Genomic DNA, 44,517 nt, shown 5'->3' on the forward strand with positions numbered 1-44,517 from the left:
GAATACCGGCCTGTCACGCCGGGGGTCGCGGGTTCGAGTCCCGTCCACTCCGCCAACAAACAACGAAAGCCTGAATCGAAAGATTCAGGCTTTTTTTGTGCCTGAAATTAAATGTAAATACCGTAATTGCGTTATTTATAGTCTAACTATCCCAATAACGTTTCAATACCTTAAGACCAAGTTCGTACTCCGGATCACTATTATGTGTAATAGTTATTAATTCACATGGCAATCTCAATATATTCGCTAATACTTAATTTGATGAAACTCTTACATTAAGGAATTAGCTTATGTTAGTAAAACACTTATGGGGTTTATACGTACAACCCAAGGACGAATGGATTGATATTGATACGCACCATGAGTCTTTATTATCGGTAGTAGTGAGTCTGTTCTTCTTTGCGCTAATACCTGCGACGTCAGCATGGTATACCGCGTCAGTAACAGGTTGGAAGCTTGGCTTTGGTGACACAACTTATTTATCTTCCTCTAGTGCAGGGATAATGGCTGTCGGTATGGTTATTGCGAGTATTGCTATTGTGGCAACATTTTCGTTGTTTGTGCAATGGATGGCGAGTAACTTTGGATCATCATCCAGCTTTACTCAAGCGTTAGAGCTAACGACATACACTGCTGCACCTATTTTTATTACTGGTATTGCAGCTTTGATCCCTGTTGCTTGGGTGATCATGCTAGCACTATTAGTTGGGGTCGCATTTTCGGTACGGGCTCTATATACCGGGGTTCCGATTATTATGCATATTACTGAAGAACGTGGCTTTATTTATGCGTCATCTTTATTAACGGTTGGGCTTGTATTGTTTGTGGCTTCAATGGGGATCACTGTTGTCATGTGGAGCTTTGGATTAGGTCCACAATTTATTATTTAATTGGATAAACAGTTTTGCATAACAGCGATGAGGGGAATGAACATGCATCGCTGTTATTTTTATCGTGTTTATTTGATGAACTATGCTCAAATACGATCACTTGATCACGGCTATCATTCAACTTCGTTAAAATTACAAATGCTAAATTAGCTGGCCCTGCGCTTATACATATATTTCCATTTATCATCCTTAGATTACAAAAAATAAAGATTTTGTAGTCTACTCGTTTAGCTTAGTGGCATTTTCCTATACTAGGCTAAATTTATGAGTCTATTGATTCTGTAAAATCACATTTGACTAACGTTGACCATGCGTCACACGCTTAATATTCACCGAATATTTTCACTGTTGATCCAATAATACATCAATAACTTACTCAATTTCTTCTTCGTTTAATATAGCTTCACCATTTTTCCAGCGCTGCGAGCTGGTTATTTTTGTTGCCATGGATTTATTAAACTGTATCTTCGGTGTGAGTTGAGTCTTATTTTTGGGGGCTATGTGGCAAAATTGAGCAAGTAAACCAATGTCTTGATAATGTTTCGATATTCTTAAGAGGCATTATGACAATAAATTTTCAGGACAATATAATCCATTTTTTCCACTCATGTCTAGTGGATGAGACCAACGCATCAAAGATTATTCGTAACTACGGCATAATTAAAAGTGTTATTTCAAGCTTTGTTGTTCCCTGTAACAATGGTTTTAATTTCAAAAATAAAGGGTCTAAATGATTCACATTATAAGTGATTGCCACTTGGGTAATACGGAAAATGAAACGAATTTAATTAAAGCATTAATGAAAATTGGTGATGATTGTAAGTTTCTATTTGTCATGGGTGATATATACACCTCTCCATCTATAGAAAAATATAATAATTTCAAGAGTATTTTAAATGAATATGTACCAAATGCTAAAGTGTACGCAATAGCAGGAAATCATGATGATATAAATTTGATGAAAAAATCTTTTTCTGGGAGTAATATCTTTATAAAAGAAAAGGTTAATATAGATGGTATGACGTATTTATTTATTGACTCTAGTCACAAGCCTATAAACAGCATAATGATGCTTGGGTCTGGGAGAGTATCAAATAAAGACTTGTCTAAAATAAAAAAAGAGTCAAGAAAAAAAGAAGTAACAATATTAATACATCATCCAATACTAAAAGTAAGTAACTCTAAATGGTTTAATGAAATTGGTATTGAAAATGTTGATGATGTTATTAATAAGCTAAATAAAAACTGTGTGAATATAATATGCGGACATGGTCATGATTTTAACCATAACAAACACAGTACCTTTCAACAAACGATGTCCCCATCAACTGCTTATGGATTTGATTTAACCCTAGATGAATTCATGCGAACAAATAGAACCGGAGCGCTGATTTTAGAATATAAAAATCAAAAGAGTACATTTCAATATGTGAAAACGTATTGAATTTTTTGAAATGGAAATAGAGCTCTGTAGCAAAGTAAACACAAGGTGTTGATAGAGTCTCGATATTCTAAGAGGCATTATGACGCTCAAATATCAATTAATGTGGTTAAAGCCTGCGTATGAATTGATCTGTGAATATAGAAATAACAGTTAGTCGTGAGACTTTTGTGATTATTCAAGATTAAACTTACGGTAAGATTGAATAATCAATTAGCGCAAGGATAGATACCGCATGTCTACTAATGATAGTGACCAAAGATCGCATAGTAAAAAAATTATTATTTTCGTTATTATTGCAGTGTTCTCACTGTGGTACGGTTTTGATCTGAACCAATATGCTTCTCTGGAACAAATCAAAGCGTTACAACAAACCTCTGGTGATTATATTAACCAGCATCAAGCATTCGCTATGTTCGTCTTTTTTATTAGTTATGTGGTGATAACTGGGTTCTCATTACCAGGCGCAGTGTTACTGACGTTACTTGGCGGCGGGTTATTCGGTTTTGGTTATGGATTGTTACTGATCTCTTTTGCTAGTTCTATTGGTGCTACGCTGGCTTTTTTAGTTAGCCGTTATCTATTACGCGATTACGTGCAAAAGAAGTTTGGTGCCCGTTTAGATGCGATTAATAAAGGTATGGAAAAAGAAGGTAACTTTTATTTATTCTCGCTGCGTTTGATCCCAGTATTTCCATTTTTTTTAATCAATATTTTAATGGGATTAACTAAAATCAGTACTCGTAATTTCTACCTTGTTAGCCAAGTGGGTATGTTAGTTGGTACGGCTGTTTATGTATGGGCTGGTACGCAATTAAGTGAACTCAATAGTTTATCTGGTATCGCTTCACCATCGTTATTAAGTGCACTGGTACTCTTAGCTATTTTCCCTTGGATTGCCAAACGTGCCTTAGCGATGTTTACTCAGCGAAAACGCTATGCACGTTGGGATAAACCAAAATTATACGATCGTAATATGATCATTATTGGTGCTGGGGCCGGTGGGTTGGTTAGCGCTTATATAGCTGCCGCGGTGAAATCAAAAGTAACCTTAGTTGAAAAGCATCGAATGGGGGGGGACTGTTTAAATACGGGGTGTGTACCTTCTAAAGCATTGATCCGTAGTGCACATGCGGTCGCTGAAATTGGTCGTGCGAATGAGTTTGGTATTGATGTTGAAATTAAAAACATCAATTTTGAAAATGTGATGGGACGTATTCAGAATGTGATTAAGACCATTGAGCCGCATGATTCTATTACGCGTTATTCGGCGATGGGGGTCGAATGCCTAACGGCTGAAGCTAATATTATTGATCCTTGGCGTGTACAGATTGGCGAACAGATATTAACAACAAAAAATATCGTTGTCGCAACTGGAGCGCGCCCTATTATACCGTCAATTCCAGGCTTAGTAGATGTACCCTATTTAACGTCGGATACACTTTGGCAATTAACTGAACAACCACGTCGTTTATTAGTATTAGGCGGTGGACCTATCGGCTGTGAGATCGCACAAAGTTTTGCTCGTTTGGGTTCAAGCGTTACGCAAGTTGAAATGGCGGGACAATTACTGGGGCGTGAAGATACCGATGCTGTTGCTGTTGTGCAAACCGAGTTGCAAGCGGATGGTGTCATTATATTGTTAGGTAATAAAGTTGAGCGCTTTGTGAATGAAGATGGTCAATATAGTGCGGTATTATCGAATGGCGATTCAGTTGCGTTTGAACAGGTGTTTTTAGCGCTGGGGCGTCAGGCTAATACGCGTGGTTTTGGCTTGGAGGCATTAGATTTAGCCATCACAGATCGCGGTCTAATCGAGATCAATGAATACCAACAAACATCAATTCCCAATATATATGCGGTTGGTGATGTTTCTGGGCCGTATCAGCTAACCCATGTCGCGGCGCATCAAGCTTGGTATGCAGCGGTGAATGCCTTATTTGGCTCGGTGAAAAAATTTGCCACTGATTACCGTGTTATTCCTGCGGTTACGTATACTTACCCTGAATTGGCACGTGTTGGTGTGAATGAAAATGAAGCCAAACAAGCAGGTCTACTCTATCAAGTGACTAAATATGAGATTGATGATCTAGACCGTGCCATTACTGATGGTGAAACCAAGGGTTTTGTTAAAGTGATCACCGCAGCAAATAGTGATAAAATTCTGGGTGTGACTATCGTAGCTACTCACGCTGGTGAATTGTTGGCGGAGTATACGCTAGCAATGAAGTATAAATTGGGGCTGAATAAAGTGTTAGGTACTATTCACCCGTATCCAACCATGAGTGAAGCAAATAAATATGTTGCGGGTAATTGGAAACGTAATAATAGTCCCGAAAAGCTACTTGCCTGGGTTGAGAAGTTTCATCGTTATATGCGTAAAGGTTAATTCATGCTCTTACAAAAAAGTCGCTATCACGCGGTCGCGGCTGAAATTCAATTGCAAATCGAACAACGAATATGGTTACCTGGTGATCGTATTCCTTCGATTCGTAAGATGAGTAAAATTCAGAAAATCAGTCCGATGACTGTCTTAAAAGCGTATGAGTTATTAGAGTCGGAAGGCTGGATTTATGCCAAGATTCGCTCTGGTTATTTTGTTGCAGCGCATCTCAACCGTCTCGCAATACCACAGCCACTTATCCCTCAGATGATCAACCGTTCGATCAAAATTAATGAGCATGTCTTTGAAGTGCTGACAGCTTGTAAACGTCCTGATATCGTCCCTTTAGGTTCTGCTTTCCCCGACCCTGCTTTATTTCCACTGAAACAGTTAGGTCAAGCACTCGCAAAAACAATTAAAACTATGCCTGCACACAGCGCGGTGACAGAGCTTCCGCCTGGAAGCGTGGCATTACGCCGCGCAATCGCCAAACGTTACATTCGTGATGGTATTGACGTGTCTATTGATGACATCGTGATCACGTCTGGTGCAATGGAGTCATTAGGACTCAGTTTGATGGCCGTCACTAAACCCGGAGATACTGTTGCGATTGAATCGCCAGCTTTTTATGGCGTATTGCAAACGGTAGAACGGCTTCACCTTAAGGCCGTGGAAATTGCGACTGACCCACAGCTCGGGATATCAGTAGACGCACTAACAACGGCCATAAATCGACATGATATTAAAGCGTGTTGGTTAATGAGTAAATATCAAAACCCGCTTGGTGCATCGATGCCTGAAGCAAATAAATTAGCCATTCGTAATGTACTGGCGGAAAAACAGATCCCTTTACTTGAGGATGATGTTTACAGTGAGTTATACTTTTCAGAAAGTAAACCGAAACCAATTAAAGCGTATGATGAACAAGGCTTGGTATTACATTGTTCATCATTTTCAAAATGTTTAGCCCCTGGTTTTAGGGTCGGCTGGGTGGTTGCTGGTCGCTATGCGAAACAAATCGAACAATTACAATTGATGACAACACTTTCTGCCGCAGTGCCGAATCAGTTAGCGCTAGCTGAATTTGTTTTACATGGTCGTTATGATACTCATCTGCGTAGGTTAAGGCGCAAGCTCGAATCACGGCAGCAGCAAATGCAACATGCCATTGAGCAATACTTCCCAGCGGAAACTAAAATCACGCGACCTAGTGGTGGTTATTTTTTATGGGTTGTTTTACCTGATGGTATAAATACCGGTGAGTTACTCAAAATCCTATTGGATAATCATAATATCAGTATTGCACCTGGAACCTTATTTGCGAGTGATGATAAATACAAAAGCTGCATGCGGATTAATTGTTCCTATTTACTTACGGATCAAATACGCCAAGCGCTTATTACCTTAGCTCGGTGCATTACTTCATACCCAATGTAAATAAAACTGTTCTAGTATCGATTTATAACTAAAGCATCTGTTATAGGGCAGTTTAGTACTGATCTGTACTATGCTTACAGGCCCTATTTGTGTTTCAATACCTCCGCTAGTTTATAAATAATTATATCCATTAAGAGATAAATTAATTGGCGCGATATAAACTTACTTTAAAATCTATCTGTAAGTTTTACTATTGTAATAAGTGTTTGATTAAATTAATAAGTGTGAGATAAGTCAGAGGATTATAGCGACTTATTAAGCTTCTTTGATATAATTGAAGATATAAAAATAAGGAGCATGTAATGTCTGAAGAACGCATAAATATAAAAGATATAACCCCTAAAGTTAAACCTAAATATACCAACGTCGGTCCTGACAATCATATTTACGTAAGGAATATGAGTGGCGTATTTCAGCGATTGAGAAAATACGTGGGTTGGTTTTTTATGGTGTTGTTTTTAGCATTACCTTTGTTCCAATGGAATGGACATCAGGCGGTCTTATTAAACATCGTTGAGCAACGTATTCATATTTTTGCTTTAACGATTTTCCCTCAAGATCTAATGTTATTAGCCTTGCTTCTTATTGTTGGCGCATTCGCGTTATTTTTTGTCACCGCTTACCTCGGCCGAGTGTGGTGTGGCTTTATGTGTCCACAAACTATTTGGACATTTATTTTCATTTGGTTTGAAGAGAAAATTGAAGGTTCAGCAAATAAACGTTTGAGATTAAACCAAGGTCCAATAACCGCTGATAAAGTAAAGAAGAAAGCGCTTAAGCACACCGCATGGTTAAGTTTTTCGGTGTTTACGGGACTTGCATTTATGGCTTATTTTGTGCCAATTTTTGACCTTTACACTGAATTCTTTACCCTTCAGGCGAGTAGTACTGTGTACTTCTGGGTATTGTTTTTTGCATTTTGTACTTATGGTAACGCGGGCTGGATGCGCAGTATTATGTGTACCCATATGTGTCCATACGCACGTTTCCAATCTGCGATGTTTGATACTGATACATTAATTGTCGGTTATGATTTTAATCGTGGTGAATCACGGGGTCCACGTTCACGTAAAGCCGATTATAAAGATCAAGGTCTGGGCGACTGTATCGACTGTAATTTATGTGTTCAAGTATGTCCTGCAGGTATTGATATTCGTGACGGTCTACAGTATGAATGCATTAACTGTGGTGCTTGTATCGATGCGTGTGATCAAACTATGGAGCGAATGAACTACCCGAAAGGATTGATTCGTTATACCTCTGAGAATGACCTAAATAATAAACCTCATCAGAAAAGTAGATTCAAGTTAGTGGGTTACGGTATCGTAATGACACTCATGACGGTAATGTTTGCTACGAGTGTAATGAGTATTTCGCCAGTTCAAATGGATATTATTCGTGACCGAAATGCATTATATCGTGAAAATTCCGACGGCAATATTGAAAATACTTATACACTTAAGATTATCAATAAGACATCATTCACCCAAAAGTACAGTTTATCTGTTATCGACGTGCCTGATCATGAGTGGTTTGGACCCCGTGAAATTGAAGTATTGCCGGGTGAATTATTCGTGCAGCCAGTGAGTTTAGCCATTGACCCATATGATCTGAAACAACCTGTGATTAAAATAAACTTTGTGATCACTGAACAGGGTAATGAGCATTATGTCTTTACTCAACAAAGTCGTTTTATCAGCAAATTATAGTGCCTGCAATAAACTATAAATAGCTTTATAATCAATGTAAGTTAAAGTAAATAGCAAGCCCAGTCATACTGGGCTTGCTATTATTGTATCCAATCTAAGATCTGTTGTACGTCTATGATAGTTATTTGGATATAGGTACTCGTATTTTAGGAAATAAAAAATGACAGATCTACCTGTTGATTACAGTTTGCTTTCCCCTGACTTTATGTTGGATGCGATAGAGTCTATTGGTATTCGTGTTGATTCTGGGTTGTTGGAATTAAACAGCTATGAAAATCGTGTGTTTCAATTTCTAGATGAAGATCGTAAACGCTTTGTGGTTAAGTTTTATCGCCCTGTTCGTTGGAGTGATGAACAGATCCAGGAAGAGCACGATTTTTCTCTACAGTTAAAGTCAGCTGATATCGATGTTGTTGCACCGTTACAATTTGATGGTTGTAGTCTATTCATTTATCAGGGATACCGCTTTGCTATTTTTCCAAGTGCGGGTGGTCGTCCTATTGAAGTGGATAACTTAGATGCATTGGAATCGGTTGGACGTAACTTGGGTCGCGTTCATCAATTAGCGAGCAAGCAACCATTTTTGTATCGACCAACATTATCGATCGCCGAGTTTGTCCAAACCCCAAAGCTGATATTGCAACAGAGTAATTTTGTACCTAAGCAATTAGAAACATCATTTTTTGATGTTTATGATACCTTGGAAAAAGAAATTACGCTGCAATATAAGCCGGATGATAATCAGTTAATTCGCTTACATGGTGATTTGCATGCGGGCAATATATTGTGGCGTGATAAGGTCACATTATTGGATTTTGATGATTGTCGTCAAGGACCCGCGGTGCAAGATATATGGATGATGCTACACGGTGAACGGCATGAACAATTATTACAATTGGAAGTGATGTTAGAAGGTTATGAAGAATTCTGTTCTTTTGATCCAAAACAGCTGAAGCTAATTGAACCACTACGTGCGATGCGCATGATGAACTACATGGGATGGATTGCTAAACGTTGGGGTGACCCTGCTTTTAGTCGCCATTTTTCTTGGTTTACGGATGAGGATTATTGGCAACAACAGGTTAGATTTTTACATGAGCAGATTGATAATATGCAAAAACCGCCGTTATCTCTCATTCCTAATTACTAATTTTTTGTACAGTTTATAATGTCTAATTGAAATTTTCAGGAAGGAAAATAATGAAAAAACTATTTATATTGATCACTGCAATGTTATTTTTACCATTTGCGAATGCTGCACAGTTTAAAGAAGGTGTGCATTATGATGTTATCGCTGAGCAGGCAACATCAACACCGCAAGTTGCTGAATACTTTTCGTATTATTGCCCACACTGTGATAAGTTCGAACCTATCATGACAGATGTAGCAAAACGTCTTGTTGATACCGATATTAAAGTAGAAAAAAATCACGTTGCTTTTATTGGCCGTGAAATGGGTATTGAAATGCAAAAAGCATTTGCGACTGCAGAGTTGTTGAATGTTGAACCTAAAATGTCATCTGCTATTTTTACTGCGGTTCATGATCAAAAGCGTCGTTTCTCTGGCCGTGATGATATCCGTACTGTATTTATTGACGCAGGTATCAATGGCAAGAAATTTGATGCAGTAGTGAATAGCTTTGCGGTGAAAGGTAAAGTAGCACGCATGGATAAAAATACGGCTAAGAAGAATATCCGTGGTGTACCAGCATTAATCGTTAATGGTAAATACCAAATTAACATGGGTAGTATTAAAGCGCGTGGTGAAGAGTTCAAGGTTAAGCTAACCGAACTTATTAAATACCTTGCAGCAAAAACGGATTAATTTATGGCTAGATTTTAGGTATAAAAAAGGACGCTATTGCGTCCTTTTTTATTACCATTAATGTTTTAGCTTACTTTTCCCACACAATCTTATCTTGGTGGTTTTCTTCGTAGAAAGGTTTAAAACGGCTTTCTAGTTCATGGCGCTTAAATTTAAGTGTTGGTGTTAATAAACCATTATCCACTGTCCATTCATCTTTTAAAACAATGATATGACCAATGCGAGAGTGTGATTCTAATGATTTATTAATATGCTGGCGTGTTTCTTCAAGGTTAGTTGTCATCGCTTCTTGACCTAGTTCACGCGCTTCTGGTGATAACACCACCAATGCAACTGGTTGTGTTAAGGCTGTACCGGTAATACAGATCTGCTCAATATTTGGATTCTCACCAAACTTACATTCAATCGGTACTGGTGTTACGTATTTACCTTTTGAAGTCTTGAAGATGTCTTTTACACGCCCGGTGATTTTCACATAACCATTGCTATCAATTTCACCTTTATCACCCGTTTTGAAGTAACCTTCTTCATCGAATGATTCTTTGGTTTGTGCTTCATCTTTGTAATAACCAGTCATGAGGCCATCACCTTTCACTAAAATTTCGCCAATTTCAGAAATTTTGAGATCAACACCTTCACCTGGTTTACCAATGGTGCCGATTTTTTGCGGGTTGAATGGGTAGTTTAGGGTGCCGTAAGCGAGGTTTTCTGTCATACCCCATGCTTCCGTAATATTTAACCCAAGACGCTTATACCATTCTAACAATGCTGGCGATACAGCCGCTGAACCACAGCCTAGTATTCGGGCATGATGTAAACCCAGACCGCGTTTAATTTTAGCTTTTACTAAACCACTAACGAATGGGATCTTTAGTAGGAAGTTAAGTTTGTGTGCAGGCATTTTTTGTAATACGCCCATTTGGAAGCGAGTCCATAGACGTGGTACAGAAATAAATAGCGTAGGCTCTACAGATTGGATATTACTGACGAAGGTGTCGAGTGATTCAACAAATGATACCACCCCTTCACCGGCATAAATACTTCCGCCCTCAATATATACCCGCTCAGTAATATGTGCCAATGGTAAGTAAGATAGTAGGCGGTCGCCTGCGATAAATTCGAAGCTCTTGATGATATTTAATGATGCGGATTTAAATGCCGCAAATGTGATCATGACGCCTTTTGGATCACCTGTACTACCTGAAGTATAAATAATTGACATTAGGTCTTCTAGATTGATGTGTGCAGGTGTTGCTAATGGCTGATGTTGTTCAAGTAGATCATTCCATTTGTATTGACAAGTCACTGTTTTATAAGGGTAGCTGATAGTGATAATATCTTTGGGTATCTTATCTTCTAGACTTTGATAGTTATCTAACTTACCAATAAACAGTACTTTTGCTTCACTGTGCTCTAATACATAGTTAATGGTTTTCGCGTTTGCGGTTGAATAAATGGGCACGCTAATATAACCCGCGTACATGATTGCTAAATCGTTAATAAACCATTCGGCGCTATTTTTTGCCAGAATCGCTATTTTGTCACCTGGTGCTAATCCAAGTGATTGGAGTGCTTGAGCAATACGTTTTGTTTGGTCTGCAACTTGAGACCACGTGAACTCGTGAAATGTCCCATTAATAGGTTGGCGTAAATATACCTCATTGGCACGATGCTTTTCCCAGTGCAATAAGGCATCGAGAGGTGTGTCTAAGTTTAGTGCTAATGTGCTCATATGTGGTCCCAAAAAAAGATTAATGCAACAATGCCTTAACAGTTATAGCATGTTACACCTTGTTTCGTTTAAGATTAAAGCAAAAGTGAGATCTCAATGTCACTTTAGAACTAAAACTCTATTTTTGGCAGTTTTTATGTCTTTTATTACCCCTAAAGCGTTATTTTATTGGGGGATTTTAAAATAACAATGAAGTAGCCCACAAAATCATGATTATAATATTGTAGGCGTGATTGTTATTTACGCTGCTTTTATGTTGCTGATGAGTTTGCTTTATGTTGCGTTTAAGCTTCCGTTATTGGTTGTTCATTACGAAATGGTGCCAACGCGAATAACAACTAATGCAGTACTGATTACCATCAATATGAACGCGGGTAGACAATTAATCATTTAATTGAGTTTGCTTAAGTTCTTCTAACTCTAGGTCTTTACTTATCCATAGTGCATTTATCCATTGCTGGAAATGAGTCTGGAAGGTTTTATCATTGAGATAATCACCAATATAATGTGGGTTAATTTCTTGTGTGGTAATTTGTACTTGGATTTGTTGTACCTGACCGCTAATAAATGCCCAAAAAGTTGGGATACCTTGCGGGTAGTAAATCGTTACGTTGACGAGGGTATCAAGCTGGCCATTCATTGCATCGAGAGCAAAGGCGACACCGCCTGCTTTAGGCTTTAATAAATGACTGAATGTTGATGCTTGTTGGCTGTGTTTATGCTGAGTAAAGCGGGTGCCTTCAACAAAATTCATGACACTGACGGGTTTATGTTTGAACTTAGCACAGGCTTTTTTAGTTGTTTCAATGTCTTTACCACGCATGTGAGGGTTCTTTGCCAAAAACTTTTTGCTGTAGCGTTTCATGAATGGAAAGTCGAGTGCCCACCAAGCCAGACCTAAAAAAGGTACCCAGATAAGTTCTTTCTTTAAGAAGAATTTTAGAAAAGGGATCTTACCGTTCAGTACTCGCTGCAAAACCAGAATATCGACCCAAGATTGGTGGTTTGAAATAACCATATACCACTTATTTAATGACAGTCCTTCTGCACCATTTACTTGGATATTTGGGTTACCAATTAGTTGTTGGGTTATCCCGTTTACAGATACCCAGTTTGACGCACAGCCATCAAGTAAATGATTCAGTATTCTTTGTGCCGTTTCAAACGGAATAATACTTTTTAACAGTGAAAAAATAACAATAGGAATCAACCAAAATATGGTATTTAACAGGTAACAGATAAATGCAATGGCGCCTGCCACCTTTTGCGTGAATGTCGATAACATAATATGGCCTTGGTGTAATGAAGAGCTGAAATGATAAAACTATCATCACATTATGCCAAACAAAAACTGCAATTATCAAACATTAATTTGTTGTAACAAACGATCCATCGCACGATAAGAAAGTGCTTCAAGTAGATGGGATTTATTGATATCTATACAATTGTTTAAATCTGCAATGGTACGAGCGACTTTGATTATCTTATGAAATGCCCGCGTTGATAGGCCCATTTTATTAATGGCTAGTTCTAAAAAAATCGCATCTTGTTGCTGTAGTGGGCAATATTGTTCAATTTCTTTACTGGTCAGGGCGTCATTTAATTTATTGCTGCGCTGGCGTTGAGCGATTTGTGCTGTACTCACTCTTTGCTTAATTTGTTCACTGTTTTCACCGCGCTGCCCTTGTTCCGTTAAACTGCCCCTTGGTAATGCAGGGACTTCAATTGTCAAATCAAAGCGGTCTAAGAAAGGCCCTGATAATTTGCTTAAATATTTTGCCACTTGGCTATTGTTTCCACCAAATTTATTATTATCGTAATAACCTGATGGTGATGGGTTTAGTGCCCCTATTAATTGGAAATTAGCAGGGAAGTCGACCTGTTGATTGGCCCGAGAGATTGTAATCTGTCCTGCTTCTAGTGGTTCGCGTAAAGAATCGAGCGCTTTACGCTGATATTCTGGTAGCTCGTCTAAAAATAGTACGCCATTATGCGCGAGGGTTATCTCTCCCGGTCTTGGGTTTCGACCGCCACCGACTAGCGCGACGGCTGAGGAGGTATGGTGTGGGGTTCGAAAAGGGCGGCGGCACCAATCTTGGGCGACAAATTCGCCGCCACTAATCGATTTTATCGCCGCACACTCGAGCGCTTCTTGTTCAGTCATATCAGGCTGAATACTGGTTAAGCGACTGGCTAACATGGTTTTACCTGTTCCAGGAGGACCAAACAGTAATAAATTATGATTACCTGCTGCACAGATCTCTAAGGCACGTTTGGCACTTTGCTGACCGATAATGTCTTGCATATCGTGTTGACTGACTGATGTTATGGTTCCGGCTGTGGTCCGTTGTGCGGAGGGTAATGTTTGTTGATCCGTTAAATGTGCACATACCTGTTGTAAATCCAGAGCGGTGAAACAAGTGGCATTATCGATAAGTGCTGCTTCATGGCCATTATCAAAGGGAATTATAGTACTGCGTTGGGCTTTTTTACCCGCTATTATACTTGGGATTGTGCCACGGCAAGTACGTAATTTACCGGATAAAGAGAGTTCACCAATAAATTCCAATTGCTGATGTCGATTAGTCGTCACTTGTTGTGATGCGATTAAAATAGCGATAGCAATCGGTAAATCATAACGGCTGCCTTCTTTTGGTAGATCGGCAGGTCCCAAATTGACGGTGATCCGTTTGGCTGGCATCACAAAATTAGAGTTCATCAAAGCACTACGCACGCGATCTTTGGCTTCTTTCACCGATGTTTCTGGTAGGCCGACAATGGTAAAGCCTGGTAGTCCTTCGCTGATGTGAACTTCAATGGTAATTAAAGGTGCGTTGATACCTAAAATTGCACGGCTATAGATCACGGCTAAACTCATTCATCATCCTTGGCTTTTATAATTGTATTTATACCTTAGTGTAATTAACAATAAGCATGCTTGAATTAGGTGGATTATTTTAAAACCTTAAGCAAGGCCTATTTGCCACAGTCTATTTTGTGATGTCTGTCATTTGTGAATTTTTAAACTTGAATTTATTTGTTTTTCAACATTTTAAATTGCCAGTGCGCATTTATTTGGTTGTTTTAGTTATTTTATGCGCGGTTAAAGGCTTGCTTAAATAAATTCACCATGCTAATAATGAATCATAAAAATTTTATAGAGTTGTTGGATTAGTTATATGTTTGGGTTTACTTCGCGTCTTATTATTGTGGTCAGCATTCTGGTGGTAATTATTAAATTACCAAGCCGGGGACTTACTGCTAAGCGAAAATAAGCTTAATCCAGCAATAAGAAAACCCCGGTCAATAACCGGGGTTTTTTTTTGTTTGGCGTTTAACGATTTACAAGAATGATGTTTAAAGGGATGTGGATTAATGAAAGCAACAGAGTTTATTGTAAATGCTTTACGTAAACAGGGAGTAACCCAAGTTTTTGGTTATCCTGGCGGCGCGATCATGCCATTGTATGATGCGTTATATGATGGTGGTGTCGCGCATTTATTAGCGCGACATGAGCAAGGCGCAATCATGGCTGCGTTGGGTTATGCGCGTGCTGGTGCTAGAGTCGGAGTCTGTATTGCGACTTCAGGTCCAGGTGCCACTAACTTAGTGACGGGTTTAGCGGAAGCAATGGCTGATTCGATCCCTGTTGTTGCGTTCACAGGGCAAGTGCCGAGCGCCTTGATTGGCGTGGATACGTTCCAAGAAGTGGATATTCTTGGTATGACGTTATCATGTACCAAACACAGCTTTTTGGTTGAAGATCAAAATGACTTAGATCGTATTATTGCTGAAGCATTCACGATTGCGACAACTGGCCGTCCCGGTCCAGTATTAATTGATATTCCTAAAGATATTCAGTTGGCAGAAATGGCGTGTGAGACGGTATCTGAATTACCTGTGTTACCGCCGTTAGATGGCTTGGTGGATGAAGAAGTGACTGCAGCTCGTGCATTATTACATGCGGCTAAAAAACCAATATTGTATGTTGGTGGTGGTGTCGGTATGGCGAATGCGGTACCTGAACTACGTGAATTAGCGGCAGCATTAGATATTCCGATGGTCAGCACGTTAAAAGGCATAGGCAGTGCCGATCCTGAACACCCTTATTATTTGGGTATGTTAGGGATGCATGGCCTGAAAGCGGCTAACTTAGCAGTACAAGAAAGTGATCTGTTGATTGCAGTCGGTGCGCGTTTTGATGATCGAGTGACTGGTAAACTTGATGAGTTTGCCCCACATGCCAAAGTTATCCACCTTGATATTGATGCGTGTGAACACAATAAATTGCGTGTTGCTAACGTTGCTATTACTACAGATCTTAAACTTATTCTGCCCGCGTTAAAAATGACCTTGGATATTGCGCCTTGGCGATTACATACCTTAGAAATGAAAGTCGATACCGCTTTTCGTTATGATCATCCTGGCATTGCTATCTATGCACCTTTGTTATTGAAGCAATTGTCTGCCTGCTTACCTGAAGACCATTTTGTGGCGTGTGATGTTGGTCAGCACCAGATGTGGACGGCACAACACATGACATTTACCCAACCTGAAAATTTATTATCCAGTGCCGGTTTTGGCACCATGGGTTTTGGGTTACCGGCGGCCGTTGGTGCGGCGCTCGCGCGTCCTGATGCGATGCCCGTTGTGGTCACGGGTGATGGTTCTATTATGATGAACATCCAAGAATTAGCGACGATCAACCGGGCTAAATTACCGGTCAAAATTGTATTAATCGATAATCAACGTCTCGGTATGGTTCGTCAATGGCAAACCCTGTTTTTTGATGGTCGTTTATCGCAGACTATTCTTGATGATAACCCTGATTTTGTGGCGTTAGCGGCGGCATGTGGTATTCCTGGCGAAACGGTGGTGGTTAAAGAGCAAGTGCAACCAGCGATGGACCGTATGCTAGCCAGTGATGGTGCGTATTTCTTGCATGTACAAATATCAGAGCAAGAAAATGTCTGGCCATTAGTGCCACCTGGGGTTAATAACGGTGAGATGTTGGAGCAATATGATGAGTACTAAACAAGTACATGAAGTGGTGATTGAAGCCACCAATACACTCGAAATTTTAGAGCGAGTATTACGTGTTATTCGTCATCGAGGCTTTCGCATTAGTAGCATGAATTCGGTACAAATGAATGATTGCAATAGCATAAAGATTACGGTTACAGTATCTGGAGAGCGCGGGATTGATTTACTCTATAAACAGTTAAATAAATTATTTGATGTGAGTAAATTAAACGTTCAGTACATTACTACAATATAACACTTTATTGAAAACGCTGGTGTGCATTGGATTGTAGGATGCCAGTACTGGCGTTATTTAAAATAATACAAAATTACAGCAATTAAGGGAAGAAGCGATTATGGCGAATACTGAACAGCAAGTTTGGTTTAATGGAAAAATGGTACCGGAATCTCAAGCAAAAGTGAGTGTGTTTACGCATGCATTGCATTATGGATCATCGGTATTTGAAGGTATTCGTGCATATGATACGCCGAAAGGTCCCGCTATTTTTCGTCTGAAAGAACATGTTCAACGTCTATTTGATTCCGCTAAGATCTATGGCTGGTCTATCCCTTACTCAAAACAAGAAATAGAACAAGCCTGTAAAGATGCAGTATTAGCCAATGGCCTTACCAATGCTTACTTACGCCCTCTGGCTTATATTGGTAATGTTGGACTGGGTTTAACACCTAAATCCACAGTATGCGAGGCGCTTGTGGCCGCTATGAACTGGGGTGCTTATCTGGGCGATGACAGTTTGGAAGAAGGCGTAGATGTTTGCGTTACTTCTTGGAATCGCTTAGCACCTAATACTATTCCTACTGGCGCAAAAGCCGGTGGTAACTATTTATCATCACAACTGATCTCATCTGAAGCGAAGCGTCATGGTTACGCTGAAGGTATTGCATTGGATGTGAACGGCACCATTTCTGAAGGCGCGGGTGAGAACTTGTTCTTCGTGAAAAATGGGGTTATCTATACGCCGCCGACAACAGCATGTATCTTACCGGGATTAACGCGAAATACCTTAATGGTACTGGCGCGAGACTTTGGTTATGAAGTGCGTGAAGAACCGATTGCCCGCGAAGCCATGTACTTAGCAGATGAAATGTTCATGTGCGGTACGGCTGCGGAAGTGGTTCCAGTACGTTCTGTTGATCGTATTGACATTGGCACAGGCAAACGCGGTCCCATTACAGAGAAATTACAAACTGCTTATTTTGCTTTGATTAAAGGTCAGAGTGAAGATAAGTGGGGTTGGTTGGATTATGTGGCGGATCCAAGCTAATCGTTCTATTTATATTACTGCTATATATATAAGTAGGTGTTGTTAACACCTGTTTACGACGATGAGTCGATTTTATTATTAAGGTGAGGCGCAGATTGCCTCCTTTATATTAACTGTTTATTTTGTTTCATGGAGAGAACCGATGCCTAAACTGCGTTCTGCAACATCTACCGAAGGCCGTAATATGGCTGGTGCTCGCGCCTTGTGGCGTGCAACCGGTACCCGAGAAGAAGATTTCGGCAAACCAATTATTGCGATTGCTAATTCATTTACCCAGTTTGTTCCTGGCCACGTCCATTTAAAAGACATGGGGCAATTAGTCGCAGGCGAAATTTTGAAAGCTGGCGGTATTGCTAAAGAATTTAATACCATTGCGATTGATGATGGTATTGCTATGGGTCACGACGGCATGTTATATAGCTTACCATCGCGAGATCTAATTGCTGATTCTGTTGAATACATGGTTAATGCCCATTGTGCGGATGCCTTGGTATGTATTTCTAACTGCGACAAGATCACCCCTGGTATGTTAATGGCGGCATTGCGTCTTAATATTCCGGTTATCTTTATTTCCGGTGGCCCGATGGAAGCCGGTAAAACTAAATTATCAGATCAGATCATTAAGTTAGACTTAGTCGATGCCATGGTAATGGGCGCAGATAAAAATGTGTCAGATGAAGATGTTGAAAAAGTAGAGCGTAGCGCATGCCCTACGTGCGGTTCATGTTCGGGTATGTTTACTGCTAACTCAATGAACTGCTTAACTGAAGCATTAGGACTATCACAACCGGGTAATGGTTCATTAGTCGCAACCCACGCAGATCGTGAAGAACTGTTCTTAAATGCAGGTCGTCGTATTGTTGACCTGTGTAAACGTTACTATCAGCAAAATGATGAATCAGTATTACCGCGTAATATTGCTAATCGTGACGCTTTTGAAAATGCCATGACGCTAGATATCGCCATGGGTGGTTCAACCAATACAGTATTGCATTTAATCGCCGCTGCAATTGAAGGCGAAGTCGATTATAGCTTAGCGGATATGGATGCATTATCACGTAAAGTACCGCAGTTATGTAAAGTGGCTCCGTCAACGCCGCTCTATCATATGGAAGATGTGCATCGCGCCGGTGGTGTAATGGCTATCTTAGGTGAGTTGAACCGTGCCGGTTTATTGCATACTGATAATATGACCGTAATGGGTATGACCATGGCTGAGCAGTTAGCTGAGTTTGATATTATCACTACCCAATCTGACGCGGTGAAGAAAATGTATTCGGCAGGTCCGGCTGGTATCCGTACAACGAAAGCCTTTAGCCAAGATTGCCGTTGGGATTCACTCGATGATGATCGTGCTAATGGTTGTATTCGTTCAATCGAAAATGCCTATAGTCAAGAAGGTGGTCTTGCGATATTAACTGGTAACATTGCCATCAATGGCGCGGTAGTTAAAACGGCGGGTGTCGAGGATGATAATTTATTGTTCCGTGGTACTGCACGGGTATTTGAAAGCCAAGATTCTGCGGTAAGTGCTATTTTAGCCAGTGAAATTAAAGCCGGTGACGTGGTTGTTATTCGTTATGAAGGACCGAAAGGTGGTCCAGGTATGCAAGAAATGCTATATCCAACCAGTTATCTGAAATCGATGGGACTTGGTAAAGCGTGTGCGCTCATTACTGATGGTCGTTTCTCGGGTGGTACGTCGGGTCTGTCTATTGGTCATGCTTCACCTGAAGCCGCAAGTGGTGGCTTGATCGGTCTGGTTGAAGATGGCGATATTATTGATATTAATATTCCAGAACGCTCGATGAATCTTGTGGTTGCTGATGATGTACTTGCTGCGCGTCGCACTGAAATGGAAAGCCGCGGGGAATTAGCCTGGAAACCTGTTGAGATACGCGAACGAAAAGTAACACAAGCATTACGTATTTACGGTTACTTTGCGACAAGTGCAGATAAAGGTGCGGTACGCGATAGAAACCTAATCTAGCCTACCTCGTTAGTATTATGTAGCAATTCGCTATGATCTATATCAAGGGTTCAGTGGTAATCGACTATGATTACCACTGGGCCCTTTTTTTGAGGGCGATCTTGCTCACAGAAAAAATTATCTTCTGTTCAACATCAATTTAACAAATCTTCTATAATCTTTTCTTGAAATTAGATGGATCTTTAGTGATTAATTTTGCAGATCTATAGCTATACTGCACCTATATATCGAGAAGGTTTTCTTAACCAGTTAAATAAACCAGAAATTGGAGTGAATAGCATATGATCATCGGCGTACCTAAAGAAATTAAAAACCATGAGTATCGCGTAGGTATGACTCCTGCAAGTGCACGAGAGCTTATTACACATGGCCATACAGTTTATGTTGAAACATTTGCTGGTGCTGGTATTGGTTTTAGCGACAGCGATTATGAAACTGTTGGTGCAAAAGTCTTAACAACTGCCGCTGAAGTTTTCGCAACTGCAGACATGATTGTGAAAGTAAAAGAGCCACAACCTGTTGAACGTGCAATGCTACGTGATGGCCAAGTGTTATTCACTTACTTACACCTTGCACCTGATCTAGCGCAAACAGAAGACCTAATTAAGAGTAATGCAGTTTGTATCGCTTATGAAACAGTAACTGATGCAAACGGTGGTTTACCACTACTTGCTCCTATGTCTGCTGTTGCTGGTCGTATGTCAATTCAAGCTGGCGCACAAGCATTAGAAAAATCACAAGGTGGTTGTGGTCTTCTTATGGGTGGCGTACCGGGTGTTGCTCCTGCAAACGTTGTTGTTATCGGCGGCGGTGTTGTTGGTATGAATGCTGCTAAAATGGCTGTGGGTATGGGCGCTAGCGTAACTATGTTAGACCGTAACCTTACTGTACTCGCTAACCTCGACAACCAATTCGATGGTCGTTTGAAAGTAGTTTATTCTACACACGATGCAATTGAAAAATATGTATTAGAAGCTGATCTAGTGATTGGTGCGGTATTAGTTCCTGGTGCAGCTGCGCCGAAGCTAGTAACTAAAGACCTAATTTCACGCATGAAGCCTGGTGCTGCTGTTGTTGACGTTGCGATTGACCAAGGTGGTTGTTTCGAAACTTCACATGCGACGACACACCAAGACCCAACTTACATCATTGATGACGTTGTACACTACTGTGTTGCTAACATGCCTGGTGCTGTTGCGAAAACATCTACGTTTGCATTAAACAATGCCACACTACCGTACATCATCAAGCTTGCTAACCTAGGTTGGAAAGAAGCATTAATACAAGATGAGCACTTACTAAACGGCCTAAACGTTATCGCTGGTCAAGTAACGGTTCAAGATGTTGCTGAAGCACATAACTTACCGTTCGTTGCACCAAAGAGCATGATTCTATAATCTAGCTTATTGTAATGAACGTGTTAAATTAGCACCATTATTTATTAATGGTGCTTTTTTATATGCAAAAGAAAATAACAATTTTACTCCTGTTTATAGGACTGGGTCTTTTCGGTTTCTATACCGCGCTTAAATCTGATGATGCTATTGAAGTCGAAAAATCAGATGTGCCAGACTTTGCTGCGTTTAATGATGTTACCGCCAAGAAAACCGCATTCTTTAATTATCTACAACCCGCATTTGATACCGTTACTGCTGAAGTATTAGCAGAGCGTGCACTGCTAACTCAATGGCAGGCTAAAACAACATTAACAGCACAAGAGCAAACGCAGCTGCAATATATGGCCAGTATGTATAAAGTGACAGCTAATAATGACCATGCCTTGATTAATGCGTTATTGTTACATGTTGATGTAATCCCAGAAGAACTGGTATTTAGTCAGTCGGCGAATGAGACCGGTTGGGGGACATCACGCTTTGTGAAACTTGGACATAACTTCTTTGGTCAATGGTGCTTTAGCAAAGGCTGTGGGATTGTCCCAAATCAACGCGAACAAGGGGCTGCGCATGAAGTGGCAAGCTTTGATTCGATCGAAGCGTCAGTGCGTTCGTATTTCCGCAATATCAATCGAAACCAGAGTTATTTACCGCTACGTGAGATCCGTTCTGAGTTACGTAAAAACGGCGAGGTCATTGATGCCTGCGCACTCGCGGCAGGGTTAATTAATTATTCGGAAAGAAAAGAGGCGTACATTGCAGAGGTTCGTGCAATGATCCGTCACAACAGTCAGTTCTGGCGAAATAATGAAAATACGGATTATAGTTTATGTGCAGCACCAAAACCTGTGGTGACCGAAATTGTTGCAGAAGAAGCGATTGTGCTCCCTGATGTCATCACTTTAACGCCGGACTCAACTATTGTTGAAGCGGAAAATAGTGATTCAACAATAGTTGAGCCTAACAAGGTTGCCGATAATGTTGAAAATGACACTGCAACGCCAGAAAAACCAATAAAATCGGCTGTGGCAGAATAATCATCTAGTTTATTTTTGGGGTGCTCAGAGCCTTTTTGAGTGCCTTTTTTGATTTTACTCTTCTTTAATACTCTCCTATTTTTAATGCTATTAGTTCGCAAGGGTAACTTAGGTTAAATTTACGCTATAAATCACTACATTTGTTAAAACTCACTGGTTTTTTCTGTTTTCCTTATTATCGATACAATGCCTACTTTTGAGTATATAAGGGTTTTTGTCGGTTTTTGTACGGTAAAGCTGACGTTTCTTAATTTAAAGTGACTTTTATTGATGATTATATAGATGTTACGTAGTCGTAAAAGGTCAAAAAATACTTGGATATGTGACCAACCTCAATTTTCCTGTTGCCAGATGATTGAACTGCTTCCCTTCATCAATAGAGTTGTAATACTCTCCACCCATCAAATCTTGCAGTGCAAAGAATTGTAAAAATATAAAAATAATATATAAGAAAAAAACACACACTACTATGATAATTGAAAGGCTGAGTTTGTTATGGATAAATCACTAAGTTCGAAAATATTTATATCCCTGTTTGTGGGCTTGTTACTGGGTACTATCGTTCAGTATGGCTTTGGCGCAGGATCGTTTCTTGATACATATTTTGTCGGTGCAGCTACTGCAGTCGGTACTATGTTTGTATCACTGATTAAATTAATGGTTGTGCCATTAGTTTTCATCTCTATTGTATGTGGTGTATGTGAACTGAAAGACATCAAAAGTTTTGGTCGCTTAGGTGGCAAAACGTTCTTCCTTTACCTCGCTAATACAGCAATCGCAATCACAGTAGCACTTATTGTGGCAATGATTGTTCAACCCGGTGTTGGTGCCAACCTTGCTGAATTGGGCGGTACTGCGGTACACCTAGCATCAACAGAAACACCTGATATCGGTCAAATGATTGTTAACATCGTACCAAGTAACCCAGTGCAAGCATTTGCTTCTGGTGACATGTTACAAATCATCTTCATGGCAATCATCACTGGTCTGGCAATTCAAGCGCTAGACAAAAAAGGTGGTCCAGCGATTAATGCATTCCAAATCGCGAATGACATCATGATGAAACTTGTTAGCCTAATCATGAGCTTTGCCCCGTTTGGTGTATTCGCGTTAATGATTCAATTAGGTGCGACGCTTGATGGTGCAACGCTTGCTTCAGTAGCGGGTTATGTGGGTCTGGTTGTAGCATTGCTTTTAGTATGGATCTTAATTGTATACCCACTAGCAGTATGGGCAACAACGGGTATCCGTCCAGCTACATTCCGTCGCCAAGTTCGTGAGCAGTTCCTATTTTCACTATCTACAGCAAGCTCAAACGCCACTATTCCGGTAACGATGCGTACCCTTACGGATAAGATTGGTGTATCGAAAACAGTTGCTGGTTTTGGTGTTCCACTAGGCGCAACAATGAATATGTCTGGTGTATCTATCTATATCTCAATTGCGACAGTATTTGCTGCCAACGCATACGGCACACCACTACAAGTGACTGATATGTTCACTATGGGTCTAACTATCCTACTACTATCTGTTGGCGCAGGTGGTGTACCAGGTGGCGGTATCGTGATGATCGGTGTGTTACTAACACAACTTGGTCTACCTGTTGAAGCACTCGCTATTATTGCTGCGGTTGACCGTATCAACGATATGTTCTGTACTTCTGCTAACGTAATCGGTGATACAGCGGTTAATACGATTGTTGCTAAGAGTGAAGGTGAACTAAACCTTGAAATAGCACATGCATCTGAAGAAATAAATGCAGTAGCTAAAACAGCGTAATCAATTAATATAAATATCCAAAGGGGAGCGAAATGCTCCCTTTTTTATTTCCTGTAAAAAGTTATCCTGAGTTAAACCTTTTTATCTGTTTCGATTGTTGTTATAACTAAATTATAGCGTTAACGATTGCATGCCAATGCGTTAACTTGTCAGTTATATTTCAATGGATGATCGAGTGACAAATAACGAGCCCCAACAACCCCAATCACAACTTACAGCAAGTGAATACTTATGTAAGATCCTGTTATCACCGGTTTATGAAGCTGCTGTGGTCACCCCGTTACAACCATTAACAAAATTATCTGAACGTTTGGGTAATAGTATTCTTCTTAAACGTGAAGATCGTCAACCCGTGCACTCGTTTAAATTACGCGGTGCATTTAATAAATTGGTGCAATTATCTGAAGAACAAAAATTACGCGGTGTCGTTGCTGCTTCTGCAGGTAATCATGCCCAAGGTGTTGCGCTGTCTGCGAAGAAACTGGGTATTAAAGCCATCATTGTGATGCCGGTTATTACCCCAGATATTAAAGTGAGCGCGGTGCGTGGTTTTGGTGCTGATGTTTGTTTATATGGTGATAGTTTTGATGAAGCATCAAATTATGCTAAGAAACTTTCAGAAGAAGAAGGTTATACCTTGATCCCACCGTTTGATGATCCGGATGTGATCGCGGGGCAAGGTACTATTGCGCGTGAACTGCTAGAACAAAATGCCCATTTAGATTATATCTTTGTGCCTGTTGGCGGTGGTGGTCTTGCTGCAGGTATTGCTGTGTATATCAAACAATTAAAACCATCAATTAAAGTGATCGGGGTTGAGCCGCGAGACTCTGCCTGTTTACGCGCGGCATTAGATGCGGGTGAACCCGTTACGCTTGACCGTGTTGGTATTTTTGCCGATGGTGTGGCGGTAAAACGGATTGGTACTGAAACATTCCGCCTTTGTAATGAGTTTATAGATGATGTCATTACGGTGAGCAGTGATGAAATTTGTGCGGCGTTAAAAGATATTTTTGAAGATACCCGTGCAATCGCAGAACCATCGGGCGCATTAGCGCTGGCGGGATTAAAAAAATATACTGAATTAAACGGTTTACGTGATAAGAACATGGCGGCGATCTTAAGTGGTGCGAATGTTAACTTCCACTCATTACGTTATGTATCAGAGCGCAGTGAATATGGCGAGAAGAAGGAAGCGGTGCTTGCGGTTACGATCCCTGAACGTCCTGGTGCATTCTTAAAGTTCTGTGAATTAATTGGCAATCGCGCCGTGACTGAATTTAACTACCGTTATTCTAATCGTGCCGCGGCAAATATCTTTGTCGGCTTACGTACACCGCAAGGTACTGCTGAATTAGCGACCGTCATTAAACAGCTGGAAGATGCAGAATATCCAGTGGTTGATTTATCTGAAGATGAAATGGCCAAGCAGCATGTACGTTATATGGTTGGTGGCCGTCCTGCTGAAGACTTGCAAGAACGTTTGTTTAGTTTTGAATTCCCTGAACATCCAGGTGCATTGCAAAACTTTCTATTAACCCTAGGAATGAATTGGAATATTACCTTATTTCATTATCGTAACCATGGTGCTGCTTATGGTCGTGTATTAACGGGCTTTGAGTTACCAGATGGTGAGATGAAAGCTTTTTCAGCTTATTTAGTTAAGTTGGGTTATCAATATAAAGAAGAAACCAACAATCCAGCGTATAAGTTTTTTCTTGCGCACTAGATAGTCTCGGTGGGGCAAACTTACTCATCCACCACTGAGAATGAATCAATTCTCAGTGGTACTTCTCTGTCTACATCGCTGTAAAAAATTACGCGAGTCATTATTGCGCCTAATCCCTCTCCTTGCTGTCCTGCAACTTGATTAATGTTAATTTCGATATCGATAGGTAGGCGGTTGATATGCCCTTGTTGAATATTATTACTCGTGACTAATCGGGCGAGTTCAGGTTCTAATTTTAACTGTTTAAGTTGGGTTATATTACTAATATAAATATAGAAAGCTGGAGGGAAACTACTTTCTTTAGGTAGTTTTTTAGTGAATTTATACTGATAACTTTGTTGCTCATTGAGTAGTTTAGTGGCTTTAATTGGAAATGCTTGCTGTTGGCGATCATAAACACCTAGTTTGACCTCGGTTTTTAAGCGTAGGACTTGCTCTCGTTGTTGTTCATTATTCATTTTCCAGTGCCTGCGTAATTTTATTTTTTTGAGTGCGAGCAAGGCATCATCACCGTTATAAAACGTGACTATGTCTGGATGATAAAGAACGGTGTAAGCATCGATGTGTTGGTTAAAAGAGTAGTCTTTATTCAGTAATATGGATGCTGTTAATGCGCGATCCCAATCAAGGTAATGTGCTTTAGCAGTTGTGGTTAATAGCGGGTGTTTATTAAAACCTGGGGATGCAGTTAAGCGTTTTTGGTTGAGGCTACAGGCCGATAGTAGAAGCGATAATATGAGTATTAATGATTGCAGCATGGCCGTGTCCTTTGGTCAGAATAATGAAACAGTAGGTATACCGCTGAACTTAGCTAATCACTATAACAACTGAAAAATTAACGAAAGTATGAATAAAGCATACTATTGGGTACTTGAAACATAGAATAAATAGCCTAGTTTTAAGTAAACAGTGCTACCCTTTACCGCAATTAATTTATCATTTATTGGAAATATTATGCTGAGCTATCGCCACAGCTTTCACGCTGGCAACTTTGCAGATGTGCTTAAACATACGGTTGAAGTATTGATTTTAGAAGCGTTAAAACAAAAGGAGTCGCCTTTTATTTATCACGATACCCATTCTGCTGCGGGTCGTTATAGCTTATCGAGTGCACATTCAGAAAAAACAGCTGAATATGTTGATGGTATCGCCAGAATTTGGCAACAAGGTGAAGTACCTGCGCCATTAATCCCTTATTTAAATATGATTAAGCAGTTAAATAACACGTCTACCCTGAAGCATTATCCGGGATCACCATTAGTTGCGCGTTTATTACTACGTGAACAAGATCGTATGCAAATGACGGAATTACACCCTGCAGATGTAAAATTATTAGAGCAAGAGTTTGCTGGTGATCGTCAAGCGCGCGTGTACAAGAAAGATGCTTACGAAGGGCTAAAAGCCTTGCTACCTGGACGCAATAAACGTGGTTTAGTACTGCTTGATCCATCTTATGAAATCAAAACCGAGTACCGTCAGGTCGTGCAGGAGATCGCACAGACTTACCGTCGTTTTGCAACTGGCACTTATGCACTTTGGTATCCGGTTATTGAACGTCGCACGATTGATCGGCTTATGCGTGACTTTGTTGGCACCGGTATTAAGAAAATTTTAGTTATCGAGCTTTGTGTCAAAGGTGATAACGAAGAACGCGGGATGACAGGAACAGGGATGGTGGTGATTAATCCACCGTGGAAACTATACTCGCAAATGGAGGAGTTATTACCTTGGTTAACCAAAGAGTTAGGCCAAGATAACAACGCTAACTTCCGCCTGGAATGGTTAGTACCTGAATAACCAAAATTAATATCGAGTTATGATATCGGGTTGATATTGTAACTTGCACAAGTATCAAATAGGTAAATTATGAAGCAATGGATCGCAGAACAATTATCAGCTCAGGGCGCTGTCGTGGCAGGATTACCTGCTAAGCATATTGGTGGTGACGGTGAACATTTGGTGTTTTTTCATGCCAATGGTTTTCCGCCAGCCATGTATCAACAAATGTTACAACCGCTTACCGACGAATATAAAGTTAGCACTGTTTACCAGCGTCCTTTGTGGCCCTTACCGATTCCCGATGGTTTTGATAATTGGCGATTAATGATCGATGACGCTTGCCGTTTTATTACCGCGCAACCAGAGCCGATTATCTTAGTCGGTCATTCGATGGGGGGCTTGATTAGTCTCATTTGTGCGGTGCGTGAACCTGAAAAAGTGAAACAACTTATTCTCCTTGACCCGGTTATTCTTGCACCTCATATGATTTTTATTATGCATAATCTACCTCATTTCTTACGTAAAAAACTACCACTGGTCGAAAAAACATTAAGACGTCCAAATACGTTTGATAATATTCAGCAAGGTTTTGACTTTCACCGTCAAGTACGTGGTTTTAAAGGCATTTCAGACAGCGTATTAGCGGATTACATGGCCGAAGGTTTGTACCAAACCGATGACGGTTTTAAACTGAGCTATAGTCGTGAGTGGGAAGCCTCTATTTATCAGACAGTACCTTGGGTTTGGTCTAGCATTAAACATTTAACGACCGATACCGTGGTGATCAGAGGGCGTGACTCTGATACGTTATCGACAGAAGCCGTCGCTCGATTATTGCGTAAGCAGCCACACATTAAACTGGTTGAAGTGGACGGTGGGCATTTGTTCCCGTTAGAGCAACCGTTGCAAACGGCTGAGCTTATTCGCAAGCACCTAGCCATTAATAAGCATTAGGTCAATATGTATATATCTCGATTAATTAGCCTAGCGTTACGCAAGCTCACTGCTGAACTGCGTTGGGCGAATCTATTTTTTATTTTTTGTAGTTATTTAGCTGTCGTATGGGGATTGTTATGGTTAGCGGGTGAAAGCACGTTAATTGAACCGCTGACATTTTTCTATTACACCGTCGTGGTGATCAGCACGGTTGGTTTTGGTGATTTATCGCCGACTACAGCACATGGCCAACTTGTTGTCGCCTTGGTACAGATCCCTTTTGGGTTATTAATTTTTGGTGCAGCGATTGGTAAAACCACGCAAGCAATCGTGGCACTCGCAAGGAAAGGTATGAACGGAAAAAAAGATTTTAGTACTTATAGCGACCATATTTTAATTTTAGGCTGGCGTGCGCATCGCACTAAACGGATTTTAGATCTGATTCTTGCCGATAAAAAGCGGTATAAACGCAAGATAATTTTGTGTGTTGAGCGTGATATGAGCCATCCATTCCCACAACTGCTGGATGTGGAGTTTGCCAAACTAGAATCTTTCACCGATCGTGATGAATTAGCGCGTATTGCGATCGCACAGGCGAGTTCTATTATTGTTGATGGTGAAAATGATGAAATGACGCTATCGATGGCATTAAGTGCATCATCACATGCCTCAAAACAGGCGCATATCAGTGCTTATTTTCATGAGGAAAGTAAAGCTGATCTGCTGCGCGCGCATTGCCCCAATGTCGAATGTGCAAGTTCACGTCATGCTGAAATATTAGTACGAACCATGCAATCTCCTGGTGCCAGTATTGTTCATGAACAACTGTTTTCGACGCTTGATGAAGCAACATTATATTGCTTAACATTAGAGAATGCGCCGGAAATGACGGTAGGTGATGTCTTTCAGCCTCTGCGAGAGAAATATAGCATGACGCTGATGGCAATTGCTGACGATGAAAAAGGTACAGGGTTTAAATTAAATCCGGCCATGGATACGCAGCTTCGGTGTGGACAGGTATTACATTATATCGCTAATGAACGGATCCGTAAGCACGAGATTAATTGGGTTGATGTATTATTGCTGAAAATAGATAAGTAGGCAGGTATGGGTCGCTAAAAGTGAGCGATAACGGAATTCAAGTTCGTGCCTGATACTGTAAACAACGGTTAGCGTTAACAGTATCAGGCTTAAGCACTATTTTTCTAGTTCTGTTAAACGTGCTTCTAGAGCTGCTAATTTTTCACGCGTACGTAATAGCACCTTGGTTTGTACTTCAAACTCTTCACGGTTAACCAGATCAAGCTTGTTTAGTTGTGATTGCAATACTTGATGGATCTTCTTTTCTACTTCGGTACCTAATGATTTGACACCCGTTGGTAGTGAGTCATGTATTTGCTTCGCGATTTCTTCTAATTTTTGTGGCTTGATCATACGGCACCTCATTACGGAGTGAGTTTAACTATTCGTTAATTTCGTTTGATGATAGTCTAGCATTTTAATTATCGATTAATCGACTTAAAATGACCGCTTAAAATTGATCAGGGGTAATATTTTTACCACCCCATTTTCAGCATAGTTTAATAAACCAATCTGTAAACCTTGTAAATTTTCAGTTACGTTGAACAGACCAAATTGAAATTTAGTCGTTTTCGCATAATTAATCATACCAAAATCAACAAGAGATAACCGGTCGCTATAGTTAACTAAGCCTATATTAGCGCCTGCCACTGTTTTTGATAAATTAACCATGGCTAAATTGACGCCTTTCACATGGCTGGTATTATTCACAAGGGCCATGTTAAAACCGGTATCTTGACCTAGATGCCAGTTAAATAAACCAAATGATGCGCCTGAAAATTCCTTGTTTACTTTACTTGCACCCAGCAATAAATTAAAACTTATGCCGTCGAGTTTATCGACTTCAGATAAACCTAATACGGCCATATCAAAGCCTTGTACTTTTTCTGTTTGACCATGGAATAATGAAAAACGGAAACCATTAACATCCTGACTTTTTGGCGCATTGAGGCCGACCGTGGAAAATTGTGCTGGCACCTCATTGGCGACCGCAGTTTGGCTTAGACTTAAAGCGGCTAGTATTGCTATGCCTATTTTTTTGAAACCCATGAAAACTCCATAGTAACAATGATGAGAGAAGAGTAGATCCCGATTATAACGGAACGCTATTGTTATTCTTAATAATAATTGATGACAAATCAATGATTAATCATACTAAAAAAGGCTGCAATCGAAGGTTCGTCAAAGCGTTTTCGCAGGCAGCATAAACCGAGATCGAATGGATCTATTGTATTACTGTTTTCAAAGGTTAATACACGATCTCTGACAGGACTGTTATCAACCACAACGGCGGGGGCAATACCGACCCCAAGTCCTAATGCGACCATACTGACAATGGCTTCATGACCAGCAACCGTGGCATAAATACTCGGCTTAATTTTCATTTGTTTAAACCATTTATCAATCCGTTTACGTGCAGGGCCGTGCTCAGGTAAGATAAAAGGCACTGCATTCCAATTAATATTATCCTGCATAATTTGCTGTTGAACTTGGCAGGAAATCACTGGGGTAATGATTGATAACGGTACTTTTGCAATCTCGACAAATTTTAGTCGATTCGATATTTGGTCCGGATGTGCAGCAATGGCAATATCAATTTTTTCTTCATCAACCAGTTGCATGCCCATCGCTGCATCGCCCGTAATCAGTTTTAGTTCAACATTGGGATGTAATAAGCGGAATTTATCGAGTATCGGTGGTAAATGACTATAGGCAGCTGTCACTGAGCAGAAAATAGTAAGCTCACCATCAAGTTCGCCGCTGTGATTATTCAGGTCAGCTTTTAGTTGTGTCCAGTTTTCGAGGGTTTGTTGGGCGAAGCTTCGTAGGCGTTTCCCACTTTCGGTTAATGCAACTGAACGATTATCTCGAGCGAATATTTGGCTGCCAACCGCTTCTTCTAAACGCTGCATGGTGCGGGTCAGTGTTGATGTACTGACGTGCATCGCTTCTGCCGTTTTCCCAAAGTGTAAAGTGGCCGCTAAATGTAAAAAAAGTTGTAGTGAACGAATATCCATATTTCACCTTATTCTTAGTGGGTGTGATTTTTATTTTCTGTGTGCAATCATTAATGATAATAATGAGTTTAAGTGTAAGACATTGTCATTAGTACAATAGAATGATTTGGTTTTAAACTCTACATTTAGATTTGCAATTGGGTTTAAATTTCAATAATTTGGTATTTTGTTTATTTTAATACTGCGTTCGAACCGTTTTTTTGTATATAAATGCGAACGTTGCGTTTATTGCAACACTATATTGTAAATATATCATTTCCAGCAATGTGTAACTTAGCATATAGTGAATGGTAGAGTATCACTGGAGTGGTGATAGCGCATTCAAATTACAAAAATCTCATGGAGAGCAACATGGCTAACTATTTTAACACTTTAAACTTACGCCAGCAGTTAGAGCAACTAGGCAAATGTCGTTTTATGGATCGCAGTGAATTTACTGACGGTTGTAACTTCATTAAAGACTGGTCAATTGTTATTGTGGGCTGTGGTGCGCAAGGTCTAAATCAAGGCCTAAACATGCGTGATTCTGGTCTGAATATCTCTTATGCATTACGTGCTGCGGCGATTTCAGAAAAACGTCAATCATTCTTAAATGCATCTGAAAATGGTTTTACTGTTGATACTTATGAGAATTTAATCCCACAAGCAGACCTAGTACTTAACCTTACACCTGATAAGCAGCATTCAAATGTAGTTGAAACTATTATGCCGCTGATGAAGCAAGGTTCAACGCTGTCTTATTCTCACGGTTTCAATATCGTTGAAGAAGGCATGCAAGTGCGTGACGACATTACCGTAGTAATGGTTGCGCCTAAGTGTCCTGGTTCGGAAGTGCGTGAAGAATACAAACGCGGCTTCGGTGTACCGACACTGATCGCTGTTCACCCTGAAAATGATCCAAAAGGCGATGGTCTTGCAATTGCTAAAGCATACGCTTCTGCAACGGGTGGTGATCGCGCTGGTGTACTTGAGTCTTCGTTTGTTGCTGAAGTTAAATCTGACCTTATGGGTGAGCAAACTATCCTATGTGGTATGTTACAAACCGGTGCTATTCTTGCATTTGACAAAATGGTTGCTGATGGTAAATCACCGGCATACGCAGGTAAATTAATTCAGTTCGGTTGGGAAACAATCACTGAGGCACTTAAATATGGCGGCATCACTAACATGATGGATCGTCTATCGAATCCTGCTAAAATTAAAGCATTCGAAATGGCTGACGAAATGAAAACAACACTTCGTCCATTATTTGAAAAGCACATGGATGACATTATCACTGGTCACTTCTCATCAACGATGATGGCTGACTGGGCTAACGACGATGTTAACCTGCTTAAATGGCGTAAAGAGACTGGCGAAACTGCATTCGAGAACTATCCTGAATCAGATATCGTTATTGATGAGCAAGAGTTCTTCGACAATGGCACCTTATTCGTTGCGATGATTAAAGCGGGTGTTGAACTTGCCTTTGAAAGCATGGTTGCATCAGGTATCGTTGATGAGTCTGCATACTATGAGTCACTGCACGAAACACCACTTATCGCGAACACCATTGCCCGTAAGCGTTTATACGAAATGAACGTTGTTATCTCTGATACGGCTGAATACGGTTGTTACCTGTTTTCTCATGAAGCAGCGCCACAACTACGTGAGTACGTAAATGCGCTACCTTCTGAATTAATGGGGTCTGCATTTGCTGCTGCATCAAACGGCGTTGATAATGCGCGTTTGATTGATGTTAACGAAGAAATTCGTAATCACCCTGTTGAAGTAATCGGTAAGAAACTACGTGGTTACATGTCAGACATGAAAAAAATTGTTGGCTAATACTCTGATGTAATTATCATTGTGTAAGTTGCTAAACCCGGTAAATATGACGATGTTTACTGGGTTTTTTTATGCAAAAATCCCGATGGAATTATGTTGGAAAAGGCGTTTTAAGAGCTTGGGAATATATCTTCGTTACCTAATGTCTATTCGTAAAGACGTCATAAGCGTTTGCTATAATCGATACGATAGCCTTCTTTTTATACCAACGACCTCCCTTAATTAATAATCGTTAAATCATCTTGTTGTGGATTGATTGTCTAGGATTTACAGTGAGTCATAATTTTGAGATATCGCGATATTTAAACGACGTTTTAATGCTTGCTGCTTTTTCTGTGTGTGCTGTTTTTTGCAAAAAAATGACATTAATTTCTGAATCACACTAACTCCCACGTTAAGCTTAGAATAGTATTAATAAGTAAATTAAGTATGGGTTTTAAATTGTAAAATGATGACGATTGGATTGCTTCATTAGATTCTGGTTACGGTTTTGTGATGCAGATTAAATGTATTTAAATAATATGTCGACGAGATAACAATTATTATCCTTCGTGGTGAAATCAATTGCCTTTATAGCTAATTTTCTTTACGTCTTTCCTCGTATAATGTTTAGTATAAGTCGTCATTATAATAAAAATTCCAGATGAAAGAGTCGTATTTTCATCTGGTTATATTCATTATTATTACACTGCATACGTCGCGATTAGGTATTTCACAATTGCGCGAGACTCAAACATATCGACATTGGTGTTTGGATCTTTTAAGAACGGTACTTGTACTGTGCCGTGCTCAGCAAAAAATGCACTGCGTTTAGTTTCTGGTAAGGGACTGTATTCGCCGGGGCCTAAACGTCTTGTGGCAGGGCCGAGTTCGCCAAATTGTTGCTTGCCTAAATTCACCAATAAATACGGCAGTTCTAATTCACATAACGTCTCACGAACAGGACGTGAATAAGGGCTACTTTCAAAACTGTATAATACCAATGGATCGGTTGGTTCTAATGCTGGCTTTTTAGTTTTACCTGCGTTGCAACGGATAAGCGATGCACTGGTTGAGCTGGCATAATTAAAAATATTAGCCCGTAACCGAATCGGTGCACTGCTATTCGCATAATACTTGTATAAATAACTGATGATCTCAGACGCAGAATTTAAGATAGTCTGGGTGTTCTTATCAATCAAGAATGGAATTTTATCTGTGCTGTACATTTCTTGTAGCTGTTGCTTGTGACGCTCTCCGCCTTTGGGGCAGGGAATAATAAGTACATCAAGATTCAATTCTGAAATAGCTTCACGTACTAAGCGACAAAGTGGGTCGGCTTCGTTGTCATACATGATTAACGGATCTTGCTCATTAATCGTGGTTTTTGCCGCTTTGGTACCCGCCCATAAGCGTGTTTGTGAAGCCAGAGTAGAAGTCAGTAGATCAAACATAGCGTAAATCCGTCTAGTTAAAGCTTCATTTTAAATGCACAAATTTGAAAAATCTGTCTAGTCTGAGGTTGGATTATATTATTCTGATGAAAGTGTTATTTATCGCAAACTTTGAGTTATGCGACTGAATCAGTATAATGCGCCTTTGGTATTATTTGAGGTAAGGTATGTCGGCCGAATATGACAATCGTTTTGGTGGTATTGCACGTTTATATGGCGTTAAAGCACTGCAATTTTTTAGTCAAGCACACGTGTGTGTGATTGGTATTGGTGGTGTGGGTTCTTGGGCAGCTGAAACATTAGCGCGTTCAGGTATCGGCAAGATCACCTTGATCGACATGGATGATATTTGTGTGACTAATACTAACCGTCAAATCCATGCCTTAAAAGACACCATCGGTCAGCAAAAAATTGATGTAATGGCTGCGCGTATTCGTGCCATTAATCCAGAATGTGTAGTGACCCCAATCGATGATTTCATCACTGTTGATGATATTGGCATGCACATAAGCAAAGATTTCGATTATGTGATTGACGCGATTGATAGCGTACGTTCAAAAACGGCACTGTTAGCGCACTGTAATCGACAAAAAATCAAATGCATTACTATTGGCGCTGCGGGTGGTCAAATCGATCCAACCCAAATCCAAGTACTGGATTTATCTAGAACACATCAAGATCCTTTAGCGGCGAAAGTACGCTCTGATCTGCGTCGTTTGCATAACTTCAGTAAGAACCCAACCAGTCGATTTGGTATTGAATGTGTATTCTCAACCGAGCAATTAATTTACCCAGGTACTGATGGGGAAGTATGTTCGACCAAGAACTTTCTTGATGGTGCAACGGGCATGGATTGTTCAAGTGGCTTCGGTTCTTCAACCGCGGTGACGGCTAGTTTTGGTTTAATAGCGGCTTCGCGGGTATTGAAAAAATTAGCCGAAAGAGAAGCTCGTTATCGCTCTGAATAACGGTATTGAGTAAATGAGTATTAACCAATACCGTTACGCGCTGAAACGTGATTGAAACCAGCTGATACGCCTTGTATTCGCTGGTTTTATGTTATTTTCAACCTGCATCTGTTTTTTCCAATCTTAAATTATGCTGTTGTAACACCGATAATACCACTCGTGGCTTTTCCCTATCGCTTCGGTTTGACCGTGCTAAATTCGGTTATGTTAATAACTTGTGATACTATTCAAACATATGTTTGAAAAAATAAACTGATCACATCAAGTAAGGAAACAAGGTATGAGTAAAGTATTTATCGTTGCAGCAAAACGTACAGCCCTTGGTAGTTTCGGTGGTAGCTTAGCGGGTGTTGACGCCGCTACGTTAGGTGCTACGGCGATCAAAGGCGCATTAGCAGCCGCAAAGGTTAATCCAGAGCTCGTTGATGAAGTGATTGTTGGTAATGTGATTAGTGCTGGGCAAGGCATGGGGCCAGGTCGTCAAGCGGCGATGCAAGCGGGTATTCCTGCTAGTGTGCCTGCTTATACGTTGAATATGATCTGTGGTAGTGGCATGAAAACCATCATGGACGGTGCTGCGCATATTAAAGCGGGGGATGCGGACATCGTGGTTGCTGCAGGGATGGAGAGTATGTCTAATATTCCTTATTTGATGCCAGCGAAAACCCGTTTTGGTTCTAAAATGGGTAACATGACCATGGTTGATGCCATGATTAATGATGGTTTGACTGATGTATTTAACAATTACCATATGGGCATGACGGCAGAAAATATTGTTGAGCAGTTTGGTTTAACCCGTGAACAACAAGATACCTTTGCAGTTGGTAGCCAACACAAAGCGGTGGCTGCCATTGCGGCAGAACGTTTTGTTGACGAGATCGTACCGGTTGAAGTGAAAGTACGTCGCCAAACACAAAGTTTTGCCACTGATGAATATCCAAAAGATAATGCCAGTGTTGCAGGTTTAGCTAAGCTACGTCCGGCATTCAAAGCGGATGGTTCAGTCACTGCAGCAAATGCATCGGGTATTAATGATGGCGCTGCTGCAATCATTTTAGCCTCTGAAGCGGCGGTAGAAAAATACGGTTTAGAACCAATGGCAGAATTAATTGCTTATGGTCAAGGTGGTGTCGATCCGCAAGTTATGGGCTTAGGTCCCGTTCCGGCAATCGAGCAAGCGCTTAAACGTGCAGATATGTCATTAGAACAGATAGAACTATTAGAGCTAAATGAAGCCTTTGCGGCACAAGCGTTAGGGGTAATGACGAATCTGACTCAAGAGCATAATGTCGATATGGACTGGTTTACTGATAAGACTAATGTGAATGGCGGCGCTATCGCATTGGGTCATCCGTTGGGTGCATCCGGTGGTCGTATTACGGTAACGCTATTACACGAAATGCAAAAGCGTGGTGTCGATTATGGCTTAGCATCGCTGTGTATTGGTGGTGGTATGGGCACGGCTTTGATTGTTAAAAACCTGCAGAAATAGTAGAAAATTAGTTGATATATAAGTGGTGTTAATCAATTTACCACTTATATTCTCGTTTATTCGGCAGCTTGGATTGCCGCGATCACCGCTTTTAAACCATTGCCACGAGAAGGGCTAAGCTGTTGCATAAAACCAAGCTGAGCAAAATAGTCATCAATATTAAATGCCGCGATTTCAACGCGCGTTTTACCATTAACGGCGGCTAATAATGCCGCCATTAAACCTTTAACAATCCGCGCATCTGAATCCAGACCAAACCATAGTCGCTCATCATCGTCACAACTAAACGCTAACCAAGCCTGACTTTCACAGCCTTTAATTTGATTTTCTGCTACTTTATAGTCATCAGTCAACGCTGGGATCTTATTACCGAGCAAAATTAATTGACGGTATTTATTTTGCCAACCATTTTGTGCGCTTAATAAAGTCATTACATCGCTACTGGTAATTTCGTTACCAAATGGGCTCGACGAGAAATCGGTCATGATCATTCCTGTATTATCAACTAGACATAAAGCCTAGCGGGATAAAGTTAATTTTTTATTTATTGAGATTAGAGTAAATCTTGCAATTCATTTAATGCTTTAATGAAAAAATCTATTTCTGCTTTGGTGTTATAAATTGCTAGGGACACTCGAATAGTGCCTGATAAGTTAAGGCTCTGCATCAAAGGTTGTGCACAGTGATGACCAGTGCGCACTGCTATACCTTGTAAATCTAACAGCATACCCACATCACCATTATGGGCGTCACCCATAATAAAACTGACGCCACCTGCACGATGTTGAGGCGAACCAATAATCTTAATGCGTGGCATTTTTTCGAGTTGCGCTGTGGTGTAGGCAAGTAGCTCGGCCTCGTGATCTGCCAGCGCTTGACGATCGTAACTCTTTAGAAAATTCATGGCACGCGCGAGGCTGATTGTTCCGGCAATATTTGGTGTACCCGCTTCAAACTTAAACGGTAATTCGTTATAAGTTGTGTGTTCAAAGCTGACTGCTTTAATCATTTCACCACCGCCTTGCCAAGGCGGAAGCTGATTAAGCAACGCTTCTTTACCCCAGAGTACGCCAATACCAGTAGGGCCATACATTTTATGTCCAGAGAACACATAAAAGTCACAGCCGAGTGCTTGTACGTCTACGTCCCAATGTGAAATAGCTTGGGCACCATCGATTAATACCTTTGCGTTAGTTTGTTTGGCTAAAGCAATGATCTCTTTAATCGGATTCACTGTGCCAATCGCATTAGATACATGGCTAACGGCAACAAGTTTGGTTTTATCGCTTAATAATAACTTGTAAGCCTGCATATCGATATCTGTTGACGGCAATAGAGGAATGACTTTAAGAATAGCCCCTGTACGCTGTGCTAGCATCTGCCAAGGCACAATATTAGCGTGGTGCTCTAGGGTTGAAATGATAATCTCATCCCCAGCTTGAAATTCTGTTGTTAAGCAGTTCGCGATTAAGTTGATCGCTTCTGTTGTGCCTCGGGTCCAAATGATTTCTTTACTGTTATTTGCATTAATAAATTGCGCGCAGATATCACGGGCATTTTCATACGCGGATGTTGCTTGCGCGCTGAGCGCATGTGAAGCGCGGTGTACATTTGCGTTAATGTCTCGATAATAGGTATTAATCGCCTCGAGCACACACAAGGGTTTCTGACTTGTCGCTGCATTATCTAAATAAATTAATGGGTGATCATTCACTTGTTGGGATAATACGGGAAACTGTTGTCTAAGGTCGGTTAATTCTATATCGTTAAGCATTGGTGTAAACTCACTATCAAGGAGTGGGGATTATAACCTGAAAAAAAGGGTTTCGCATTTGTACATTTAGGCGAATTGAAATACTTTTTGCAATTATTATGATTTAATTTTTATTGCTTGTTTTTGGCCTTTTTTTTGTGTTTTAAACTGTTTTATTCCATAGTAGCTCAGGAAGTAATCGTACGCGCTTGTTTTTAGCACTACTTTTGTGTATTTAAAGGTGGTGATATTTTGCACTATTATTGATTTATGTCTGGGTTTACTGTATAAACCGAGCATTAAAAGTATACCTAGTAGCTTCAAATGCGACTATGTAGACACTTATATTTGAAGTTATTGGAGCACACTATGTCAAAAGTATGCCAAGTTACTGGTAAAAAACCAGCTGTTGGTAACAACGTTTCTCACGCAAAAAACCGCACACGTCGCCGTTTCTTGCCAAACCTGCACACACATCGTTTCTGGGTTGAGAGCGAAAACCGCTTTGTAAAATTACGCCTTACTTGTAAAGGTATGCGTATTATTGATAAAAAGGGTATCGATTCAGTTCTTGCTGAAATGCGTGCCCGTGGTGAGAAGGTTTAAGGAGCTATATTATGCGCGATAAAATTCGTCTGAATTCATCAGCTGGTACTGGTCACTTCTATACCACTACTAAAAACAAAAAAAACATGCCTGAGAAAATGGAGATCAAAAAGTTTGATCCTGTAGTTCGCAAGCATGTTATGTACAAAGAAGGCAAAATCAAGTAATTCTTGATTGCGTATTCGCTGTATAGAAAATGCCAGTTATTTATAACTGGCATTTTTTTTATGTTAAATTTGCTACAATCTAATTTATACCTCTTTTCCTAATGTTTTAGTCTGGTGTTGCCCTTATGAAATTGAATCCCCGTCAGGATGAAGCTGTAAAATATATTTCTGGTCCGTGTTTAGTACTCGCTGGTGCTGGCAGTGGTAAAACCCGTGTTATTACCACCAAAATTGCCCACCTGGTACAAAACTGCAGTTACAAGGCCTGTAATATTGCTGCGCTAACCTTTACCAATAAAGCGGCGCGCGAAATGAAAGAACGTATTGCCAAGACATTAGGTAAGAAGGAAGCAAAAGGGTTAATGGTCTCGACGTTTCATACCTTAGGGTTAAATATTATTCGTAAAGAATATAAAACCTTAGGTATCAAACAGGCATTTACCTTGTTTGATGATCAAGACCAGTTGGCATTATTAAAAGAACTCACCCAAGATACCTTGGAAGAAGATAAAGAGCTGATCGACCAATTACGTAGCGCCATTTCGAGTTGGAAAAATGAATTGGTATTGCCGGTGCAAGCGATTGCGCGTGCGCAGATGCCCCAAGACAAATTATTTGCCCAGTGTTATGACGACTATATCCGCCACATGAAAGCGTATAATGCCTTGGATTTTGATGATCTCATCATGATGCCCACACTGTTGTTACGCTTAAATGAAGAAGTACGCGAACGCTGGCAAAACAAGATCCGCTATTTACTCGTGGATGAATATCAAGATACCAATACCAGTCAATATGAACTGGTGAAATTGATTGTTGGCCAACGTGCTAAATTCACCGTTGTAGGTGACGATGATCAGTCTATCTATTCGTGGCGTGGTGCCCGTCCTGAAAATCTCACGTTATTGCAAAAAGATTTTCCTGGTTTGAAAGTGGTAAAGCTAGAGCAAAACTATCGCTCGACGCAACGTATTCTTAAAGCCGCAAATATTTTAATTGATAACAATCCGCATGAGTTTAATAAACGCTTATTTAGTGAACTTGGGTATGGCGATCCGATTAAAGTGTTCACCACCAAAAATGAAGAGCATGAAGCTGAAAAAGTCGTATCAGAACTATTAGCACATAAATTTATGGCGCGCAGTGAATATAAACATTATGCGATTTTATACCGTGGCAACCATCAGTCACGATTATTTGAAAAAGCCTTAATGACGAACCGTATACCGTATAAAATCAGCGGAGGTACATCATTCTTCTCACGTGCTGAGATCAAAGACATGATGGCTTATCTGCGTTTGTTAGTGAATCCGGATGATGATAATGCGTTTTTACGTGTGGTGAATGTACCACGTCGTGAGATTGGCCCGACAACACTAGAAAAGTTAGGTAATTACGCCAACATGCGTAATATAAGTTTGTTTGCTGCTAGCTTTGAAATGGGCTTAGAACAAACCCTGAGTGGACGTGGTTTGCTGGCATTACGTGGTTTTACGCGTTGGTTAGTTGAGTTAGCCGATCAAGAGCAGCGTAGCGATAGTATCGATGCTGTGCGTGATATGGTGCGTGATATACATTATGAAGATTGGTTGTATGAGACCAGTCCCAGTGCCAAAGCCGCTGAGATGCGCATGAAGAACGTGTCAGAGTTATATCGTTGGGTTACTGAAATGCTCAAGGGGGATGATCTCGATGAAGAGATGACACTGGCACAAGTTGTTACCCGCTTAACGTTACGTGACATGCTCGAGCGCAATGAAGAAGAAGATGATTCCGATCAAGTACAGCTAATGACCTATCATGCTTCGAAAGGGCTGGAATATCCCTATGTATTCATGGTCGGCATGGAAGAGGGTATTTTACCGCATCAAAGTTCCATTGATGACGATCCAAATGTCGAAGAAGAACGTCGTTTAGCCTATGTGGGCATCACTCGAGCACAAAAAGTATTGTTCATGATGTTATGCAAAGAGCGCCGTCAATTTGGTGAAGTCGTGAAACCCGAACCAAGTCGCTTCTTGCTTGAATTGCCGCAAGATGATCTGGAATGGGACCTACGTAAAAAACCTGACTCGCCCGTTGAAAAGCAAGAGAAAGGCAAACGTGGAGTTGCAAACTTAAGAGCCCTCTTTAACAAGTAGCTGATAAAAATATAAATAAACTAACGCTTATTAGAGTTCTAATAAGCGATCAACCTGCGTATAGTCCATTGGCTGAGCAATATAACTGCCTTGACCAAACTCACAGCCAAGCTCGATTAATTTAGCATGCTGCTGAGGATTGCTAATTCCTTCAACAATGACTTTAAAGCCCATATCGTGGCTAATATCTCTAATTACGCGAATCAACGACAGATCTTTTTTAGACATCAGCATACGATTGGTAAAGCTGCTGTCTATTTTTACAAAGTCGATCGGATATTTGAAAAATTCATTCAAAGAACTAAAGCCGGTACAAAAATTATCTAATCCTACTTGCACCCCTATTTGGCGTAATTTTTCTAACGCGCGTATGGCAAATTCATTGTGAGCCATAAATTCATGTTCTCTGAATTCAAATACTAAACGATGTGGAGGGATCTGTTGTTGTTGAATAATAAAAATTAAATGCTCAACAGCGCCTTCAAGAATGAGATGTTTGACGGATAAGTTCATCGCTAACATGATTTGTTGATTATTAGGGTGCGAATCATGCCACTTTTTTAATTGTAAGCATGCTTGATACATAATGTGTAAATCAAGGGTGATAATAATATCGGTACGTTCAGCGAAAGACATAAAACTGTTGTCGTGATGCTCTTCTTGCCAATGGGCAATGACTTCAAAACCGACCAATTGATTACTGTCAAGCTGAATAATAGGTTGGTAATACGGCAGAATATCATTGTTAATAATAGCGCGAGTAAGCTTTTCTTGTTGCAATATAGCCAAGGTATTTTCAGCTGGTACGGGTAACGCAGTCGATAGATGGTATTGACCGAGACCTTGTTGCAGGGCCATTTTTAGGGCGATATCTGCGTCTTTCAATACTTGACTCACTGAGTGGGGGGCTTGTTGTAAACTAATTCCAATACTGCAGCTGCAGAGAATTTTATAGTTACTTACCTGAAAGCTAAAGCGGAACTGTGATTGGATCTTTTTAGCGAGACTGATAGCGCTATCCGCATCGACTATGTCCGTTTTTAATAAGGCAAACTCATCGCCTTGTAAGTTAACCAAGCAGTCGTCACTGGAGGTTAATAATTGCAAGTGGTGACGAATGATTGTAATGAGTTTATTACTGAGTTCACTACCAAAATTTTGCTCCACATCGGCGATGTTATCAATTTTAATCAGTAATAATACAAAACTTTGTTGGGTTTGTTGCAGTTGTTGTGAGGCTGACTTTAGCTGTGTTAAAAATAAGGCTCGTTGTGTCCGTAATGAACTCGATAGCGCGAGACCGATAAGTTTGGCGCTGCTTGGCTGGTGTTGGTTTGATAGACGATCCTTGTTCACTGTAGGCATCCTAATGGTCTTTAATCACGGAAAAACTAAGTCTTATAGTGATAAAGTCTAGCAGTGGATAACTGAGGGTCAAAAAAAAGCCACTAAAAAATGAGTGGCTTTATCGAATAATTACTTGGTTATAATCGGAGAGTTAAGGTCATCCTGTTGTTATAACGTTATTTATCTCTCGTGTTACAGGCCTTGGATCATGTAATTAACAGCGGCTTGTAATTCGTCATCAGAACACGTTGCACAAGTACCACGTGGAGGCATCACGCCATTGAAGCCTTCGATTGCATGGCGATAAAGCGTGTCTTTACCTTTTGCAATTCGAGGTCCCCATTGATCCGCATTACCTTTAATCGGAGCACCAGCAAGGCCACTGCCGTGACACATGCTACAAGTAGTCGTATAAATTTGTTCACCTGAGCGTGGTTCTGCAGGTGCAGTGCTTTTCGCAACGACTGGAGCCAGTTCACCTGGTAAGTATACTTGACCTACAGGGGCAATTCTTTCTGCAACTGATTCCGCAGAGTTGTGACTTGCGCTTACGGTAAATGCAAATAGTAATGATGCTGATAAAGTGATTAGAATATTTCGTAATTTATACATGCTCTTTTTAGCTCCCTAATAATGGTATTGTCAGTCTATGGGTGACTTTTGTTATAATAAATCCCTACTGCTGCGAATCATTATATCCTTACCAAGCCTTAGGTTAAATAGTTGTAACAGTGTTTGTTGCATTTTCCTTAGTTAGATAGTGCTTTTAGTTGGTTATAAAAGATACAGGCGTTGTAATTATGCAACATATTCATGTTGAATTAACGGATTTTCCTAGACGAGATTCGCCGTTGGACGTAGTATATTGCTGATGCGTCCGTAGCTCAGTTGGATAGAGCGCGCCCCTCCGGAGGGTGAGGTCGGAGGTTCGACTCCTCTCGGACGCACCATTATAGTGGTTGTGCAATTAAATGGTTAATGGCGGTTGTAGCTCAGTTGGTAGAGCCCCGGATTGTGATTCCGGTTGTCGTGGGTTCAAATCCCATCAGTCGCCCCATTGCATTTAATTGAACATGCACAGGTAAATACAGTTCAGTAAGTTAATTTGTTCTGATTGTTTTTTACACTGGCGCTGTTTGTTTTTATTCCGATTTAATTGAAAATGATAAAAAAATCGTTTTTTGGTTAAAAAGACTTGCAGACTTACACACAATATCTATAATGCGCACACTTGTTAAGAATGATGCATTCTAATGAGCATGTTCGGTGATTAGCGCAGCTTGGTAGCGCACCTGGTTTGGGACCAGGGGGTCAGAG

Annotated in this window: 36 protein-coding genes and 2 tRNA genes; 26 read left to right on the top strand and 12 right to left on the bottom strand. The window is 40.4% G+C overall.

Annotated elements, in window-relative coordinates; translation table 11 throughout:
• Positions 1 to 290: 290 nt before the first annotated feature.
• The 7 genes from AKG98_RS20940 (at position 291) to AKG98_RS20970 (ending at position 9,684) form a co-directional block, all read left to right on the top strand.
• Positions 291 to 890: a Yip1 family protein gene (locus AKG98_RS20940; RefSeq protein ID WP_067050832.1), complete on the top strand. Its 600-nt coding sequence runs from the start codon at positions 291 to 293 to the stop codon at positions 888 to 890.
• Between the two features lie 730 nt (positions 891 to 1,620).
• The gene (locus tag AKG98_RS20945) at positions 1,621 to 2,334 is read left to right on the top strand and encodes a metallophosphoesterase (RefSeq protein ID WP_067050835.1); all 714 of its coding nucleotides are present in this window, start codon (positions 1,621 to 1,623) and stop codon (positions 2,332 to 2,334) included.
• 232 nt (positions 2,335 to 2,566) lie between these two features.
• On the top strand, positions 2,567 to 4,720 hold the full coding sequence (locus AKG98_RS20950; protein ID WP_067050838.1) for an FAD-dependent oxidoreductase: 2,154 nt from the start codon (positions 2,567 to 2,569) through the stop codon (positions 4,718 to 4,720).
• Between the two features lie 3 nt (positions 4,721 to 4,723).
• Positions 4,724 to 6,151: a PLP-dependent aminotransferase family protein gene (locus AKG98_RS20955; protein WP_067050842.1), complete on the top strand. Its 1,428-nt coding sequence runs from the start codon at positions 4,724 to 4,726 to the stop codon at positions 6,149 to 6,151.
• Between the two features lie 302 nt (positions 6,152 to 6,453).
• Positions 6,454 to 7,860, top strand: coding sequence for a cytochrome c oxidase accessory protein CcoG (gene ccoG / locus AKG98_RS20960; protein ID WP_067050845.1), 1,407 nt, complete (start codon positions 6,454 to 6,456; stop codon positions 7,858 to 7,860).
• Between the two features lie 160 nt (positions 7,861 to 8,020).
• The gene (locus tag AKG98_RS20965) at positions 8,021 to 9,010 is read left to right on the top strand and encodes a serine/threonine protein kinase (protein ID WP_067050848.1); all 990 of its coding nucleotides are present in this window, start codon (positions 8,021 to 8,023) and stop codon (positions 9,008 to 9,010) included.
• A 50-nt stretch (positions 9,011 to 9,060) separates the two neighbouring features.
• The gene (locus tag AKG98_RS20970; RefSeq protein ID WP_067050851.1) at positions 9,061 to 9,684 is read left to right on the top strand and encodes a thiol:disulfide interchange protein DsbA/DsbL; all 624 of its coding nucleotides are present in this window, start codon (positions 9,061 to 9,063) and stop codon (positions 9,682 to 9,684) included.
• A gap of 70 nt (positions 9,685 to 9,754) precedes the next feature.
• Here the strand turns inward: AKG98_RS20970 and AKG98_RS20975 are convergent, their stop codons facing one another.
• From AKG98_RS20975 to AKG98_RS20985, 3 genes are all read right to left on the bottom strand, one after another.
• Complete coding sequence (locus AKG98_RS20975) at positions 9,755 to 11,416, bottom strand: AMP-binding protein (RefSeq protein WP_067050853.1); 1,662 nt, start codon at positions 11,414 to 11,416, stop codon at positions 9,755 to 9,757.
• Between the two features lie 382 nt (positions 11,417 to 11,798).
• Positions 11,799 to 12,701 carry an acyltransferase gene (locus AKG98_RS20980; RefSeq protein WP_067050856.1) on the bottom strand — a complete coding sequence of 301 codons (903 nt, stop codon included), beginning with the start codon at positions 12,699 to 12,701 and terminating at the stop codon, positions 11,799 to 11,801.
• A gap of 75 nt (positions 12,702 to 12,776) precedes the next feature.
• A complete protein-coding gene (locus tag AKG98_RS20985; RefSeq protein ID WP_067050857.1) occupies positions 12,777 to 14,294 on the bottom strand; it encodes a YifB family Mg chelatase-like AAA ATPase in 1,518 nt (505 codons plus the stop codon).
• Positions 14,295 to 14,791: 497 nt separating this feature from the next.
• On the opposite strand from AKG98_RS20985, the gene ilvG reads away from it, so the two are divergent.
• The 8 genes from ilvG to ilvA all read left to right on the top strand — a co-directional run bounded on the left by ilvG (position 14,792) and on the right by ilvA (position 25,653).
• A complete protein-coding gene (gene ilvG / locus AKG98_RS20990; protein WP_067050861.1) occupies positions 14,792 to 16,450 on the top strand; it encodes an acetolactate synthase 2 catalytic subunit in 1,659 nt (552 codons plus the stop codon).
• Positions 16,437 to 16,694 (top strand): acetolactate synthase 2 small subunit, encoded by a 258-nt coding sequence (gene ilvM / locus AKG98_RS20995; RefSeq protein WP_369814944.1) that lies wholly within the window; start codon positions 16,437 to 16,439, stop codon positions 16,692 to 16,694. Before ilvG ends, ilvM begins: the two co-directional genes overlap by 14 nt.
• Positions 16,695 to 16,794: 100 nt before the next feature.
• Positions 16,795 to 17,724: a branched-chain amino acid transaminase gene (locus AKG98_RS21000; RefSeq protein ID WP_067050867.1), complete on the top strand. Its 930-nt coding sequence runs from the start codon at positions 16,795 to 16,797 to the stop codon at positions 17,722 to 17,724.
• 142 nt (positions 17,725 to 17,866) lie between these two features.
• Positions 17,867 to 19,714, top strand: coding sequence for a dihydroxy-acid dehydratase (ilvD, locus tag AKG98_RS21005; RefSeq protein ID WP_067050870.1), 1,848 nt, complete (start codon positions 17,867 to 17,869; stop codon positions 19,712 to 19,714).
• Between the two features lie 281 nt (positions 19,715 to 19,995).
• Entirely contained in the window at positions 19,996 to 21,111 is a 1,116-nt protein-coding gene (ald, locus tag AKG98_RS21010) for an alanine dehydrogenase (protein WP_067050873.1), read from the top strand.
• A gap of 62 nt (positions 21,112 to 21,173) precedes the next feature.
• A complete protein-coding gene (locus AKG98_RS21015; protein WP_067050876.1) occupies positions 21,174 to 22,145 on the top strand; it encodes a glucosaminidase domain-containing protein in 972 nt (323 codons plus the stop codon).
• A 495-nt stretch (positions 22,146 to 22,640) separates the two neighbouring features.
• Positions 22,641 to 23,924 (top strand): dicarboxylate/amino acid:cation symporter, encoded by a 1,284-nt coding sequence (locus tag AKG98_RS21020; protein ID WP_067050879.1) that lies wholly within the window; start codon positions 22,641 to 22,643, stop codon positions 23,922 to 23,924.
• Between the two features lie 163 nt (positions 23,925 to 24,087).
• Positions 24,088 to 25,653: a threonine ammonia-lyase, biosynthetic gene (ilvA, locus tag AKG98_RS21025; protein WP_067050882.1), complete on the top strand. Its 1,566-nt coding sequence runs from the start codon at positions 24,088 to 24,090 to the stop codon at positions 25,651 to 25,653.
• Between the two features lie 20 nt (positions 25,654 to 25,673).
• Here the strand turns inward: ilvA and AKG98_RS21030 are convergent, their stop codons facing one another.
• Complete coding sequence (locus AKG98_RS21030) at positions 25,674 to 26,411, bottom strand: DUF4852 domain-containing protein (RefSeq protein ID WP_067050885.1); 738 nt, start codon at positions 26,409 to 26,411, stop codon at positions 25,674 to 25,676.
• 196 nt (positions 26,412 to 26,607) lie between these two features.
• Here AKG98_RS21030 and AKG98_RS21035 point away from each other — a divergent pair, with 196 nt between their 5' ends.
• From AKG98_RS21035 to AKG98_RS21045, 3 genes are all read left to right on the top strand, one after another.
• Positions 26,608 to 27,450: a 23S rRNA (adenine(2030)-N(6))-methyltransferase RlmJ gene (locus AKG98_RS21035; RefSeq protein ID WP_067050888.1), complete on the top strand. Its 843-nt coding sequence runs from the start codon at positions 26,608 to 26,610 to the stop codon at positions 27,448 to 27,450.
• Between the two features lie 69 nt (positions 27,451 to 27,519).
• Positions 27,520 to 28,386 carry an alpha/beta fold hydrolase gene (locus AKG98_RS21040; protein ID WP_067050891.1) on the top strand — a complete coding sequence of 289 codons (867 nt, stop codon included), beginning with the start codon at positions 27,520 to 27,522 and terminating at the stop codon, positions 28,384 to 28,386.
• Positions 28,387 to 28,392: 6 nt separating this feature from the next.
• Positions 28,393 to 29,469 (top strand): potassium channel family protein, encoded by a 1,077-nt coding sequence (locus AKG98_RS21045; protein ID WP_067050894.1) that lies wholly within the window; start codon positions 28,393 to 28,395, stop codon positions 29,467 to 29,469.
• 96 nt (positions 29,470 to 29,565) lie between these two features.
• On the opposite strand, the gene AKG98_RS21050 is transcribed toward AKG98_RS21045, so the two are convergent.
• The 3 genes from AKG98_RS21050 to ilvY all read right to left on the bottom strand — a co-directional run bounded on the left by AKG98_RS21050 (position 29,566) and on the right by ilvY (position 31,466).
• Entirely contained in the window at positions 29,566 to 29,802 is a 237-nt protein-coding gene (locus AKG98_RS21050) for an accessory factor UbiK family protein (protein ID WP_067050897.1), read from the bottom strand.
• A gap of 84 nt (positions 29,803 to 29,886) precedes the next feature.
• Positions 29,887 to 30,498, bottom strand: a complete 612-nt coding sequence (locus AKG98_RS21055) for a VC2662 family protein (protein ID WP_067050900.1) — start codon at positions 30,496 to 30,498, stop codon at positions 29,887 to 29,889.
• Positions 30,499 to 30,587: 89 nt separating this feature from the next.
• Positions 30,588 to 31,466, bottom strand: coding sequence for an HTH-type transcriptional activator IlvY (ilvY, locus tag AKG98_RS21060; protein ID WP_067050901.1), 879 nt, complete (start codon positions 31,464 to 31,466; stop codon positions 30,588 to 30,590).
• A gap of 351 nt (positions 31,467 to 31,817) precedes the next feature.
• Here ilvY and ilvC point away from each other — a divergent pair, with 351 nt between their 5' ends.
• On the top strand, positions 31,818 to 33,293 hold the full coding sequence (ilvC, locus tag AKG98_RS21065; protein WP_067050903.1) for a ketol-acid reductoisomerase: 1,476 nt from the start codon (positions 31,818 to 31,820) through the stop codon (positions 33,291 to 33,293).
• Between the two features lie 683 nt (positions 33,294 to 33,976).
• Here the strand turns inward: ilvC and AKG98_RS21070 are convergent.
• On the bottom strand, positions 33,977 to 34,726 hold the full coding sequence (locus AKG98_RS21070) for a glutathione S-transferase N-terminal domain-containing protein (protein ID WP_067050906.1): 750 nt from the start codon (positions 34,724 to 34,726) through the stop codon (positions 33,977 to 33,979).
• A 167-nt stretch (positions 34,727 to 34,893) separates the two neighbouring features.
• On the opposite strand from AKG98_RS21070, the gene tcdA reads away from it, so the two are divergent.
• Entirely contained in the window at positions 34,894 to 35,694 is an 801-nt protein-coding gene (tcdA, locus tag AKG98_RS21075; protein ID WP_067050908.1) for a tRNA cyclic N6-threonylcarbamoyladenosine(37) synthase TcdA, read from the top strand.
• Between the two features lie 280 nt (positions 35,695 to 35,974).
• The gene (locus tag AKG98_RS21080; RefSeq protein WP_067050911.1) at positions 35,975 to 37,186 is read left to right on the top strand and encodes an acetyl-CoA C-acetyltransferase; all 1,212 of its coding nucleotides are present in this window, start codon (positions 35,975 to 35,977) and stop codon (positions 37,184 to 37,186) included.
• Positions 37,187 to 37,242: 56 nt separating this feature from the next.
• Here the strand turns inward: AKG98_RS21080 and csdE are convergent, their stop codons facing one another.
• Positions 37,243 to 37,671: a cysteine desulfurase sulfur acceptor subunit CsdE gene (gene csdE, locus AKG98_RS21085; protein WP_067050914.1), complete on the bottom strand. Its 429-nt coding sequence runs from the start codon at positions 37,669 to 37,671 to the stop codon at positions 37,243 to 37,245.
• A 68-nt stretch (positions 37,672 to 37,739) separates the two neighbouring features.
• On the bottom strand, positions 37,740 to 38,960 hold the full coding sequence (locus AKG98_RS21090; RefSeq protein WP_067050917.1) for a cysteine desulfurase: 1,221 nt from the start codon (positions 38,958 to 38,960) through the stop codon (positions 37,740 to 37,742).
• Between the two features lie 348 nt (positions 38,961 to 39,308).
• On the opposite strand from AKG98_RS21090, the gene rpmB reads away from it, so the two are divergent.
• From rpmB to rep, 3 genes are all read left to right on the top strand, one after another.
• Positions 39,309 to 39,545, top strand: coding sequence for a 50S ribosomal protein L28 (gene rpmB, locus AKG98_RS21100; RefSeq protein WP_006030956.1), 237 nt, complete (start codon positions 39,309 to 39,311; stop codon positions 39,543 to 39,545).
• Between the two features lie 11 nt (positions 39,546 to 39,556).
• A complete protein-coding gene (rpmG, locus tag AKG98_RS21105; protein ID WP_006030957.1) occupies positions 39,557 to 39,712 on the top strand; it encodes a 50S ribosomal protein L33 in 156 nt (51 codons plus the stop codon).
• A gap of 125 nt (positions 39,713 to 39,837) precedes the next feature.
• Positions 39,838 to 41,853 carry a DNA helicase Rep gene (gene rep, locus AKG98_RS21110; RefSeq protein WP_067050922.1) on the top strand — a complete coding sequence of 672 codons (2,016 nt, stop codon included), beginning with the start codon at positions 39,838 to 39,840 and terminating at the stop codon, positions 41,851 to 41,853.
• 30 nt (positions 41,854 to 41,883) lie between these two features.
• Here the strand turns inward: rep and AKG98_RS21115 are convergent, their stop codons facing one another.
• Both AKG98_RS21115 and AKG98_RS21120 read right to left on the bottom strand, forming a co-directional pair.
• Positions 41,884 to 43,218 (bottom strand): GGDEF domain-containing phosphodiesterase, encoded by a 1,335-nt coding sequence (locus AKG98_RS21115; protein WP_067050925.1) that lies wholly within the window; start codon positions 43,216 to 43,218, stop codon positions 41,884 to 41,886.
• Positions 43,219 to 43,392: 174 nt separating this feature from the next.
• Positions 43,393 to 43,812, bottom strand: coding sequence for a cytochrome c5 family protein (locus tag AKG98_RS21120; RefSeq protein WP_067050928.1), 420 nt, complete (start codon positions 43,810 to 43,812; stop codon positions 43,393 to 43,395).
• 261 nt (positions 43,813 to 44,073) lie between these two features.
• Between AKG98_RS21120 and AKG98_RS21125 the strand changes: the two genes are divergently transcribed.
• Both AKG98_RS21125 and AKG98_RS21130 read left to right on the top strand, forming a co-directional pair.
• A tRNA-Arg gene (locus AKG98_RS21125) sits at positions 44,074 to 44,150 on the top strand.
• A 31-nt stretch (positions 44,151 to 44,181) separates the two neighbouring features.
• A tRNA-His gene (locus tag AKG98_RS21130) sits at positions 44,182 to 44,257 on the top strand.
• Positions 44,258 to 44,517 lie beyond the last annotated feature (260 nt).

It is taken from the genome of Moritella sp. JT01 (genome assembly GCF_001574435.1).
Lineage (GTDB): Bacteria > Pseudomonadota > Gammaproteobacteria > Enterobacterales > Moritellaceae > Moritella.

Bases quoted from the DNA above. Each gene is read 5' to 3' on its own strand.
- AKG98_RS20975 (WP_067050853.1), bottom strand. From the start codon at position 11,416: ATGAGCACATTAGCACTAAACTTAGACACACCTCTCGATGCCTTATTG.
- AKG98_RS20985 (WP_067050857.1), bottom strand. From the start codon at position 14,294: ATGAGTTTAGCCGTGATCTATAGCCGTGCAATTTTAGGTATCAACGCA.
- ald (WP_067050873.1), top strand. From the start codon at position 19,996: ATGATCATCGGCGTACCTAAAGAAATTAAAAACCATGAGTATCGCGTA.
- AKG98_RS20950 (WP_067050838.1), top strand. From the start codon at position 2,567: ATGTCTACTAATGATAGTGACCAAAGATCGCATAGTAAAAAAATTATT.
- AKG98_RS20965 (WP_067050848.1), top strand. From the start codon at position 8,021: ATGACAGATCTACCTGTTGATTACAGTTTGCTTTCCCCTGACTTTATG.
- AKG98_RS21050 (WP_067050897.1), bottom strand. From the start codon at position 29,802: ATGATCAAGCCACAAAAATTAGAAGAAATCGCGAAGCAAATACATGAC.
- ilvG (WP_067050861.1), top strand. From the start codon at position 14,792: ATGAAAGCAACAGAGTTTATTGTAAATGCTTTACGTAAACAGGGAGTA.
- ilvM (WP_369814944.1), top strand. From the start codon at position 16,437: ATGATGAGTACTAAACAAGTACATGAAGTGGTGATTGAAGCCACCAAT.
- AKG98_RS21035 (WP_067050888.1), top strand. From the start codon at position 26,608: ATGCTGAGCTATCGCCACAGCTTTCACGCTGGCAACTTTGCAGATGTG.
- rep (WP_067050922.1), top strand. From the start codon at position 39,838: ATGAAATTGAATCCCCGTCAGGATGAAGCTGTAAAATATATTTCTGGT.
- AKG98_RS21120 (WP_067050928.1), bottom strand. From the start codon at position 43,812: ATGTATAAATTACGAAATATTCTAATCACTTTATCAGCATCATTACTA.
- AKG98_RS20945 (WP_067050835.1), top strand. From the start codon at position 1,621: ATGATTCACATTATAAGTGATTGCCACTTGGGTAATACGGAAAATGAA.
- ilvC (WP_067050903.1), top strand. From the start codon at position 31,818: ATGGCTAACTATTTTAACACTTTAAACTTACGCCAGCAGTTAGAGCAA.
- ilvY (WP_067050901.1), bottom strand. From the start codon at position 31,466: ATGGATATTCGTTCACTACAACTTTTTTTACATTTAGCGGCCACTTTA.
- ilvD (WP_067050870.1), top strand. From the start codon at position 17,867: ATGCCTAAACTGCGTTCTGCAACATCTACCGAAGGCCGTAATATGGCT.
- tcdA (WP_067050908.1), top strand. From the start codon at position 34,894: ATGTCGGCCGAATATGACAATCGTTTTGGTGGTATTGCACGTTTATAT.
- AKG98_RS21000 (WP_067050867.1), top strand. From the start codon at position 16,795: ATGGCGAATACTGAACAGCAAGTTTGGTTTAATGGAAAAATGGTACCG.
- rpmB (WP_006030956.1), top strand. From the start codon at position 39,309: ATGTCAAAAGTATGCCAAGTTACTGGTAAAAAACCAGCTGTTGGTAAC.
- AKG98_RS20970 (WP_067050851.1), top strand. From the start codon at position 9,061: ATGAAAAAACTATTTATATTGATCACTGCAATGTTATTTTTACCATTT.
- AKG98_RS21115 (WP_067050925.1), bottom strand. From the start codon at position 43,218: ATGCCTACAGTGAACAAGGATCGTCTATCAAACCAACACCAGCCAAGC.
- AKG98_RS20980 (WP_067050856.1), bottom strand. From the start codon at position 12,701: ATGTTATCGACATTCACGCAAAAGGTGGCAGGCGCCATTGCATTTATC.
- AKG98_RS21020 (WP_067050879.1), top strand. From the start codon at position 22,641: ATGGATAAATCACTAAGTTCGAAAATATTTATATCCCTGTTTGTGGGC.
- AKG98_RS21045 (WP_067050894.1), top strand. From the start codon at position 28,393: ATGTATATATCTCGATTAATTAGCCTAGCGTTACGCAAGCTCACTGCT.
- rpmG (WP_006030957.1), top strand. From the start codon at position 39,557: ATGCGCGATAAAATTCGTCTGAATTCATCAGCTGGTACTGGTCACTTC.
- AKG98_RS21055 (WP_067050900.1), bottom strand. From the start codon at position 30,498: ATGGGTTTCAAAAAAATAGGCATAGCAATACTAGCCGCTTTAAGTCTA.
- AKG98_RS21080 (WP_067050911.1), top strand. From the start codon at position 35,975: ATGAGTAAAGTATTTATCGTTGCAGCAAAACGTACAGCCCTTGGTAGT.
- AKG98_RS21030 (WP_067050885.1), bottom strand. From the start codon at position 26,411: ATGCTGCAATCATTAATACTCATATTATCGCTTCTACTATCGGCCTGT.
- AKG98_RS20955 (WP_067050842.1), top strand. From the start codon at position 4,724: ATGCTCTTACAAAAAAGTCGCTATCACGCGGTCGCGGCTGAAATTCAA.
- AKG98_RS20940 (WP_067050832.1), top strand. From the start codon at position 291: ATGTTAGTAAAACACTTATGGGGTTTATACGTACAACCCAAGGACGAA.
- AKG98_RS21090 (WP_067050917.1), bottom strand. From the start codon at position 38,960: ATGCTTAACGATATAGAATTAACCGACCTTAGACAACAGTTTCCCGTA.
- AKG98_RS21070 (WP_067050906.1), bottom strand. From the start codon at position 34,726: ATGTTTGATCTACTGACTTCTACTCTGGCTTCACAAACACGCTTATGG.
- AKG98_RS21040 (WP_067050891.1), top strand. From the start codon at position 27,520: ATGAAGCAATGGATCGCAGAACAATTATCAGCTCAGGGCGCTGTCGTG.
- ccoG (WP_067050845.1), top strand. From the start codon at position 6,454: ATGTCTGAAGAACGCATAAATATAAAAGATATAACCCCTAAAGTTAAA.
- ilvA (WP_067050882.1), top strand. From the start codon at position 24,088: ATGGATGATCGAGTGACAAATAACGAGCCCCAACAACCCCAATCACAA.
- csdE (WP_067050914.1), bottom strand. From the start codon at position 37,671: ATGACCGATTTCTCGTCGAGCCCATTTGGTAACGAAATTACCAGTAGC.
- AKG98_RS21015 (WP_067050876.1), top strand. From the start codon at position 21,174: ATGCAAAAGAAAATAACAATTTTACTCCTGTTTATAGGACTGGGTCTT.